44 protein-coding genes (2 of these 44 only partly in view) are annotated in these 57671 nt (G+C 32.0%); 41 read left to right on the top strand and 3 right to left on the bottom strand.

Annotation, left to right across the window (positions count from 1 at the left end; translation table 11 throughout):
- From KQI88_RS08720 to spoIIE, 11 genes are all read left to right on the top strand, one after another.
- On the top strand, positions 1 to 1102 hold the 3' portion of the coding sequence (locus tag KQI88_RS08720; RefSeq protein ID WP_216416298.1) for a putative polysaccharide biosynthesis protein. 497 nt of this gene lie to the left of the window's left edge; the window shows 1102 of its 1599 coding nt (coding positions 498-1599); its start codon lies beyond the left edge, outside the window; its stop codon occupies positions 1100 to 1102.
- 72 nt (positions 1103 to 1174) lie between these two features.
- A complete protein-coding gene (locus tag KQI88_RS08725; RefSeq protein WP_216416301.1) occupies positions 1175 to 2245 on the top strand; it encodes a MazG family protein in 1071 nt (356 codons plus the stop codon).
- Positions 2246 to 2357: 112 nt separating this feature from the next.
- A complete protein-coding gene (locus KQI88_RS08730; protein WP_330655615.1) occupies positions 2358 to 2654 on the top strand; it encodes an HU family DNA-binding protein in 297 nt (98 codons plus the stop codon).
- A 227-nt stretch (positions 2655 to 2881) separates the two neighbouring features.
- Positions 2882 to 3124 (top strand): RNA-binding S4 domain-containing protein, encoded by a 243-nt coding sequence (locus KQI88_RS08735; RefSeq protein WP_216416304.1) that lies wholly within the window; start codon positions 2882 to 2884, stop codon positions 3122 to 3124.
- A gap of 84 nt (positions 3125 to 3208) precedes the next feature.
- Positions 3209 to 4219, top strand: a complete 1011-nt coding sequence (locus tag KQI88_RS08740) for a SpoIID/LytB domain-containing protein (protein ID WP_246579212.1) — start codon at positions 3209 to 3211, stop codon at positions 4217 to 4219.
- Positions 4220 to 4278: 59 nt separating this feature from the next.
- The gene (gene yabP, locus KQI88_RS08745) at positions 4279 to 4578 is read left to right on the top strand and encodes a sporulation protein YabP (RefSeq protein ID WP_334300602.1); all 300 of its coding nucleotides are present in this window, start codon (positions 4279 to 4281) and stop codon (positions 4576 to 4578) included.
- A 151-nt stretch (positions 4579 to 4729) separates the two neighbouring features.
- The gene (gene yabQ / locus KQI88_RS08750; protein WP_216416310.1) at positions 4730 to 5251 is read left to right on the top strand and encodes a spore cortex biosynthesis protein YabQ; all 522 of its coding nucleotides are present in this window, start codon (positions 4730 to 4732) and stop codon (positions 5249 to 5251) included.
- A 19-nt stretch (positions 5252 to 5270) separates the two neighbouring features.
- The gene (locus KQI88_RS08755) at positions 5271 to 5573 is read left to right on the top strand and encodes an FtsB family cell division protein (protein ID WP_216416313.1); all 303 of its coding nucleotides are present in this window, start codon (positions 5271 to 5273) and stop codon (positions 5571 to 5573) included.
- A gap of 79 nt (positions 5574 to 5652) precedes the next feature.
- Positions 5653 to 6078 carry a S1 domain-containing RNA-binding protein gene (locus KQI88_RS08760; protein ID WP_212380881.1) on the top strand — a complete coding sequence of 142 codons (426 nt, stop codon included), beginning with the start codon at positions 5653 to 5655 and terminating at the stop codon, positions 6076 to 6078.
- Positions 6079 to 6145: 67 nt separating this feature from the next.
- Complete coding sequence (locus tag KQI88_RS08765; protein ID WP_216416315.1) at positions 6146 to 7060, top strand: Ppx/GppA phosphatase family protein; 915 nt, start codon at positions 6146 to 6148, stop codon at positions 7058 to 7060.
- A 214-nt stretch (positions 7061 to 7274) separates the two neighbouring features.
- Complete coding sequence (gene spoIIE, locus KQI88_RS08770) at positions 7275 to 9680, top strand: stage II sporulation protein E (RefSeq protein WP_216416317.1); 2406 nt, start codon at positions 7275 to 7277, stop codon at positions 9678 to 9680.
- Between the two features lie 105 nt (positions 9681 to 9785).
- Here spoIIE and KQI88_RS08775 read toward each other — a convergent pair whose 3' ends face one another.
- A complete protein-coding gene (locus tag KQI88_RS08775) occupies positions 9786 to 10346 on the bottom strand; it encodes an S-layer homology domain-containing protein (RefSeq protein ID WP_216416319.1) in 561 nt (186 codons plus the stop codon).
- Positions 10347 to 10884: 538 nt separating this feature from the next.
- Here KQI88_RS08775 and KQI88_RS08780 point away from each other — a divergent pair.
- The 25 genes from KQI88_RS08780 to KQI88_RS08900 all read left to right on the top strand — a co-directional run bounded on the left by KQI88_RS08780 (position 10885) and on the right by KQI88_RS08900 (position 47788).
- Positions 10885 to 13719: an S-layer homology domain-containing protein gene (locus KQI88_RS08780; RefSeq protein WP_216416321.1), complete on the top strand. Its 2835-nt coding sequence runs from the start codon at positions 10885 to 10887 to the stop codon at positions 13717 to 13719.
- A gap of 292 nt (positions 13720 to 14011) precedes the next feature.
- Complete coding sequence (locus KQI88_RS08785; RefSeq protein ID WP_216416323.1) at positions 14012 to 14473, top strand: hypothetical protein; 462 nt, start codon at positions 14012 to 14014, stop codon at positions 14471 to 14473.
- Complete coding sequence (locus KQI88_RS08790; RefSeq protein WP_216416325.1) at positions 14454 to 15539, top strand: acyltransferase; 1086 nt, start codon at positions 14454 to 14456, stop codon at positions 15537 to 15539. The genes KQI88_RS08785 and KQI88_RS08790 overlap by 20 nt, the downstream gene beginning before the upstream one ends.
- A gap of 292 nt (positions 15540 to 15831) precedes the next feature.
- On the top strand, positions 15832 to 17031 hold the full coding sequence (locus KQI88_RS08795) for a TolC family protein (protein WP_216416328.1): 1200 nt from the start codon (positions 15832 to 15834) through the stop codon (positions 17029 to 17031).
- Positions 17032 to 17264: 233 nt separating this feature from the next.
- Positions 17265 to 17855: a TetR/AcrR family transcriptional regulator gene (locus tag KQI88_RS08800; protein WP_246579214.1), complete on the top strand. Its 591-nt coding sequence runs from the start codon at positions 17265 to 17267 to the stop codon at positions 17853 to 17855.
- A gap of 1 nt (position 17856) precedes the next feature.
- On the top strand, positions 17857 to 18567 hold the full coding sequence (locus KQI88_RS08805) for an ABC transporter ATP-binding protein (RefSeq protein WP_216416330.1): 711 nt from the start codon (positions 17857 to 17859) through the stop codon (positions 18565 to 18567).
- Entirely contained in the window at positions 18567 to 20924 is a 2358-nt protein-coding gene (locus tag KQI88_RS08810; protein WP_216416333.1) for an ABC transporter permease, read from the top strand. The genes KQI88_RS08805 and KQI88_RS08810 overlap by 1 nt, the downstream gene beginning before the upstream one ends.
- Before the next feature lie 93 nt (positions 20925 to 21017).
- Entirely contained in the window at positions 21018 to 22256 is a 1239-nt protein-coding gene (locus tag KQI88_RS08815) for an efflux RND transporter periplasmic adaptor subunit (RefSeq protein ID WP_216416335.1), read from the top strand.
- 116 nt (positions 22257 to 22372) lie between these two features.
- On the top strand, positions 22373 to 23422 hold the full coding sequence (locus KQI88_RS08820) for a copper amine oxidase N-terminal domain-containing protein (RefSeq protein WP_216416338.1): 1050 nt from the start codon (positions 22373 to 22375) through the stop codon (positions 23420 to 23422).
- Between the two features lie 279 nt (positions 23423 to 23701).
- Entirely contained in the window at positions 23702 to 24412 is a 711-nt protein-coding gene (locus KQI88_RS08825; RefSeq protein ID WP_216416340.1) for an ABC transporter ATP-binding protein, read from the top strand.
- A 32-nt stretch (positions 24413 to 24444) separates the two neighbouring features.
- Positions 24445 to 26115: an efflux RND transporter periplasmic adaptor subunit gene (locus KQI88_RS08830; RefSeq protein WP_216416343.1), complete on the top strand. Its 1671-nt coding sequence runs from the start codon at positions 24445 to 24447 to the stop codon at positions 26113 to 26115.
- Between the two features lie 10 nt (positions 26116 to 26125).
- Positions 26126 to 27475 carry an ABC transporter permease gene (locus KQI88_RS08835; RefSeq protein WP_216416346.1) on the top strand — a complete coding sequence of 450 codons (1350 nt, stop codon included), beginning with the start codon at positions 26126 to 26128 and terminating at the stop codon, positions 27473 to 27475.
- Positions 27476 to 27822: 347 nt separating this feature from the next.
- On the top strand, positions 27823 to 29043 hold the full coding sequence (locus tag KQI88_RS08840; RefSeq protein WP_216416347.1) for an efflux RND transporter periplasmic adaptor subunit: 1221 nt from the start codon (positions 27823 to 27825) through the stop codon (positions 29041 to 29043).
- Between the two features lie 2 nt (positions 29044 to 29045).
- On the top strand, positions 29046 to 32159 hold the full coding sequence (locus tag KQI88_RS08845) for an efflux RND transporter permease subunit (protein WP_216416349.1): 3114 nt from the start codon (positions 29046 to 29048) through the stop codon (positions 32157 to 32159).
- A 17-nt stretch (positions 32160 to 32176) separates the two neighbouring features.
- On the top strand, positions 32177 to 32764 hold the full coding sequence (locus KQI88_RS18065; RefSeq protein ID WP_216416350.1) for a TetR/AcrR family transcriptional regulator: 588 nt from the start codon (positions 32177 to 32179) through the stop codon (positions 32762 to 32764).
- 348 nt (positions 32765 to 33112) lie between these two features.
- Positions 33113 to 34609, top strand: a complete 1497-nt coding sequence (locus KQI88_RS08855; protein ID WP_216416352.1) for a B12-binding domain-containing radical SAM protein — start codon at positions 33113 to 33115, stop codon at positions 34607 to 34609.
- Between the two features lie 246 nt (positions 34610 to 34855).
- Positions 34856 to 37177 (top strand): sulfatase-like hydrolase/transferase, encoded by a 2322-nt coding sequence (locus KQI88_RS08860; RefSeq protein WP_216416354.1) that lies wholly within the window; start codon positions 34856 to 34858, stop codon positions 37175 to 37177.
- 182 nt (positions 37178 to 37359) lie between these two features.
- Positions 37360 to 38655 carry a GumC family protein gene (locus KQI88_RS08865; protein ID WP_216416355.1) on the top strand — a complete coding sequence of 432 codons (1296 nt, stop codon included), beginning with the start codon at positions 37360 to 37362 and terminating at the stop codon, positions 38653 to 38655.
- 21 nt (positions 38656 to 38676) lie between these two features.
- Positions 38677 to 41634: an O-antigen ligase family protein gene (locus tag KQI88_RS08870; protein ID WP_216416358.1), complete on the top strand. Its 2958-nt coding sequence runs from the start codon at positions 38677 to 38679 to the stop codon at positions 41632 to 41634.
- Positions 41635 to 41687: 53 nt separating this feature from the next.
- Positions 41688 to 42914 carry a DegT/DnrJ/EryC1/StrS family aminotransferase gene (locus KQI88_RS08875; RefSeq protein WP_216416362.1) on the top strand — a complete coding sequence of 409 codons (1227 nt, stop codon included), beginning with the start codon at positions 41688 to 41690 and terminating at the stop codon, positions 42912 to 42914.
- Between the two features lie 10 nt (positions 42915 to 42924).
- The gene (locus KQI88_RS08880) at positions 42925 to 43674 is read left to right on the top strand and encodes a sugar transferase (protein WP_330656155.1); all 750 of its coding nucleotides are present in this window, start codon (positions 42925 to 42927) and stop codon (positions 43672 to 43674) included.
- Positions 43674 to 44675, top strand: a complete 1002-nt coding sequence (locus tag KQI88_RS08885) for a glycosyltransferase family 2 protein (protein ID WP_246579241.1) — start codon at positions 43674 to 43676, stop codon at positions 44673 to 44675. Before KQI88_RS08880 ends, KQI88_RS08885 begins: the two co-directional genes overlap by 1 nt.
- Positions 44676 to 44709: 34 nt before the next feature.
- Complete coding sequence (locus KQI88_RS08890; RefSeq protein WP_216416367.1) at positions 44710 to 46029, top strand: nucleotide sugar dehydrogenase; 1320 nt, start codon at positions 44710 to 44712, stop codon at positions 46027 to 46029.
- A gap of 28 nt (positions 46030 to 46057) precedes the next feature.
- On the top strand, positions 46058 to 46627 hold the full coding sequence (locus KQI88_RS08895; protein WP_246579215.1) for a CatB-related O-acetyltransferase: 570 nt from the start codon (positions 46058 to 46060) through the stop codon (positions 46625 to 46627).
- 36 nt (positions 46628 to 46663) lie between these two features.
- Positions 46664 to 47788 (top strand): glycosyltransferase family 4 protein, encoded by a 1125-nt coding sequence (locus KQI88_RS08900; RefSeq protein WP_216416369.1) that lies wholly within the window; start codon positions 46664 to 46666, stop codon positions 47786 to 47788.
- A gap of 381 nt (positions 47789 to 48169) precedes the next feature.
- On the opposite strand, the gene KQI88_RS18465 is transcribed toward KQI88_RS08900, so the two are convergent.
- A complete protein-coding gene (locus KQI88_RS18465; RefSeq protein ID WP_330656156.1) occupies positions 48170 to 48541 on the bottom strand; it encodes a hypothetical protein in 372 nt (123 codons plus the stop codon).
- A gap of 870 nt (positions 48542 to 49411) precedes the next feature.
- Here KQI88_RS18465 and KQI88_RS08910 point away from each other — a divergent pair.
- From KQI88_RS08910 to KQI88_RS08925, 4 genes are all read left to right on the top strand, one after another.
- The gene (locus KQI88_RS08910; protein ID WP_216416371.1) at positions 49412 to 50704 is read left to right on the top strand and encodes an O-antigen polymerase; all 1293 of its coding nucleotides are present in this window, start codon (positions 49412 to 49414) and stop codon (positions 50702 to 50704) included.
- Between the two features lie 1243 nt (positions 50705 to 51947).
- Positions 51948 to 53477 carry a murein biosynthesis integral membrane protein MurJ gene (gene murJ, locus KQI88_RS08915; RefSeq protein WP_216416376.1) on the top strand — a complete coding sequence of 510 codons (1530 nt, stop codon included), beginning with the start codon at positions 51948 to 51950 and terminating at the stop codon, positions 53475 to 53477.
- Positions 53470 to 53958 (top strand): VanZ family protein, encoded by a 489-nt coding sequence (locus tag KQI88_RS08920; RefSeq protein WP_216416378.1) that lies wholly within the window; start codon positions 53470 to 53472, stop codon positions 53956 to 53958. The genes murJ and KQI88_RS08920 overlap by 8 nt, the downstream gene beginning before the upstream one ends.
- Positions 53959 to 54100: 142 nt before the next feature.
- Positions 54101 to 55939, top strand: a complete 1839-nt coding sequence (locus KQI88_RS08925; protein WP_216416382.1) for a nucleoside-diphosphate sugar epimerase/dehydratase — start codon at positions 54101 to 54103, stop codon at positions 55937 to 55939.
- 83 nt (positions 55940 to 56022) lie between these two features.
- Here KQI88_RS08925 and KQI88_RS08930 read toward each other — a convergent pair whose 3' ends face one another.
- Positions 56023 to 56628 (bottom strand): hypothetical protein, encoded by a 606-nt coding sequence (locus KQI88_RS08930; protein ID WP_216416385.1) that lies wholly within the window; start codon positions 56626 to 56628, stop codon positions 56023 to 56025.
- 278 nt (positions 56629 to 56906) lie between these two features.
- Between KQI88_RS08930 and KQI88_RS08935 the strand changes: the two genes are divergently transcribed.
- Positions 56907 to 57671, top strand: partial view of a hypothetical protein gene (locus tag KQI88_RS08935; RefSeq protein ID WP_216416387.1) — the 5' portion only. It continues 489 nt past the right edge of the window; 765 of the gene's 1254 nt are visible here — the first part of the coding sequence; it begins with the start codon at positions 56907 to 56909; its stop codon lies beyond the right edge, outside the window.

The following is a 57671-nucleotide window of genomic DNA, read 5'->3' on the forward strand; positions in this document are numbered from 1 at the left end:
ACTAGGTTTAGGTTTAGCTACTTTCCTATTAAGTCGTGGAACTGAATATGCAGCGGCTGGTGCTTCCTTTGGAGCTACCGCTGGAGGTATTGCAGGATTAATAACTATGCTTGTTATATATTTTAGACAGAAGAATAAGATCTTTTCAGAATTTCAACCTATAGAACAATATGAAGAAGAATCTGTAGGTACAATAACTAAAGACTTATTAAGAATTGCACTGCCTATTACTATCGGAGCAGCTGTGCTGCCTTTAATCAATATGATAGACTCAATGGTTGTACTAAGAAGACTTCAAGCTATTGGTTTTAGCTATGAGCAGGCAAATAGTCTTTTTGGTCAGTTAACTGGTATGGCTGTTACATTAATTCAACTTCCACCAGTATTAACTGCGGCATTATCAATGAGTATTGTACCAGTTATTGCAGAATCTATGGTTAAAAATGAGATTAAGTCTGTACAAAGTGATATAAAATCAGCATTTCGTGTATCTTTACTAATTGGGCTTCCATCTTTTGTAGGATTAGCTGTACTATCAACTCCAATTATGACTATGCTTTTCCCTAAAGAGCCTGCTTCCGCCGGACAAGTTTTATTATTTTTATCCTTTGCAACATTATCATTATCATTGGTTCAAACATTAACTGGCATACTGCAGGGTGTCGGTAAGCCAGAAATCCCTGTTCGTAATCTTCTGATTGGTGCTCTTTCAAAGCTAGTTGTAACTTATACTCTAGCAGGTATTCCTTGGCTAAATGTAAAAGGTGCGGCTTTAGGAACAGTAACTGCTTACACAGTTGCAACTATATTAAACTTTATTGCGGTTAAAAAGTATACAAAGGTTAAGTTCGAATTTGTTCAATTTGCATTAAAGCCTATTATTTCTGTAGGTATTATGGGGGTAGTTGTGTATTTAGCCTACAGCATTGTATATCCTATATTAGGAAACACTCTATCTACTGCTATTTCCATTGCTGTAGGTGGTACAATTTACGGATTAATGCTTCTTATTACGGGAACAATTGTAGAAGAGGACTTTGCTCTTTTACCTAAAGGGGATAAGTTAGCTAAGGTTCTTAGAAAAGCTAAGTTGCTTAAATAGACTTTTTAAATTTAAAAAATTTACTATCTGAGTAAAGTTATTCAAAAGTAACATAAAGAAGAGAGGGTTGACATGGGCAAAATTACAATAGTAGGATTAGGTCCAGGGGGAAAAGAACACTTAACTATAGCTATATATGAAGCAATGAAAAAACATAATAATATATATTTGCGTACAGAAAAACATCCGGTAGTTTCATATTTAAATCAAGAAGGTATAAATTTCAAAACATTTGATTATGCTTATGATATATACGAGGATTTTCACGAAGTTTATGAACATATAGCTAGTAGGGTACTAGAAGAAGCTAAAAAAGGAGATATACTATATGCAGTACCAGGACATCCCTACGTGGCAGAAAGTACAGTACAGCTAATTGTAGAAGGATGTAAGAGGGAAGGAATAGAGAGAGTAGTATATCCAGCTATGAGCTTTGTAGATGCTATGTTTATGGCATTAGAAATAGATCCTGTAGATGGATTCCAATTAGTAGATGGCCTTCAGCTTGAGGAGCAAAAGCCAGATCCTAATATGGATAATATAATTACACAAGTGTATGATCCTTTTATCGCATCAGAAATAAAACTAAAGTTAATGAACCACTATGATGACGAGCAAGAAATATATGTTGTAAAGGCTGCAGGAGTACCCGATTTACAAAAAATAGTAAAAATTCCCCTTTTTGAACTGGATAGACTAGACTGGATAGACTATTTAACAACTATTTTTATAAAAAAGGTTGAAAACTGCGAAAAAAAATATTACAATATGAATAATTTAGTACAAATAATGGAAAGATTAAGAAGTAAAGAGGGATGCCCTTGGGATATAAAGCAGACACATCAAAGCCTAAAGCCTTATTTAATAGAAGAAAGCAATGAAGTATTAGAGGCTATAGACGAAGAAGATGATAGTTCTTTAGAAGAAGAGCTAGGGGATGTGCTTTTGCAGGTAATTTTTCATAGTCAAATAGCCAAGGAAAGAGGAGCATTTCAAATAGAGGATGTGATTCGAGGAATATGTGAAAAATTGATCTTTAGACACCCCCATGTTTTTGGTGGACAAAGTGCAGATACTGTAGAAGATGTTGCAAAAATATGGGCAGAGCAAAAGATGAAGGAAAAACATATGAAAAACAAATAAAAAATAGATAAAATGGTAGTGATTTAAGATTTTTTTCAAAAAAATGATGGTAATTCAACAAAAAAGAAGGAATTTTAAAATTAAGATAGAATAAAACTATACGTATTATAAAATTAAGGAGGAATTACAAATGAATAAAGCTGAATTAGTTGCTAAAATGGCGGAGAAAGCTCAATTAACAAAGAAAGATACAGAACTTGCTTTAAATGCATTTATGGAAAGTGTAGAAGAGGCATTAGCATCTGGAGATAAAGTACAACTAGTAGGTTTTGGTACATTCGAAGTTAGAGAAAGAAAACCAAGACAAGGAAGAAACCCAAGAAACCCAGAGCAAATCATTGAAATCCCAGCTTCAAAAGCACCTGTATTTAAAGCAGGAAAAACTCTTAAAGAGCAAATGAACAAATAAGTTAAAGCAAAGATAACACATACACGCTTCTAACTTTACATATTATACATATAGTGAAAGAAAACGTGTGCTAAGCAACCTCTTGACAATACTTTATTGTTACGGAGGTTGCTTTTGTATTATCAAATTATTTTTGGTATTATAGAAAATCATGTTCTGTTGTATATTTATCGCTTAATATATATAATATTTATAATAGAAAAATCGTATAAAGGAGAAAATATTAAATGAGATTAGATAAATATTTAAAAAACTCAAGAATTATTAAAAGAAGAACTATAGCTAAAGAAGCCTGCGAAGGTGGTAGAGTGTCTATTAATGGTAAAGTAGCTAAGCCTAGTATGGAGGTTGAGGTAGGAGACATCATTGAAATTAGATTTGGAGATAAAACCTTAAAGGCAGAGATTACTAATATTGCTGAACATGTAACCAAGGATTCAGCTAAGGAAATGTTTGTTATTATTGATTAAATATTTTTAAAAAGTAGTAAGCTTGTATATATATATATTCCTCGCAACATACTAACCATATAGTAAATGTTGAGGAGGATTTGTATGCAAATATATAAAAAATTAAGTTTAGCATTAACTATTTTATTACTTATAGTTTCATCCGTTGCATGTCAGCCAGCAAAAAAACCAGGAGAAAAAGGAAGAACACCTGGGAAAATACAAAATGTAGAAGATAATGTTAAGAAACCTCCTATTCCAGAGTCCATTAATCAAGGCGAAGGAAAGGAACCTCGACTTAAGGTATATCTTACTGAGGGTCAAAAAATTAAGGAAATGAAATTTGAAGACTATGTTGTTGGAGTACTGGCTGGAGAAATGAGTAATAATTTCCCGGCTGAAGCTTTAGAAGCTCAAGCCATATTAGCAAGAACCTTCGTTATGGAGTTTATTACAGAAAAGGGGCAATCTAAATATGAAGGTGCCCATGTTTCTACAGATATAGAAGAAGCTCAGGCTTGGAATGCGGGAGAAGTGAATGAAAGAATAATAAAAGCTGTTGCAAATACTAGGGGACAAGTGCTATTAGCTGATGGTGAGTATGTTAAGGCATGGTTTCATGCCCATGCTGGAGGAATGACAGCCGCTGCTAAAGAAGGACTAGGATATGAAGGTGCAGAACCTCCCTATATTCAAGTAGTTAAATCCCCAGATTCTCCAGAAGCTCCACCAGAAGATGCTAGCTGGACAGCTACATTTACCAAAGGACAAATAAAAGAGGCTATGCAAAAAATAGGAAAAACCCCAGGAGATTTTAATAGTATAGAGGTAGTAAATAGAGGACCTTCAGGTAGGGCTACAGAATTAAAAATAGGAAATGAAACAGTACAAGCAGCTGGATTTAGAGTAGCATTAGATAGTACTAAAATGAAATCAACTAAGCTAGAATCCATAAAAGTAACAGGAGATAAAGTAACTATGAAGGGCATAGGCTATGGCCATGGAGTAGGCCTGAGTCAATGGGGTGCTTATAATATGGCTAAAGAAGGTAAAAAGGCAGAAGACATTATTAATCATTACTTTAAAAATGTACAAATAGTTAAACTTTGGGAGTAGTTGTTCTAACTTACCATTTCCATTCATAAATAATAAGTAAAAGGACTAAGAATGGGAAGGTGAGTGCATTGGAAGAAAGAAGATCGAATAAATCTCGAAACCATAGTATAATATTAGAAAACAGAGAAAAACTTAGCGTTTCAGGTGTAGAACACGTTAACAACTTTAATAGTGAAATGATAATACTAGAAACCGTAGCAGGAGTGTTAACTATTAAAGGAGAAGAATTAGATGTTAATAAGCTAAACGTAGAGGATGGAAATGTATCAATTAGTGGTACAGTATATTCCATAGGCTATAGTGATAGAGAAAGCTTTGGAGCAAAGGGAGCAGGATTTTTAGGAAAAATGTTTAGATAACTATCGGGTTAATCCTGATAGTTATTTTTAATTGCTTAGGAAATTTAAGTCCGACATGAAACATTGCTAAAGCAATAGGGCAATTTTGTTGTCACCTGACAAGTTGTAGTCACATAATATATATATATCAAGTAAAATAAACTTGTTCGGGGTGATAAAATTGACTATATATTCAATATTACAAGAGAGCTATATATTACTTGCTACTATCTATGGAGGTATACTAATAGGGTTTATGTACGATATATATCGTATATTTAGAGGATTATTTCGGCCTAAAAAAATGGCTACCATGATACAGGATCTAATATTTTGGTGCATTATTTCCATTGTGGCATTTTACGTACTTATATTTAGTAACCAAGGAGCGATACGCTTTTACAACTTTTTAGGATTTATACTTGGATCAATTTTTTATCAAGGTTTATTAAGTAAATTGATAATAAAAAGTTTAGTATTTTTATTAAAAACTATAAAAAATTTTATATATGACCTTTATCAGGTCCTTAAATATCCATTCGATGTCGTACTATGTCTAATAACAGGACCTTGTTCTTATTGTAAAACAAAGGCAAAACCAGTATACTATAAAGCAAGAAGAGTTGGAAGATTGCCAGCTAATATTATTAAGGATACTAAAAAAACACTTGCAACATACTTTAAAAAGAAATAGTATAGGAGGAGGCATCTTTATGGCAAAATCTAAAAGGAGAAGAAACTATGGCAAACTTATAATTAGGGTAATATTTGTTTTTGCTATTTTCTATGTTACTTCTACCTTTTATGATCAGTATAAAGAGATGAAATATTTAAATGCCCGCGAAGAAGCCTTAACAGGAAACCTTAAAGTATTACAAAAAGACATTAAGTCCCTTAATGATCAGATAGAAAACAGCAACACAGATGAGTATATAGAGAAGATTGCCCGAGAACATTTAAAGATGGTAAAAAAGGATGAGATGATTTTCATAGATTTGGGAAAAGCAGTTAAATAAAAAGGTGTATACCTTTTTACAACTCTATGATATAATATATTTCGAATATACACGTATTTTGAAGGAGGATTTTATATTTATGCCGGCACAGGTAGGAGCTATATTAGATGGCACGGTTTCAGGTATTACAAACTTCGGTGCCTTTATTGATCTAGGAGAAGGAAAAACAGGACTGGTTCATATTTCTGAAGTAGCAGATGACTATGTAAAAAATATTCATGACTACTTAAAGACCCAGCAAAAAGTTAGAGTAAAGGTATTATCCATTGAATCCAATGGTAAAATTAGCTTGTCTATCAAACAGGCAGCTTTACCAAAAAAGAAAAGCATAAAGCCTGCAACAGTGGATTGGAATAATCCTACAGAAAAACAACCCGTAATGTCCTTTGAAGATAAACTAAGTAGGTTTTTAAAAGATAGCGAAGAAAAAATGTCTTCAATCAAATCAAAGGGTAAAGACGGTAGACGTGGCAACGGCTATAGTGGTAAAAAATTAAGAGACTAGTAAATTCAGCCAGGGCAAACCCCTGGCTTTTTAGTATTTAAGAGATAAGTTAAAAAGGAGAATATTTATGAATAAATACGCTACTATAGATATAGGAACTAATTCTATGAGACTACTATTAGCTAATGTTGAAGCTGGAAAAATAATAAGTAGATCAAAATACATAAACCCAACTCGTATAGGTAGCTCAGTAGATAAAGATAAATTAATAAGCGAAGAAGGAATGAGTAGAAATGTAGAAGCCCTTTATGATTTTACTCAGAAAGCAAAAGATTTTGGAGCGGAAAAAATATTGGTAATCGCAACTAGTGCAGTTAGAGATGCAACAAATGGTAAAGAATTTATACAAAGAGCCTACGAAAAAACAGGGGTTAACATAGAAATAATAAGTGGGGAAGAAGAAGCAGCGCTTGGATACCAAGGAGTAGCAATGGGGCTAAAGTCCAAGACAGGCAAACAAGTAGTAATAGATATAGGTGGAGGCAGTACAGAGCTTATATTAGGCGAAGGCAATGCTCTTAAAAAAACCATAAGCCTAAATGTAGGGGCAGTACGTATGACAGAAAGGTATATTACAACAGATCCAATTAGTAAAGAGCAATACGAAGAAATGGAAGTGGCTATATATGAAATAGTAAAGGAAGTAGTAGAAGAAATTAAAAAAGATAACCCAAATACAATAGTCGGTATAGGAGGTACTATAACAACCCTTGCTGCACTACATCAGCAGTTAGACCCATACCATATGGATAAAGTACATAACTACAAGTTAACATTAAAGGATATAAGAACATTAAAAGAAAAATTACTAAACTTAACAGTAGAGGAAATAAAACAACTAAAAGGTATCCATCATAAAAGAGCAGACATAATTGTAGCAGGGGTCACTATTCTAAATGTAATAATGGATAACTTAAATATATATGAAATTACAGTTAGCGAATATGACAACTTAGAAGGATTACTTTTCCCTATTAGATAACAGGTATCGTCAAATAAACAGCAGGGTAAAACTAAAAACAATACATATAGTATATATAACATGTCCTACATACCACATATTTGAAGCAATTTGTCAAAAACCATATGATAATTGTCAAAAACTTTTTAGAGCTAGTCCACTAATGTTGACAAAAGTTTTAAAACATATTTGGTACACTTTCTATAAGAAATCAAAATAGGAAGGTGTTAATAATATGGCGGACAAACCAACAATACTCCCGTACCAAAGAAGCTATGTAGAACTAGAAAGTGTAAAACCCATAGGCAAAATAAAAACTATGCCCTTATCTAGTATTAATGTAAATATTGTTTTCCTACATCTAGTAGCCTTCTTACTAGGAAGAGCAGGAATACTACAGGGACTAACACCCTTTGGTATAGCCTTTTTTACAGCCCTTAGTCAAAGAGATCGGAAATATGGACTTTTAGGAATAACTACATTTTTAGGAATAGTTACAGTCCAAGGGCTTTCCAGTAGTATACCATACGGATTTGCACTGGCAGTAATATATTGCCTGTTTCAATACGTACTAGATTTAAGAAAAACAAAAATTTTTAAAGCATCATTAGTAGGGGCAGGCGCCTATCTACTAACCACAGCATTATTTTTATCCTTTACCGGGTTCTATCTATACGACTGGATAATAGTTGCTTTCGAAAGCTTGGTAATATTTGTTGTGGTATACATCTCTTCCTATGCCATTCCTGTGGCATTACAAAATACCAATAGGAAGATACTATCTACAGAAGAAATTATCTGTATTGCAATTATTACAGCTTTAGTACTATCAGGTATTAATGAAGTATATATATTGGGGCTTTCCCTTAGAAACATTTTAGGAATATTAATGACAATTCTATTTGCATACAATGGTGGAGCAAGTATAGGTGCCGCTGTAGGTATAACATTAGGGCTAATAACAAGTATGTCCACAGGCAGTACTCCAATTGTTATCGGTATATTTGGATTTTCCGGTCTTTTAGCAGGTATATTTAAAGATATAGGAAAGGTAGGTAGTGCCTTCGGCTTTTTAATGGGAAATGCAATACTAACCTTCTATATTAACGGATATTATGAAATATTTATTCAATTTAAAGAAGTCGCAGTAGCCTTTGTATTATTTTTAGCTCTGCCCTATACTTGGATTTCTCAAATGGAGAAGTTTTGCAATACTCGCACAGGTATTTTAAACTCCAGTAAGACCCATAGCGATAGAATGAGAAAACTTACATACGAAAAATTAAAGGAATGTGCTACTACCTTTGGAGAACTTTCTACTACCTTCGAAAAAATATCAGAAAAGCAGGAGCTTTTCGCTAATGAAGATTTATCAAAATTAATTGAAAAAGTAGCAAACAATGTATGTCATAACTGCGGTATGAAAAGAAGCTGCTGGGATCAGAACTTTAACACTACATATCAGGGAATGTTAGATATGTTAATTTATATAGAAGAAAAAGGGATGCTACATTACGATGATATACCAAAGCCTATGCAAAAACGGTGCATTAGGATAAAGGCAGTAATGGAGAAAATAGCCCATCTTTATGAACTTAGTTATTTAAATATGGTATGGAAGCAAAGGTTAATAGAAAGCAGAGAGCTGGTAGGCGAGCAGCTAAGAGGTGTAGCTAAAGTAATAGAAGAGCTGGCTATAAATGTTAACGATAAGGTACAATTCGATGTAGACTTAGAAGATTCTATCTATGTTGCTTTAGATAAGGCAGGTTTATCCGTAAAAAACATTATGGTATCTAATAGTGAGAAAGGAAACTTAGAAATAGTTGTAGATAAAAAACAATGCTACAATCGTGACCATTGTAATGATAAATTCCTTTCCGTAGTATCTGGGGCAGTAGGAGCAACACTTGTTAAAAAGTCCCGTAACTGTAGTAGACAAGAAGGTAATGAAAGTTGCAGCTTTACATTGGTAGAAGCCAACAAATATGCCACATGTACAAAATCTGCAGTAGCCATCAAGGAAGGAAACCAGCTGTCAGGGGATAGCCATACCTTTATGGAATTGAAAAATGGACAATATATGACAGCCCTTAGCGATGGAATGGGTACAGGAGATAAGGCACACCTACAGTCCAGTGCTACTATAGACATGTTAGAAAAAATGATGGAGGCAGGTTTTCATAGAGAAATTGCAATTAAAACCATCAATTCAATGTTAATGCTTAAGTCATCAGACGAAATGTTTGCCAGCTTAGATATGACATTAATTGATCTATATAAAGGAACGGCAGATTTTATTAAGATAGGAAGTTCGCCAAGCTTTATAAAGCGTCAAAATGGAAAGATAGATGAAATTACATCCTCTACTTTACCTATAGGTATTTTAACGGATATACAGGTTGAAGGTAATATGCAAAACCTAGAAGATGGAGATCTTATAATTACCGTTTCAGATGGAATAATAGACTCCAATCAAGAGCAGGGAGAAAAATGGCTTATAGAATTTTTAAAAAATACTAAGTCTTTAAATCCCCAAGAAATTGCAGACGGCATACTCCACAATGCTCTTAAATTTACTCAAAACATAGCTACTGACGATTTAACAGTACTAGTAACCAAGGTTTGGGAGGTTAACTAAGTAACTATAAAAAATATATAAACTAAAAAAGAACCCCTTCTTACGAAACATTATCGAAGAAGGGGTTACTTTTGTTTATTTTATTTAAGGGAGAATTAATAACTATTATTTAGTCACTGGAACCGTTAGAGCATTATTAACTATAACAGCAATTTGTCCACGATTAATAGGAGTATTAGGAGATAATTTAATGTTTTTATCAAGTCCTAAATCCTTAGCCTTATTAATGTAGTTATTAGGCCACTCGCCTTGAACGTACTTTTCATAACCTAATATACGAATAATAACAGCCAGAGCCTGAACATATGTGATTTGTTCTTCAGGTCTAAAGGTTTTGTCCTCAAACCCTTTAATTAAATTTTGTGAAGTAGCAATATTAACATAGCCAGAAGCCCAATGATTTGCTGTCACATCTTTAAAGGCTGTATTTCCCTTACGGCTCTCTTGTAAATTCTCTAGGCCCTCTATTCTAACTGCTAATGCAGCAAATTCAGCCCGTGTAATGTTTTTATCAAGCCTTAGGGTGTTGTCCTCGTAGCCAGTATAAAGGCCAAGTTTTCTTAAATATTCTCCTGCCTGCTCCTCTACAGATAAAGCATGAGTAACATTTAGAGAAAAACTAAACAACAATAAAAAACATAAAAAAACAGATAAGATCTTTCTCATAGTGCTCACCTCTTTCGTATTACATAACAACTAAAGATCTTATAAGTATTATAACAGATGTATAGATAGTGTTATATTAAGGTTATATTACAAAAAAAAATTAAAAATAAAAAAATTTTATGTACAAGCAGGACTTTTTACAAAAGTAAAGAATATATATTAAGTATTACGGATTATACCGTCAATTTATAATGGTAGTAACAAAGATGAAAGTAAATTGTAATGATACTGTAATGGTATTTTTACCGCTTTAGGTGTATAATTGTTAGTGTGAAGGTTGCTTAGAGAGCTAATGCTTGAATAACTAACTATCTAAAGAGAATATTACAGTTATATTACAATCTTCATCTTTACATTGACCAAGTAATAGGTCGATGGTATAATTCTTGATATAGTATGCGATGACATTACATAAAACGGTTGTAGTCGCATCTATATAATTTTAAAGCTGGTCGGTTTTTATGAGAGGGGTTACGACCAAGCTTAAAATTTAACCCACTCTAAAAAAGAAACCAATATCAAGAAGGAGGAACACATAATGAAGAAAGTATTATCATTTATACTTGTACTTTCAATGGTACTTGGAAGCTTCGGTATGGCTTTCGCAGCTCCAGCAGCAGGTAGTGATATCGCTGGACACCAAAACGAAAAAGCTATCCTAAGACTAAACAAACTAGGTATCGTTAAAGGTGACGACAGAGGATTCGCTCCAGATGCTAGCATCACAAGAGCAGAATTTGCAGTATTAGTAGTAAGAGCCTTAGGATTAGAAGGTTCTGCTAACGTAGCAAAAGGGGAAACTCAATTTACAGACGTAACAATGACAAACGGATATGACTGGGCTACAGGAGCAATCAACGTAGCTACTAGATTAGGATATATCCAAGGTTACGGAAATGGTAAATTTGGACCTGGAGACAATATCAAATACGAAGATGCAATTACATTACTTGTTAGAATTTTAGGATATGAGCCTGCTGCACAAGAAAAAGGTGGATACCCAGTAGGTTACTTAGTAGTTGCAGAGCAAGATATTGATATGACAGATCACGTTAAAGGAAATACAGGAGAAGCAGCTACAAGAGGAGCTGTATTCCAATTATTAGATAACGCTTTAACAAAACCACTTATGATCCAAACTGGATATGGTGATGAAAAGAAATATGTAGTTTCTGGACAAAAAGGTACTGGTACAGAAAAACAAACAATTTTAACAAACAAATTAGGTATTGATGAAATCGAAGGTAGAGTAACAGCTAACTTCAGAGTAAGCAGCAGATTAAAAGCTAATGAAATTGAAATTACTATTGTAGAAGACAAAAAAGCAACAACAGAAAAATACAAAGTATCTGAAGACATAGATGTAGATGCTTTATTAGGATTAGAAGTAACAGCTTGGGAAGATAAAGATGATGTATTATTTAGATATGAAGTAGACACTGACGAAGAAGATGTTATTTACGATACAGTTGCTAAAGCTGGAGCAAGTGAAAAAGAAGTAAAACTTGTTGTTGAAGATGATGAGTTTGAATGGGCTGACGACGCTAAAGTATACGTAAATAATAAAGAAGTAAAAGCAAAAGACTTTGACGAAATTAAAGACTATGCATACGGTAGAGTTGTATTAGATGAATACGGTGATGTAGCATTTGCATATTTCTTTGAGTTTGATGCAAAAATGCAAGGTATGGCTTTAAAAGTGAAAGACGATGAAATTGAGTTCATAAGCATCGATACTGCAGACGAAGACTTAATTGAACTTGATAAAGCAGAAAAAGTTTATGTATTTAATGCTGATTTCTCAGCTGCTTCTTTAAAAGATATTAAAGAAGGAACTGCAGTATTCGGATGGATAGATGGAGATGACAACTACTACATCGTAATCAAAAATGAAGTAGTAGAAGGAAAACTTGAATCTGTAAGAGTAAGAGACGGTAGACTTACTATTGATGGAAAGAACATCGGAAAAGCTCCTATAGCAATTTACTCTGACAACGAAGGAAAAGAGTACAAAGAATGGTTAACAGATAGCGCAACAAGTGAAAATGATATTGAAGATTTCGTTGATGAGAAAATCAAGGTAATACTTGACTTAGCTGGAAAAGCTATGGTGTTAACAACAGATGCTAACGTTACAAGCAATACTGTATATGGTCTTGCTACTCATTTAAAAGATGACAGCAGAAGCCCTATATTAACAGTATTCACTAGCGAAGGTAAAGAAATAGAATACAAATTTGAAGATAGAGCAGATGCAAGAAAATTAGGTACTTGGATAGAAAATATAGACAAAGCAGGAAATAAAGACGAGTACACAGCAGTAGAGTTTAAGTTAAACAAAGATGGAGAAATAGCTAAAGGTGAAATAAAAGCAAACGCTACTGAAAGCACATTAGATGCTAAGGAATCTAAAGATAAATATGTATCAGTTGGCGGCAAAAAATACTATATTAGAGAAAACACAGTAGTAGTTAAAGCTCTTAATAATAAAGAAAAACAAGAACTTAAGCCTTCTCTAATTAAGTATGATGACATTGTTAACAGAAGCATCGCTGCAGGAGAACAAGCGATTATAATAGGTGAAGAAGGTAAAAACGCAGATTTAATCGTATTTGTTAATCCAGCATTTGAAGCTAAGGATGATGTGAAACACGGATTAGTAACTGGTGATGTAAACAGCAAAGGTGGAAAATATAGAGTTGAAATCGCTGTGGCTGGAGAAGCAAAAGCAGTAGAATATATTGTTGATAGTAGAACTGCTGTTAAAAAAGGTGATTTAGTTAAATTTAGCTTAAACAACAAAGGTGAAGTAACAGATATAGAGAGCTTTAATGCCAATGATAAATCTGAGGTAGTTAAAGTAGACGCTAGAGATTCTGATTACTTACAAATTGGTGGAAAATGGAAATTAGTTGATAAGAATGCTGTAATCTACCAAGTAGATAAAGATGGTAAGTTAGATGGAACTTCAAGATTAAATAGAATTTCTAGCAAAGACACAGTTGTTTTCGTAGAAGATAAAGATGGAGTAATACAAGTACTTGTAGTAACAACTGAGTTTACAAAAGAAGCTGGTAATGGAAATACAACACCAGAAGGAACTGTAACAGCTAAAGTATATGGTAAATATGATGCAAGTGAAACAAAAATTACATTCGAAGTAAAAGATAAAGATAATAATTGGAATGTAACTACTGAGTATGAAATTACTAAAGATACTATTTTTGTAGACATTGATGGTAAAGTTGTTGAAAGTATTAGAGATAATACAACACCAGTAAGAAATGCAATAGCAAAAGTAGGAAATAAAGTGATTGAAGTTGTATTAACAAAAAACAAGACAGTTGATTCTATATATCAAATTGAAAAATAGTAATTAAGCAATCCATTTAGAAAGTTCCTTGGGATATCCTAAGGAACTTTTTTTGCTTATAGCCCTTTATCAACTGTTGCTAGAGGACAAAAATGAAAAAACAAATAATTATTAAATATAATCTTAGGTTTAGGAATTATTCTCTGGGCTTTCATTATGGCTAAATTTTATGTAACAGGTATTTTGCCTTTAAATACTATTATTACGACGCGACTAGATCGAGTTTTTATGGACATAATAATACAAAGGAATATTGCAAACTATTACTTGGTTTAAAGAGGAGGCACTACATATGAAAAAATTGTTATTTTTACTTTGTATTATTTTATTTTTAGCTTTCGGTATTGGTTGTGTCCGTAATGAAAATCCAGATAATGTTGTACCAGATAATAATGTTGTGCCAGGGAAGACCCCCAACATAACAGAAGAAACTCTTACAGGAAGTGCTAGTATTATTGAAAAGTATAAAGAAATAGAGTATGCAGAGGCTTACGTGGAAAATAACAAGTTAATTTTATACCTAATACCTATAAATAAAGATGTACCAAAAGAAAGAGTAAGGGAAATAGGCATATCTTTTTTAAAGGCTTTATCTGGATATACAGTAAATGAAGGGTTAAAAGGCCCTACAGATGAATCCTACGGCGAGATATATGACTACTATAATGTAGAGATATTAGTAGAGGGAGAGAATGGAACAATAATAGATAAAGGTACTAAGAGCAAAGGGAAAAATGAAATTAAATGGCAGTAATAAGAAAGCTTCTAGGATTCTATATATAGATATATTGCGAGTAGTATCAATTTTTACAGTAGTAATACTACATGTATCCGCACCTTTTGTAGAAAATCTATATATTAATGGAATTAAAAGTTGGTGGGCAGGAAACATATTAGATTCTGCTACTAGATGGTGTGTACCTGTCCTAATAATGATTAGTGGAAAGCTAATGCTAGGTAATAATAAAGAAATAGAAATATTTCCGTTTCTAAATAAAAGACTAAAAAAAATATTTATTCCTCTTATTTTTTGGAGCTTTATATATATGATCTGGTATAACAACTTGCTTTGGGGATGGAACTTATCCCTATTTAAAACCTTTATAAGAAATCTTTATGAAGATAATATATATATACATCTGTGGTATCTTTACACTATAGTAGGTCTTTATTTAGTTACGCCTATTATTAAAATTTACATAAATAATGATAAGAATTGTAGTGTAAAGTACTTTCTAAGCATTTGGTTTTTGGCTAATGGTATAATAGGATTTTTAGAAAAGTTTACTAACCTAAAAATAGGTTTTAATCTAAGTTTTTTTCATTGGAGCATTGGATACTATATTTTAGGTTTATTTTTAGATAGGACAAATCTTAGTAAAAGGCTAGTAAATATAATACATATCCTTGGTTTTGTTGGGTTAATAATAACTATAGTTGGTACATACATAACCACTAAAAATAATGATGGAAACTATGTGCCCCACTTTTATTCATACTTTGCACCTAATGTTATATTTATGAGTATAAGTATATTTTTGTTATTTAAAAATATTGATTGGGAAAAATTCATTAATAAAAAATTATATTTATATAAGCTTATTTTAACCCTTAGTAATACAAGCTTTGGGATATACTTAGTGCATTTACTTGTACTAGACATTATATCATCAGGAGTTATTGGAATAACCCTAGATTCATTTTTATTTAATCCTATAATAGGAATACCTTTAGTAAGTGTTATCACATTTTTACTATCCTATTTTGTAGTAATTATTTTTCAAAAGATACCCTTACTAAATAGGACTGTTCCTAAATAGTATTATACAAAATAAATAGAAATAAATAACTTCAAGTGATAAATATCGACTTATTAAGAAGATAGTAGAAAGAAAAGCCTACTGTCTTTTTTGATTTAGTGAATTAATTATATAATTTTTGTAAAAAATGAATTGTTGACAGAAAATTTTTTAAAATATATGATACTATTATATTAATAAAGTACAATAGTATTCTTTTTTAATAACTTGTTACTGGAAAAAGAATAACTAAAGGTATATAATAATAGAAAAGTTTAATACGTAATGAATAAAGAAAAAGAGGAGGCCGAAAATGAATTTCAAAAAATTTATTGCAATGGGTACATTAATTACTTTAACCGTAGTAAGTAACGGTGTACCTACATTTGCTACAGAACAAGCTACAGGGAAAGAGTATAATGAAAGTGTGAAACAGGAATACATAGATAAACAAGCGAATACAATAACTTTAAGCTTAGAAGAAGCAGTAGAATATGCGCTTGAAAATAGTAAGGATATAATAATTCAAAATATAGAACTTGAGAAAGCAGAACTTGCCTATAAGCAAGGGATAAAAGATGCAAAAAATAACGAAAGAATTATAGATGATATACCTACAGGAGAGATAGACTCTGTTAGTAGAGAACTAATAGACACAGGAGTTCCTAGAAGATCAGTTGAATTAACTTATCAAGTAGCTCAGTGGAATTTGAAAATAAAAGAAAATCAAATTAAATATAATGTTGAAAAATCTTATTTTGATTTATCTCAAGTGAAGAAAGAGGTTGAAATTGCTGAGGAAAATCTTAATCTAACTCAAAAGCAATATAATAGTGGGAAGTTAAAGTATGATGTTGGAATTATTTCAGAGCAAGAGCTATTAGGGCTTGAAATGGGTTTATCTAAAGCCCAAACTGCATATGACTCTGCTAAAGTATACTATGATTTACAGCTAATGAACTTTCAAAATACATCAGGATTAACATTTGACAAAGAGGTTGTTTTAATAGACAGCATAGAATATAAGGAATATGAGCCTATTAATATAAAAGAGTCTATAAAACAAGCAATAGAGAATAACACAATGGTAAAGATAGGACAAGAAAGCTATGAACTATCAGAGCTAACCTTTGATGCTATAAAGATTAAGTATCCTGATATTACATATAAATACAAAGAGCAAGAGGCAGAAGTAGCAAAAGCAGCAAAAAATTTAGAAACTGTTAAAAATGGAGTTGAAATGGGTGTTAGAGCTGCTTATTTAAACTTATTAACAGCTGAAAAGCAAATTAAGACACTTGAAAAAAATATTGAGCAAGCAGAAAGAATGGCACGTTTAGCAGAGGTAAGTTTAGATCTAGGTCAAGGTACTTCTATAGAGGTATTACAAGCCAATCTTAATTTAATGAGTGCAAAGAAAGACTTATCTAGCCAAATTCATGCATTTAATATGGCTTTATTAGATTATGAATATAGTATTGGTATTGGAAAAACTCCTATTAGCGGTATGTAAATTGGTTAGCTTCAATTAATATAGAAATACAATTATTAGATAATCATTAAATACAACAAATTAATAATATAATTTAATAAAAACATATCATACAAATTTGTATGATATGTTTTTTTATATATTACAATAAAGTATTGACAGAATATTTTTTTCAAATATACAATACTATTATACTAATAAAGTACAATAGTACAATTACTATTTGTTTTTATGTTTATACGAGGAGGAAAATTATGATTAGCCAAAGTGAAATAAAATATAATAGATTAATAGAGAAGGCAGAGGAGCTATTTATTGAGCTAGGATACAAATCAGTTTCTATGGATCAAATTGCAGAAGCTGCCGGAATAAGTAAGATGACAATATATAAATATTTTTCTTCTAAAGAAGAGCTTTTTTTAAATATTTTACAATCAATCGGAGATAGATCATTTATATATATAGAAGATCAAATGAAAAAAATAGATGGAACTATAGAAAAAATAGATTTTTTATTACATTTTAATGTAGAATATTCAAAGCAATTTTCACTCACCTTTTATAAGGACATTATGGATAATCCATATATTATAGATAGGCTAATGAAAGAAAAAAAGAGAATGAGCAAAATCATATTTGAAGACATTATAAGAAATGGTGTTGAGAGAGGAGAGATTAGGGATGTAGATGAGGCTTTTATGGCCAATATGCTAATTACATTAATTGATAGTATTAGTAAGAATTTTTTTGAGAAAATAACATGCAGAAAGGAATTAGAGGATTTTACAGAAAACTTTTATGACTTTCTAAAATATGGCCTTCTAGGGGGAAAAGGGGCGAAATAGTATGGATAGTAATATTTTGATGAAGGCAGAGAATGTTAGTAAGCTTTATCAAATGGGAGAAGTAACAGTAGCTGCTGCAAAAAATGTAGATCTGAACATATACAAAGGAGAGTTTGTAGTAGTATTAGGACCTAGTGGTTCTGGTAAAAGTACACTTTTGAATATTCTAGGAGGAATGGATTTACCTACAGACGGAAAGGTCTTTATGGAAGGTGAAGATATTACTAGCTATAACGATAGGAAGTTGACCGCCTATCGGAGAGAAAAAATTGGTTTTGTATTTCAGTTTTATAATCTAATGGCAAATTTAACTGCAAGGGAGAATGTAGAGCTAGCTACAGAAATTTGTAAAGATGCTCTAAATATCGATGAAGTATTAGAAGCTGTAGGGTTAGGAGACAGGAAAGATCATTTTCCTGCACAAATGAGTGGAGGAGAGCAACAGAGGATAGCTATTGCTAGGGCAGTGGCTAAAAATCCTGCTTTGTTACTTTGTGATGAGCCTACAGGAGCTCTTGATTTTGAGACAGGAATAAAGATTTTAACTCTGTTAAAAGAGATTAACAAAAAATATAACAAAACTGTTGTAATTATTACTCATAATGTACCTATAGGAGAGATGGCGGACAGATTAATTAAAATGCGAAGTGGAGAAATTATTGAAGATAAAATAAATGATAGTCCAATCAACCCTGAAAGGATTGAATGGTGATGAAGAAGTTAGATGTAAGGCTATTAAGATCAATAAAAAATTCTAAGGGGCAATTTATTTCTATATCTATAATTATTGTTTTAGCACTAACTATCTATGTCTCTTTCAGTATGGTGGCTGATAATCTTAATAATTCAATACTTTATTATTATGATGCTACAAATTTTGGGCATATTTTTGTAGAAGTTTCTAAAATTCCTAAAGCAGCTATAGAAAAGCTCCATACTATAGAAGGAGTTGAAATGGCCCAGGGCAGAATAAGTGCAGATGTACCTTTAAGGGTAGAAGATCCTAATGAAAAGGTTATGGTTAGGGTAGTATCCTTACCAAAGGAAAAGAACCTAATTAATGACTTATATGTAATAAAAGGAGAGAATCTAAAAGAGGGCTTAAGATCGACCTTAGTATTACAACAGTTTTTTGATGCTAGAGGAATGCAGTTGGAAGATACAATTACGCCCTATATTGGAGGAACGGAATACCCATTAAGTGTAGTAGGGGTAGTAGGTAGCCCAGAGTATATTTACTTAATGGAAAATGAACAGACATTATTACCTGCCCCAGAAAAATTTGGAGTTATATATGTTACAGAAGAATTCGCACAGTCTGCCTTAGGGTATCAAGGTAGTTACAACGAAGTACTGATTAAGATTGAGGATAGGTATATAAATAAAATAGATAGTATAGTAGATGAAATAGAGGATGAATTAGATAGATATGGAGTTAGACGAACTGTTAAAAGAGAAGATCAGCTAAGTCATAGTATGATGATGCAGGAAGTAGAATCCCTAGAGACAATGTCTACTTCTATTACCTTATTATTTTTAATAGTTGCAGCGGTAATTATAAATATTATGTTATCTAGGATTGTTAGGAATGACAGGATGTACATCGGCGTAATGAAAGCATTAGGATATAACAATTTTAGTATATTAGGTCATTACACTAAGTATTCTATATTGATTGGATTAGTAGGATCTATTATTGGTATTATTTTAAGCATACCTCTTTCAAGTGTATTTACTAGCTTATATATTTTGTATATGAATATTCCGATGCTTAAAATGGAGATTTATTATATCTACTTTATTTATGGAATATTATTAACTAGTATATTTTGCATACTATCTGGACTAATGGGAGCACGAAGTGTTTTAAAAATTTTGCCTGCGGATTCCATGAAGCCAGAAGCACCTAAGGTCGGAAAAAGAATTTGGTTAGAAAAAGTTAAATTTATTTGGAATAGAATTTCATTTAGCTGGAAAATGGTAATTAGAAATATATTAAGAACTAAAAGGCGATCTGTATTTTTAGTTTTAGGGATTGCTTTAACCTATGGTATAACCATGGTACCAGTATTTATGACATCTATATGGGACAGTTTGTTTACGCTACAGTATGGGGAGTTTCAAACAATGGATTATAATATAGATTTTGCCAGCCCTATGAATGATAAGGCTATAAGAGGGTTATCTCAAATTATTGATGTGGATCATATAGAACCAAAGGCAGAGATTCCTTTCGAATTAAAAAGAGGTTGGAGGAAAAGAACAGCCAGTGTTATTGGACTATTAAGGGATACAAAGCTATATAATTTCAAAAGTCCTTCTGGAGTAGAAATCGAGTTACCAAGGAATGGAATTATACTTTCGGAAATATTAGCGGACTCCCTTGAAGTTAAAATAGGAGACAAAATATTAATAAAAAATTTTATGCCAGATAAAGAAGATACATTTGTTGAAGTAAAAGGTATTGTGGAGCAATACTTTGGAAGCAATGCATATATGGATATAGAGATGATGAATGATATATTGGGAGAAAAGGATATGATTACTGGGGCATTAGTAAACTCTGACGATGAGGTAATAACAAAGCTCCAGCATGTAAAAAATATAAGGCAAATACAATCCGTTGAAGATATGAAAAATAGTATTTTAGAGTTTATGGATATGATTATATACTCTATGGGAGTAATGATGTTGTTTGGTGGGATTTTAGGATTTGCTATTGTATACAACATAACTATTATTAGTATTAGTGAAAGAACAATGGAATTTTCATCACTACGGGTTATGGGCTTTGATAAAAAAGAGATTTATAAATTAGTTAGCAGGGAAAATGGGTTAATGACATTACTTGGAGTAATTTTAGGAGTGCCTATAGGCTACGGAATGTGTGTTGGTATTGTATCAGCAGTTTCTACAGATTTATTTAGTATTCCAATAATGATAGAACCTATCAGCTACATTATAACAGCCGTTGCTACAATAATTTTTGTTACTATAGCACAGCTTGCAACCATTAGAAAGATTCATAATTTAAACTTTATGGATGCACTTAAAAGTAGAGTATCCTAAGTTGTAATATTTTAAGATATATGTCTTAAAAATGCAAGCAAGATTAAGTGGCTTATATTAAAAAAATTAATATATTTTAAGGGTGTGGATAAAATGACAAAGAAAAAGAAGATTATTAGCATAGCTATTATTGTGACCATAATAGGAGTATCAGGATTTTATATAAGTACTGGAAGTAGAGCTGTAGATGTAAGTACAGCGGCTGTAATAGAAGGAGATATAGCAAAGTATGTAGAGGAGTTAGGAGTAATAAAGGTAAAAAATCAGGTAAATATTTATGCTCCTACAGCAGGTATGGTGACAGAAGTGCTGGTAGATATAGGGGATCAAGTAAAAAAAGGAGATATACTGGTTAAGTTAGATGGAGAACAGCTCTCAAGGCAAATTGCAGAACTAGAAAGCCAGAGATCAGCTGTATTAGCCCAATACAAGGAGGCTAAACAACCTATAGATGAGAAAAATATAGAAAAGTTAGAATTAGAAATTGTAGATATAGAGAAAAGGATTAAGACAGCAGAAGAAGCAGCTAATAATAAAAAGCTACTATACGATGCAGGAGCAGTAAGTCAGGAGGAATACCAGAGTGCCTTAAGAAATCTTGAAGGGGAAAAAAGTAGCTTGGAAAAGGCTAAGTTAGATTTGGAGCTTATGAGAAAACCTGTATCAGAAAATATTGATGTTCAATATAAAGCTCAACTAAAGCAACTAGATATACAGAAGGCGGAGTTAGAGAAATCCGGCAAGAATTTTACTATAATTGCTAGTATGGATGGAACAATATTACAGAAAGAAGTAGAGAAAGGTAGCTATCTTCAACCAGGAATGCACATTATGCAGCTTGGTAATGTAGAGGAATTATATATAGAAAGTGATGTATTAGTAGGAGATGTAGCCAATGTTTATGAAGGTTCAGTAGTTAAAATGTCTAATAAAAACTTAGGCATAATGGATTTAGAAGGTGTGATAAAAAAAATACACCCTAATGCCTTTAGTAAAGTATCTGATTTAGGTATAGAGCAAAAGAGAATTAAGGTAGATATTGAAATAAAAGATACTATAAAAAACCTTAGACCTGGTTATGATTTAGATATTAAGATTATTACTGAGAGTAAAGAAAATGTTCTGCTAGTACCTGAGAGTTCTCTATTTAATATAGATGGAAAGGATTTTATTTTTGTAAATGAAAATAATAAGGCTAGGCTAAGGGAAGTTGAAAAGGGGATAGAAAGTCAAAGGCAAGTTGAAGTTGTTAAGGGATTGAAAGAGGGAGAAATGGTTCTTCTATCTCCTAATGAAAACATAGAAGAAGGTATTAGTATAAAGGTAGAATAGATATTTAATGATATTTAGTATTAAAAGACTAGGTTAATTTTAGCTTTTAGGCCTTGTATAAGTAGAACTGGTATATTATACTAGAATTAGAATATATTTTATAGGAGGATGATTAAATGTTAAAGAAAAAGAGAATGATTGGTTTATTAGTTACTACAATGACTTTAGTAACTGCATTCGGATTTTCTTCATATGGAGCATCAGCTACAAAAACTTTACAAGCTTTGTATGGAAGTAGTAAAATAATAATAAATGGAAAAGATGTTACTCAAACTATAGAGCCTTTTATAGTGGACGGTACTACATATATACCTCTTCGTGTAGTTGCAAATACTTTTAATAAAAAGGTAGACTGGAATCCACTAACTTCTACTGCTTATATTACAGATGACCTTACACAAGTTAATGAACATTTTCAAGCTGAAATATTAAAACGAGATGTTGAAATAATGAATTTACAAAGCAGATTAAAACAATTAGAAAAAGAAGTGGAAAGTAAAAAGGAAATTAGCTTAAGTGATTTAGAAAAGCAGTTAAATAAAGACCATGGTGAATACAAGAACATAGAATTTGATATTTCCCTAAGTGGTAGCGCTAGCAAAGTCAATGTAAAAATTGATGTTGATTTATATGATTACAAAAAGGAGTGGAATGGTCTTTCTAGCAGTAAGAGAGAAAGCTATTTACAAGACATTGTAGACGATGTGCTAGATGCTTATGATGGAGCTAATGTATATGGTAGCATTAAAGATATTGATGCTAAAAAAACTATATTAGAATTTACTACTACCAGTAAAGGAGTAGTAAAGATAGAAAAAGAATCTACTACTAGTAATACAAGTAATAAGACTATTAGTAAATTAGAAAAAGATTTAGATAATGAGTACTATGATTATTTTGGAGATATTGATTTATACATAAAGCTAGAAGGTAATAAAAATGATGTTACTTTTTCTATTGAGTTAGATTCTAAGGAATATGGTAGTGCTTGGCGTAAGCTGTCGAGCGATAAGATTAAAAAGCTTATGTCATTCATTTATGATGATATAGAAGATGAGCTAGGGGATGTAAATATCGAGGGTTATGTGTATGATACTTATAATAAAGAAGATTTAGCTAGCTATCGCAGAGCATCATCAGGAAATGATATTTTTAAGAAGTATTAAATTTAAAAACAACCCATTGGTAGAAAAATACCAATGGGTTATTTTTATTATGCAAAGTCATTAAAATAAATATGTTAAAGTATATCAATATAAGAACCAGATATTAGGAATATCATCCTAGATTTTTGGTTTTTTGTTTTTATTAAAGGAAATTTAAAAAATATGTAGAACTGTAGACTAAATGGGAAAATATTGGTAAGATATATCAGAGTATAGAATATTTTCTAAACCAAGCCATCTATATTAGTAGGTAGATTATTGCACAAAAGGAGGGATACCGTGGGATTAATAGAAATAGAAGATATATCAAGAACATATAAAGATGGACAAGTTAGTGTTAAAGCTATAAAACAAATAAGTATTGAGATAGCAGATGGAGATTTTGTGTCTATTATGGGACCATCTGGATCTGGTAAATCTACATTAATGAATATTATTGGTTGTTTAGATAAGCCATCCTCTGGAAGCTATAAGCTTGCAGGTCAGCAGGTACATAAGCTAAATGATTCTCAGTTGGCAACTATACGAAATGAATTTATGGGTTTTGTTTTTCAACAATTTCACTTGATATCAAAGCTGAATGCTTTAGAAAACGTAGAATTGCCATTAATTTATCAGGGGGTTATAGGTAAAGAAAGAAAAAAGAGAGCTTTAGAAGCACTGGAATCTGTAGGATTAGGAGAAAGAGCTAAGCATATGCCTTCCCAACTTTCGGGAGGGGAGCAACAAAGGGTAGCTATAGCTAGGGCTATTGTTAGTAACCCTAAATTGATTTTAGCCGATGAGCCTACTGGAGCATTAGATTCAAAATCTAGCAAAAATATTATGTCTATATTTCAAAAACTTAACCGAGAAAGAAAAATAACTATTGTTCAAGTAACCCATGAAAGGGATATAGGCGAGTATGGAAATCATATTTACAATATAAAGGATGGAGAGATAGACTGCATAGAAGAAATAAAACATACGGAAACAGAAAACAATCAATAAAAACATAAGGAATTGGTAGAGGGGGAAAAACAATGTTTCAACGGACAATTATGATAATATTAGTCGTTGTAATTATATTAGGTGGAGGATTTTATGCTTATCAGCAGCTTGTTCCTGAGGTACAAGATGTAGATGCGGGACCTGTATATGCAACCCAAGAAGTAATACGTGGAGATATATCTGTAGGAGTAAATACAATAGGACAACTTAATCCATCGGATGGTGGAGGTATTCGTGTAAGCGATGCCCTCCGTATGTCTGGTTATTCTGGAGAATTTATTATTGACCAGATTTTAGTAAAAGAAGGAGATAGTGTTAGTAAAGGGCAAACTTTGGTTAGATTAGCCGCTACTGGTCTAAATGACAAAATTTCTGAGTTAGAAGATGAAGTTAAGCGAGAAGAACAAGCATTAATGAGATTAACAGATTTACCAAGGGAAAAAATTAGAGACATTGATCCGTCCCAAGGTGTTACAGTACGAGCACCTATTTCAGGTAGAGTTCAAGACTTAGATATTGTTGAAGGCGATAAAATTTTACAAGGGCAAACAATAAATCGAATTGTAGATATATCAACCTATAATATTCCTCTAAGATTAACACCAGGAGAGTATGGCCGTGTTAAAAAAGGAGATAAGGTAAATATACATTTTGCTAATTTTGAGGGTACATACGAAGGTATAATTACAAGAATTAATCCTAATCCTGCTCCTTCTGGAACAAGTGAAGATAAGCAGCAAGGGTATATATATCGTGCTACTGTAGAAGGAAAAAATGTGGGTCTAGTACAACCAAATATGTCTGTTCGTGTAGGCACAGGAACTCCACAAGGACAAACAAACTTCTTTATGAATGATTCTATAGTAGAAAAATATGTAAATCAGGAAAGAGTAGCTAGTAGCACTGAAGGAATTGTAACAGAAGTTCATGTACAGGAGATGGATGAAGTAGAAGAAGGAGATCCAATCATTAGTTTGGCTGGTGCCGATGTACAAGAAACTATTCAAACGAGATTAGATAAAATACGAGAATTAGAATCAAAAATTAGAGAGCTAAATGCTATTTTTCCTATGTTAGAGATTACTTCGACAATGGATGGTGTAGTAGCAGACGTGTTTCGACAAGAAGGAGAGAGTACTACACCTGGAGATTGGTTAGGTCATGTATATACAACTTCATCTATGAGTATGTTTGCGGAAGTGGACGATATAGACGTATTATATGTTACACAAGGATCGGAAGTTAAGGTTACTGTTGACGCTATACCAGGAGAAACCTACGAAGGAGAGGTTAAGGAAGTATCTACTCGAGCTCGAGGTGAAGGTGGAGGTGGACTTTCAAAATTCTCCGTTTATATTGATGTAAAAGGTGGACCACAGCTCCGACCTGGAATGCAGGCTAAGGGTTATATCGATGCAGGAACTGCAGAAGATGTATTACTTATTCCAATAGAGGCTATTTTCCAAGAAGAAAATAAGCATAAGGTAGAGATATTAGACGCCAATGGCGAAGCACAAGTAGTTAATGTGGAGCTTGGACTGATGAATGACAGACATGCTGAGGTGATAAGTGGATTAGAAGAAGGAGATCTTGTTATTACTGGAAGCAGTAGGGATTTATTACCAAGCCAAGAAGATAAAACAAATAATAATAATAATTTAATACCAGACAAGCCAACTGAGGAAGAAACGGCAGAAGATTAGGGGTGAAATTATGTCAAAACCAAAACGAAATTGGATTTACGCTTTTTTTGTTCGGTGTTGGTTTACAGCTAAAATGGCATTAAATGGCGTATTTTCTAACACATTCCGATCTGCATTAACAATTTTAGGTGTTGCTATTGGTGTTGCTTCAGTTGTCAGTTTAATGGGGATTGGAGAAGGAGCAAGGCAAAATGTCATCGAACAATTTGAAAGTCTAGGAACTAATGTAATCTCTATTAAGGCCCACGAAGCGGAGCTAGAATTTCAACCTGAAATGGCACAAGAGTTAGTAGAAAGAGTAAATGGATTAGAAATAGCTACACCAGTCGTACAGACCTATACTGCAATGAGATGGCGGAGAGATAGAAAAGAGGTTGACATTATCGGTGTTAATCAAGAATTTCCGAAGATTAGAGACCATAGTCAAGCTGCAGGAGAGTTTTTTAGCCCGCTCCATATAGAACAACGATCATATGTGGCAGTGCTAGGATATAATGTAGCAGCAGGACTCACTGGAGGTAGAAGTCCTGTAGGGCAGACAATTACATTAGATGGACAGAGTTATCGTATTTTAGGTGTATTAGAACCTAAAGGAAAAGGAAAGGCTGAAAATATAGACGACAAAGTAGTAATACCCTATACAACGGCTCAACGTATTGCTAAAAAGCGAACCGTAGAAGAAATATGGGGAAAGGCCAATTCAGTTGAAGATGCCGAACTTGCAACTATTCAATTAGGTCGTATTTTTAAAAAAGAACTAAGTGGAGGTCGTGATACCCCTGCACCGACACCAACACCAGAAGGATCTAGTACCCAGGAAACTATGGTAACAACAATGGGGAATGTTTCACCTGGTCAAGGAGGAGAAGATACAGATAAAAATAAGGATAAAGATAAGGCACCTTCTAGAAAAGAAAAGGGTATGACTATTACAAACCTAAACCAGTTAGTAGATGAACTAGATGAAGCTAATCGTATTATGACACTACTTTTAGGAGGAATTGCTGCTGTATCCCTATTAGTAGGTGGATTAGGAATCATGAACATCATGCTAGTAGCGGTAACTGAAAGAACATCTGAAATTGGTGTTCGTAGGGCGTTAGGGGCTAAGAAAATAGACCTGTTGGCTCAATTTTTATTAGAAGCATTATACGTTAGTATTATTGGTGTTATTGCTGGTATTGCTGTAGGTATATGGGGCATGGGCATATTTGCTAGCTATGGTTTCCAAACAGCAATTAGCTTTGAGGCTATTCGTATTGCAGCGGCGGTTGCACTAGGTGCAGGATTACTCTTTGGTGTATATCCGGCTATTTCTGCATCATCATTACCACCTGTAGAGGCATTAAGAAGGAGGTAAACCTTAAGTTAAGTATTTAAGGCATATAGAGATAAACTAAAGAATATATATGACCCATTAGTAGAAATCTACTAATGGGTCATATTTCCTTTATAATTTTTAAATTTGTTAATATTATTGATGTTATGAAAAGAATATACTATAATAAAATGTATTGACCGACTATTCGGTTCTGTATATTTACATAAATAAGGACTAATAATACCAACAGGAGGTAGAGGTGGTGGATTTAATATGGGCGAAGAAACTTAAGACTTTCTTAAGGTTTTCTTTATGCCCTCTTGTAAATTGTATTTTAATATATAATAATGCAAGAATATAGTAATGCAAGAAAAAGGAGGAAAAAAATGAGTAGAAAATTAAAATCTAGTATATTGTTAGTTATAATGTTATTAGGAGTAGTAGGGTTAATATCGGGTTGCAGTAGCTCTACTGAAGCTAGTCAAGGCCAGGAAGAAGAGAACTACATACCAGTAGCCATAGAGAAAGCTACTGTTAATAATATTGGAAATGAAATAAAGATTAATGGTAAAACCTTTGCCAATGAAGAGATAGCAGTTATACCAAAGGTGCCAGGAATAGTTACAAATATTAATGTTAAGTTAGGTGATATAGTAGAAAAAGGTACAGTTTTGTTTACTATAGAGCAAGAAGATATTTCAAAGAGTGTTGAGCAGGCGGCAAATGGTGTAGAACTTGCTAATAAAGGAGTAGCTCAAGCTGAAAACGGTTTCAAAACCGCAAATATTAATTACGAATTAAATAAGGAAAAAATAGAAAATGCCCAACTAAATCTAGAGAGAACTAAAAAGCTTTATGAAGAAGGAGCTATATCTAAAAGTCAGTTGGAACAGGCTGAGTTAGCAGCAAGTGACAAAAGTCTAGAGGCAATAAAAGGTCAAGTTGATCAAGCGAAAATAAGCTATGAGCAAGCTTTAAACCAGTTAAGGCAAGCAGAGATATCCTACGAGCAGGTTCAAAGTAATTTATCAAACACAGTGGTAACAGCTCCTATTGGAGGAGTAGTATCTGATTTAACTGTTAAGGAAGGACAATTGGCATCTAATGCACAACCGGCAGCTACAATAGCTCAAATGGATAAAGTCTACATACAAATGAATGTGGTTGAAAATATGGTTAATAAGCTAAAGCTTGGACAGGAAGTTGTAGTGAATGTTCCAGCAGCATTAAATGAAGAAGCTACAAGTACCATTAGCTATATTAGTCCAACTGCAGACCCTAGAAGTCAGCTGTACCCTGTAAAGGTATATATACATAACCAAGATAACAATATTAGGCCTGGAATGAATGGAGAAGTGAAATTAGATTTAGACCAAGTAGAATCTGCCACTGTTATAAAAAGAAATGCTGTTTTAGATAGGGATGGTAAAAATTTAGTTTATGTAGTAGAAGGTGATAAAGCTGTTGAAAGAGTGGTAACTATAGGGCTTGATACAGGAGATTATGTGGAAATAAAAGAAGGCATTAAAGAAGGAGAACAAGTTATTGTAGAAGGACAACATTATGTAGAAGATGGTACAAAAGTGAAAGTAGTAAGGGGTGAGTAGCATTGAATTTATCAAGTTTAGCTGTAAAAAAACCCGTTACAATAACTATGATAGTTTTGATTGTTGTACTTTTGGGAGTAATTTCACTAACTAGGTTACCTATAGATTTATTTCCCAAAATAGAAATACCTGTAGCTGTAGTATCTACCTCTTACACAGGGGCAGGACCACAGGAAATAGAAAACCTAATTACCAAACAAATTGAAGGGGCTATTGCCACTGTAGGAAATATAGATACTGTAAGTTCTATATCATCGGAGGGGAGTTCTGTTGTAATTGCACAGTTTAACAATGGAACAGATATGGATTTTGCAGCATTAGAGATTCGAGAGAAAGTAGATTTAATAAAGGGCGTCTTACCAGATGGCGCAACTCAGCCTATGGTTTTAAAGATAGATCCAAACTCTACGCCTATTATACAGATTGCTATATCCACTAAGGGTGATTTAGCCGGGTTACAATCTTTAGCAGAAGATACATTTAGTCAGAGACTTGAAAGGTTAGATGGAGTTGCTTCTGTTAGTGTTGGTGGTGGATTTGTAAATGAAATAGAGGTAGCGGTTAATCAAAATAGTTTAGCTAGTTATGGATTAAGTATAAATCAGCTTTCTCAATTATTGAGTGCATCCAATATGAATCTTCCTGGTGGAAATGTAAACAAGGGAGAACAGAAACTAGCCGTAAGAGTTGTAGGGGAGTTTAATAGCCTTGATGAAATAAAGAATATGCCTATTACTCTAGCTACTGGAGACGTTATTAGGTTACAAGATGTGGCTACAGTAAAGCTTAACCAAAAAGATATTAGTGCTATTTCAAGAACTAATGGAAAAGATAGTATTAATATTTCGGTACAAAAGCAATCAGGTAAAAATACAGTACAGGTAGCAGACTTGATTAATAAAGAAATCGAAAACCTTAGGAAGGATTATCCTAATGTTGAAATCGATGTCGTGTTAGATAGCTCTACAATGATTAAAGACTCTATAGATACTGTAGTAAATAATGTTCTTATTGGTTCTGTGCTTGCTATTGTTATTCTGTATATTTTCTTGAAAAATATAAGAACAACACTTATTATAGGAACCTCAATCCCTATATCTTTAATCGCTTCCTTTATACTATTATATTTTAATGGCATTACATTAAATATGATGACATTAGGTGGGTTGGCCTTAGCCGTAGGAATGTTGGTAGATAGTGCTATCGTAGTACTTGAAAATATTTATCGATTTAGGTCTGAAGGATATTCTAGAAAAGAAGCTGCTATAAAAGGAGCATCGGAAGTAGGAATGGCTATTACAGCATCTACATTAACTACCATAGCCGTATTTCTACCTATAGTATTTATAGATGGAATGGTTGGAACAATATTTAAAGATTTTGCTCTAACCGTTACCTTATCCCTTGGAGCATCTTTAATAGTGTCTTTAACTTTTATACCAATGTTATCTTCAAAGATTTTAAAGGTTGAATCGGAAAAAACAGATGTGAAAAAAAGAAAGTTGGAGTTTATATACAAAATCTTTGATAACATATCTAATAAAATGGAAAACATCTATAAAGGGATATTAATTAAGAGTCTTAAACGTAGAAAAACTACTATATTTATCTCAATAGTTATATTTGTTGTAAGTATAGCTAGTTTGGTTGGTGTAGGAATGGAATTTTTCCCAACTACAGATGAAGGTACAATATCAATTAACATAAGTATGCCCGTAGGTACTCAAACTGATAAAATAGACGGGATAGCACATATTGTTGAAGAAAAACTAACAACAATTAAAGAGATAAATAAAGTATTTACTAATATAAGTTCTGGAAATGTTTTGATGGGGGGTCAAGCTGGTAGCAATAGTGGCTCGATTTCAGTAGGTCTAGTTAAACTAAATGAAAGAAATAGAAGTACTGATGAAGTTGCAGAAGAAATTAGAAATATTGTAAAGGATATTCCAGGTGCTGAAATTTCAGTACAAGGAACATCAAGTACCGCTATGATGACATCAGGAAGTCCTATCAGTATAAGTATTAAAGGAAGTGAGCTAAAGGTACTTGAAGAGATCTCTAATGACTTTAAAAATATTATTGAGTCTGTAGAAGGAACTAGAGAAACTAAAACTAGTTTTAGTGAAGGAGTACCAGAAGTAGAAATTTTAATAAATAAGGAACGGTCTGCAACCTATGGTCTAACGACTGCACAAGTTGCTTCTGCTGTTAGAGGGGCGGCAACAGGAACTACAGCTACCAGATATAAAGATAATGGTGAGGAGATAGATGTAGTATTAAGATCTGTAGGGGATGTTACAGAAAGCTTGTCTAATTTTGAGCAGATAGATATAACTACTCCTACTGGAATAAACATACCGCTAAGTCAGGTAGCTGATATATCTGTAATTAAAAGCCCTGTTAGCATCAGTAGAGAAAATCAAGAAAAGGTAGTAACTGTTAATAGTCAAATTGTAGGAAGAGACTTACAAAGTATAGTTACAGATATAAATAAAGAACTTCAAGAATACCAATTACCTGAAGGATACTATTATAGTATGGGTGGAGAGAATAAAGAGATGATGGAAGCCTTTAGCCAGCTTTTATTAGCACTTGGCCTTGCTGTAATATTAATATATATGGTAATGGCAGCTCAATTCGAATCCTTAATTCATCCATTTGTAATTATGTTTACTATACCTTTGGCTTTCTCTGGAGGAGCTTTAGCTCTTTTCATAACAGGCAGGGCATTTGGTGTAACTGCTTTTATAGGAATAATTATGCTGGCAGGTATTGTAGTTAACAATGGTATTGTATTAATAGACTATATTAATATATTACGTAATGAAGGTAAAGAAAGAACTGAAGCAATTACTATTGCTGGACCAGTTAGATTAAGACCAATTTTAATGACTACATTGACTACTATTTTAGGACTTATTCCACTAGCTCTTGGAATAGGTGAAGGAGCAGAACTACAGGCTCCAATGGCTACTGTAGTTATAGGAGGACTAGTTTTATCTACAGTTTTAACTCTAATATTTGTGCCAGTACTATATACAATATTTGATGATATGTCCAACTCTTTTAAATCTAAAGTGAAAAAACTAAAGAAGAGTCCTTCAGAAGCATAAGAAAATGAGGTGAAGAAGTGAACTCCTTAAAAGAACAAAAGAGAATTGACATTATTGAAGCTGCAACTAAGATTTTTAGAAGATATGGATTTCATAAGGCAAAAATTGAAGTAATAGCCAAAGAAGCAGGAATTGGGAAAGGTACAGTATACGAATACTTTGATAGCAAAAAAGATTTATTTGAACAAATGATAAAATACATGGCAGAAACTTATCTGAATATGGCACGTGAAGCAATGGATATTGCTGAAACAGTTAAAGAAAAGTTAATGGCCTTTGCACAACATCATGGAAACTTTGTAAGTGAACACATGGATATGGCTGAAAATGTTATTCCAGGGCCAGGATTTTTGTCAGAGGAAATGAAGTATCAAATGATTGAAATGAAACAGTCAATATTTCTTCTAATTGATGAAGCTTTGGAAATGGGGATTGAAACTGGTGAACTTAGGCCAGATTTAAATAAAAGAATAGCAACATTCTCTATACTAGGAGCTATCAATCATAATTATGCATTACAGGTATATTTTGAAAGTGTTAACCCAAAGGATATTGATTCTAGACCTATTATCGATACTGTCTTCAATGGTTTATCGAATAAATAATAAGGTATTAAAAATTAATTTTATAGTATAATGAGCAATCAGTTATAGACAGAAAGTGATAAAGTTAAAGAGGTATAGCAAGGACAAATTCCTGTTATATCTCTTTTTATGTTATTGATGAAAACCTTGTGACTTTAAATATGTAACAATTTAACTGTATTAAAAATTTGCTTTTACCATACTACAGTGGTAGAATAATTATTATATTAAATAATGGCTATTCTAGTTTATAAGGGATATATTTTTTTGTAAAAATAAATGGATAAATTCATCTTGTATTAAATTTACTAGCACATTAGGTTAAAGTATCTTAATATATATTATATGTATTTTACGAGGAGGATAAAAATGGGTAAAAATGTCCTACTAATTGGATTTTATAATGAAAAAGCATTAGGCGTTAGATATCTTTCGAATGCATTAAATACTAATGGATATAATGCTCATATCTTATATTTTAAAGAGTTTAATAGTGTTAATCCAAGTAAAGCCAGTAAAAAGGAACTTGATTTATTAGAAAATTTAATAAATGAAATTAAGCCCTCCTATATTGGGTTAAGTGTTATGTCTTCTCTATATTTAGAATCTGTATATTTAGTAAATGATAGAATTAGAGAAAAGTTTAATGTACCAATTATTTGGGGTGGTGTGTATTCTACACTTTTCCCTGAAGAAACATTAAAGTATGGAGATTATGTTGTTCAAGGTGAGGGAGAGTTACCTTTAATAGAACTATTAAACTCTTTAGAAGAAGGTAAAGATCCTTCTCATATTGAGAATGTTGTATTACACAATGAACAAAAACAACTAATTAAAAACTCATTAAGACCATTAGTTCAAGAATTAGATAAGCTAGGTTATCCTAAAATAGGTGGGGATAATGTTTATTTTATCCATAACGATGAAATTGGATATGGAGATCCACAAACTAAAGGGTTTACCTATGAATTAACTGCATCTAGAGGTTGTCCTTTTGCCTGTTCTTATTGTAGCTCTGTTAATTTAAAAAGAACTTATGCTGGAAAAGGAAAATATGTACGTTTTCGTTCTGTAGATAGTGTTATGCATGAGTTAAAAGAGGCTAAATCTTCTATTAAAAACTTAAAAGTTATTCATTTTTGGGACGAAATTTTCTCTGATGAAGAGGGTTGGATAGAAGAGTTTAAAGAACGATATAAGAATGAAATAGGTATCCCTTTCAAAATATGGGGACATCCACTAAAGATAAATGAAAGAATTATTAACAATCTTGTAGAAGCAGGTCTTTATCAAATTGTTGTAGGGATTCAAAGTGGTTCATCTAGAATAAGGAAAGAGATATTCCATAGAAAAGAAAGTCAAGAAGAAATAATTAATGCTAGCCGTATTTTATCTAAATGTAAGGTTCCTAAGGTTATATATGACTTTATGCTACAGCATCCATTTGAAACCTTAGAGGATTTAAAGGAAACCTACAAACTTTGCTTACAACTAGAACCACCTTTTGAACTACAGTTACATGGTCTAAATTTCTTACCAGGAACTGATATTATTGATAAGGCAATTGAGGCAAATCTTCTATCTGAAGAAGAATTAAATAAGATTATGTATAGCTCTATTCAAGAGCAATATGATATGTATTGGGGACCAGCAGCTGTTAATCAATTAAATGAAAATAGTACATGGGTGGCTTTAACATATCTAACACAATTTCCTAAGTTAAGACCTATGGTTGAAAAACTTGCTGCAGATGTAGAAAAAGGAAACAAGGAAAATGTTGTTGTAAGGCTTCAAAAATTTATGAAGCAGGTTACAAGGTTTAGAAATTTGGCGGGTAAAGCAAAGCTAGTTATAAGTAAAAGCTAACATTATATAAGGAAATAGTTAAATATACAAATATAAATATAAATATCCACCAACTATGTTGGTGGATATTTATACGTTTGATTATAGAAAGATCTTAACTATTTTTTCTTAGTACTCATTGCATTCATTTGTATATGTAATAATTTAACTGACTTAAAAGTTTGCCCTCTCACATACATAGTGGTAAAATATAAGTTATATTAATTAAATATTAAATAATTACTGCTTTAGTTAGAGAGGTGCATGATGCGAGATATAATTAATAAACTAAGAGAAACATATGGAAAATCCTATATATGGATATTGTTATTTGCAACCATTACCTTTATAAAGGTTTTTGTAGTACAGACACTTATGGAAGCGGCGGATATATCACTATGGTTTATATGTATTAATTTTCTGCTTATATTTGGAATATATACAATTACTTTAGTATTACCAGACCGATGGAGAGTCCCAGGGCTATTTTTAATTTATGGACTGTTATCTACTGTAGCTTTTGCGGATATTGTGCATTTTAGATATTTCCGTGTACCAATATCCATATATTCTATTTATTCTGCGGGACAGGTAAGTGCTGTAGGAGATAGTGTAAAAAGCTTGATTAAACCAGGGGATATTTTTCTATTTATAGATATTCCTATAGTGGCATTTGTATTTTGGATAAAGAAGATTGCTATTAAAGCAAGTCTAAAGGATGAAAGAATAATTGCTCTTGTAACATCTATATTAATGGTATTTTCAATATCATACCTGAATGGAGTTAAAGTGGATAAAAACATGTACACTGTTAATCAATTAGGTCTACTTAACTACCATTTACATGACGCAGTACAGTTTTTTAAACAGGATAAACTAGAAGATGTAAGTATGCAAAGCTATTTAGATAGGAGAAATGGAAATAAAAAAAGAATAGAAGATTTAAAAGGTTATGGTATAGCAAAAGGTAGAAATGTATTTGTTATTCAAGTAGAAGCTTTGCAAAACTTTGTTATTAATAAAGAGATTGAGGGTAAACCTATAACCCCTGTATTAAATAGCTTAGTTAACAAAGATAGCTTTTATTTTGATAAATATTTTCAACAACTAGGGAGAGGAAATACCTCTGATGCAGAGTTTGTATCCCATAACTCGATGTATGCTTCTATGCGATCATTTTCATATAAAGAGTATGAGGGGGTAGATTTATATACCCTACCTAATGCACTAAAGGCAAAGGGCTATAGTACTATTGCTTTTCATGGTAATGATCCCGAGTTTTGGAATAGAAAAAATGCATATCCTGCACAAGGATTAGATAAATTTATTAGTGTAGATAAGTTGAATAGTGATGAGGTTATTGGGTTAGGTATTTCAGATGGTTCTTTATTTAAGCAGTCCATTGATTATTATAAGGAATTAAAAGAGCCATTCTATAGTTTTTCTGTTACCTTAACTAGTCATCATCCTTTTGTTATTCCAGAAAACTTTAAGGGATTAAATATACAGGGAGAGTATAAAGATACTATGCTTGGAAATTACGTCGAGTCAATTAATTATTTTGATACAGTGCTAGGTGAGTTTATTGAAGAGTTAAAGCAGGAAGGTTTGTACGATAATTCTGTTATAGCTATTTATGGAGATCACTTTGGGCTCGAAATGCATGACTCTGAAATTAGAAAGCAGGCTTCTAGTTTTCTTAACAGGGAGTATAACTATGAAGACTTATTAAATATTCCTCTAATTATACATGTTCCAGGTGCAGGAGTAGAAGAAACTATATCTACAACTGGTGGGCAACTTGACTTTTTCCCTACAATGCTAAATATTATGGGAGTTGCACCTTCATCCGATTTCTTAATGGGACAGGATTTATTAAATGCAGAGGAAGGCTTTGTTGCCCAGCAAAATGTTATGAATAAAGGGTCTTTTATTGACGATGAGAAGATATTTGAAATGTCTAGTGATGGTAGGTTCGAAAATAGTAAGGCATGGAGTTTGCATACTGGCGAGCCTGTAGATTTAGATCTCTGTAGAGAAGGCTATGAAAGAGCAATACAAGATATTAATCTGTCAAACTATTTAGCAGATAGCTATGTAAAAGGAGATAAGGTTGTAGAGGTAGATAAAGATAAAAAAATTACTTTTAGTGATATACTTGACCATAGATCAGAAGAAGCTATCGAATATATGGCAGAGAAAGAAATTGTAAGTGGACATTCAGATTCTAGATTTTATCCTGATAATCCTATCAAAAAATCAGAGTTTTTAAAAATACTTCTATCTGCATTAGGTATAGACGTAGATACAAGTACTGGCGGAGATTGGTGGGCACCTTATGCTAATGCAGCTACAGAAAAAAATATTATTAATGATGCAGAGCTTACAAATTCTTCCCAAGCAGACGAGTTTATTTCTACAGAACAGGCTTTAATATGGTTAGAGAAGGCGGTTAAGGAAGATGACACCTTTGACTTAGATCCAGGGGATGTTATTGATAACATTAGTAAGGATTTAAATTTAGATAGTACTGAAGAGCTAACTAGAGGTTTGACTGCGGAGATTTTGTATAAGGTTATGAATAGGTAGAGGAATATAACCTATAAAGCAAACATATAAATCATATAATAAAAAGCCTAAGGTCATTGATTTTAGGCTTTTTATAATATACAATTAGAAAGTAAAAGCTTTTAAGTAGAAATAAAAAGGAAATTATATATTTATGTAGAAATATGTAAGTTGATAAGAAAAATAATCGGAGGTATTAGCGTATGGAAGAGATAAGCTTACGGGAATTGATAGAGATATTATTAAAAAGAAAGAAAATAATAATGGGAACTACATTATTGGCAGTATTAGCATCCGCAATAGTTAGTTTTTTTATACTAGAGCCAGTTTACGAAACAAGAATGGTTTTAATGGCATCTAACTTTTCAGATAAACTACAACCAAACCAGCTTAAGGGGGAAGGAATAGATAACATATTAAGTAATTTATCACAATATCCGAGTATGACAATGGAAACCTATAAACAACAAGTAAAAGCTCCTAAGGTAATGAGGGAAACAATTGAAGAGTTAGGCTTAGAAGATAAGTATGACATCGAGAGCTTAGCAAAATCTATTACACTTGAAACAATAAAAGATACTAACTTATTGAATATAAAAATGCAGGCAAAAGATCCAGAGCTAGCGGCAGAGATAGTAAATACAGTAGGAAGAAAGTTCGTTGCCTTTGTATCCGATAAAGCTAAAGAACAAGCTACTACAACATCCCAATACATAAAAACACAAATAGATGCAGAAAAAGAGCAGCTAGATAAAGCATTAGTAGAGCTAAAAGATTTTTTAGGCCAACCTCAAGGAGTACAAGAACTAACGCAAGAAGTTGAAGCAAAGCTTATGTTAGTTACAGAATACAAAACAAGTCTATTTCAAGAAGAATTGCAACGAGAGGTATTACAACAGTCGATTAATAAAGTTAAAAATGAGTTAAAAGCAGAGAAACCACTTATAGTAACAGAGAAATCTATTTTAGAAGATAGTCTGTTAAGTAATTTAGCTAAGGAAAAAACAGGAGAGAATATAGGCGATATAGCATCTATTAGAATGAATAACGAAGAAGTTAATCCAGTATACATAGCATTGAAGGAAAAAGAAGCTGAAATAGCAGTTGAGCTTACACAGGCAGAAACAAAAGTACAAATGCTAAAGACACAAATACAGTCTATACAACAAGAGGTAGAAGACCTTCAAATAAAGCTTGCAGAAAGACAGCATGAAGGACGTTTAATAGACCAAAAAGTGCAGATAGCGCAAAATACATATGATGCATTTACCAGAAAACATGAAGAGTTAAGAGTAACAGAGTCTTCACAGGTTGGAGAATCTAACATGATAATAGTATCTAAAGCTTATCCTACGACAAATCCAGTTGCACCTAGAAAAGCACTTAACGTAGCAATAGCAGGTGTATTAGGTATTATGTTGGGAGTGTTTGCAGCATTTTCTATAGAATACTGGCAAGCAAGTGGAGAAGAAAAGAAAAATATACCTTCAACTAATTAATACATAAAGTGGGGTGGAACAATGGGAACTAAAGCACAAAATCAGGTTAAAAAACAAGCGGATAAAAAATCGATTGCAGATAAAATTATATTCGTATTACTTTCTATACTTATTATTGGAGCCCCTCTTTTTCAAGGGCTGTTTTTCCAAAAAGAAATAATGATTAGTAATATTTTTGCCTTTGCTATATTTGTAGTGTTTTTACTTAATAAAAAGCGAAATAAAGAAAAATTAATAATATTTAATAGTCCATACGACTGTATAGGTTTATTATTTATAATAGCCTATTTACTTCCTATTGTATTTTTTCAATGGGCTGACCTAAGAGATGCAATAGATATTTTAATACGTTACACTACCTATTATGCAATTTATCTTATGATAAAAGATATGGCACAATTTGAAAGATATAAAGAATACTTTACTAAGGTATTGATATTAGGATCTTTAGTAGTTGCATTTATAGGTATATTTGGTGCAACAGGCTATATAAAACTAGAAGATGTTATAATGGGAAATCGTATATCATCTACATTCCAATATCCAAATACATTAGCAGCACTTATGATGGCCATGTTCTTTTTAGTTAATGGATCTATCCATAAAGCAGAAAAATACATAGAAAAGCTAATATACGGGGCAGCAGGCTTTGTTATGTTATTTACATTTATATTTACATACTCTAGAGCGGCGTGGCTATTATTCCCTATATTTGCATTATTATATTTAATATTTCTTTCAGGAAAAGATCGTATTGCATCTATACTTTACTTTGTAGCCACATTACTGCCAAATATACTAGTACTGCAGCCATTTACAAGTCAATTGGCTATAGATGCGGACACAAAACCAAAGGCATTAATAGTATTTTTTATAGGGATAGGTATTTTTAAAGTACTATATAGCATAGTATTATTTGTACAATCAAAGCTAGCAGATAAACACTATAAGCTTATTTATGGATTCTTAGGAGCAGTTACAATTGGAGTAGCAATTTTGGGCTATATGGCTCTTAATACAACAGTACCCTTAGTGTTTGACAACATGGCCGCTACAGAAAACAAAACAAACCAAATACAAAGAACAGTAAAAGAGATAGAAGGAAATAAGGATTATATACTTAAGCTAAATGTAGAAGCTATAGCGGGCGAAGTGGAAGCTCAATGGCCTTGGAGAGTACGTATTAATAGTGTAAACGAAGCAGGAGAGCAGGAATTATTAATAGAAACCCTTGGGGATAAAGATGTAAATGGAGAAATAGAAATTCCTTTTACTACACTAGAGACAACACAAAATATTAGTATATACTTTACAAATATATATCCAAAAACAAAGGTAGTTTTTAATGAAGTAAAAGTAATAGATGGTGAAGAAAATGTAGTAGAAAATATAAAATTAAAATATAAGTATATACCAGAGTCACTTATTGCTCGTTTTAATTCTATCGACTTAAGTGAAGATAGCTCTGCTACACGTTTAACCTATTACAAGGATAGTTTTTCAATATTTAAAAGTAAGCCTATTTTTGGTGGTGGGGGAGGAACATGGAAGGCACTATATCCAAAGTATCAATCTCTTCCATATAATAGTACAGAAGCGCATAACTACTTTTTACAAGCATTAGTAGAAACAGGGATAACAGGTATAGCAGTACTTGCACTACTTATATTTATTTTTGTAGTACACCTACTAAAAGCATGGAAGAGGAAAGACACTTTAACAATATCTATACTTTTTAGTATATTAGCCTTGCTAGGCCATAGTGGACTAGACTTTAACTTTTCATTCCACTCTATACCGATTATACTTTGGGCACTAATAGCTTTATTGGAAACTAAAACCTTTGAAGATATAAAGCCTAGAATAAACAAAATAGATTTATCAGGTAAAAGCGTTGGTACAGTGGTACCTATAATATTTGCAGTACCGTTATTGTTGTTTTCTATATCTCTATATAGTGCATATGCTATATCAGTAGATAATGGCAAGAGCATTAATGAAATACCGATAGAAGAATCAATTAGTAAGATGGAAAAGGCAGTATTACTGGATCCTTTTCATTCTAATATGCGTATAGACCTTGCTAAGATGCAAAGAACCTATGGTTTTGAAACAGACAATTTTAGTTTAGTAGAAAAAGCAGAAAATCATTTAAAAAAAGCAGTAAAACATTCGCCATATATGCCAGTAGCATTACAAGAAACAGCAAGTCACTATATTAGTCTAGGTCGCTTTGAAGATGCTTTTAAATATTTAGATAAAAGCACAGAGACAACACCACTAAAGCCAAACAGCTATGAAACAAAAAGTGAAGCATATGCGGCAGTAGCTAACTACTACCTAGGTAAAGGAGAAGTAGAAAAGGCTATAGATATCTATACAAATAATATGATTGGTATTATAGATGAAATGAGAGTTGCTAATGAAAAAACAGAAAAACCTGTACAGCTAACTCAAAATACGCTGCAAAATATATTTAGAGCTAAATATTTTGTAGATAACTACAATAATCCAGAAAAACTAGAGCAGTTAAATGATATAGTGTATATGTCTTATTTGGATTTGGAAGGGGCTACGGCAGTGGGAATGCCTTGGAGAGTGAGCGATTCTTCTAGTGGAGATATTAAATATGAAATAAAGAAGGAAGGTCTAAAGATAAGTAATACAGGAGAAGATAACGAATTTATATATTCTCAATTTTTTTCTTTAAATCCAGATACTATGTATGAGGTGGAAGTAGTATTTTCACAAGAAAGCACTCAGAAAAACTTAAGATCTCATATAATTAGTATGGTTGGTAGGAGAACGCAGGTATCAGAGGATATAAATTTAGAAGAAATAGAAGATGGAGTGTATTATTACAATTTTAATACAACAGAAGATTTGGAACCAGGAAGACAATATATTCGTTTTGATCATCCTGGTAACAGTGAAGACTATTTTGTTATTAGACAAGTCATTATTAAGAAAATAGAGTAAATATAAGGAACAATCATAATAAACACTATTTGTAAATGAAAGGAGAGACATAAATGAGGGTAGACTTTTCACCGCCAGATATATCACAAGAAGAAATAAACTCAGTTGTAGATACATTAAAGTCAGGCTGGATCACAACAGGTCCTAAGACTAAATCTTTTGAAAAACAAATTGCAGATTATTGCAACACCTCAAAAGCAGTAGCTATGAATTCAGCTACTGCTTGTATGGAGATGACTTTAAGACTTCTTGGTGTTGGTCCTGGAGATGAAGTAATTACTTCTGCATATACTTATTCGGCTTCTGCAAGTGTTATTCATCATGTTGGTGCCAAGATAGTATTAGTTGATACTGCTAAAGATTCCTTTCATTTAGACTGTAATGCACTTGAAAATGCTATTACAGATAAGACTAAAGCCATCATACCAGTAGATATAGCAGGAGTTATGTGTGACTATGAAAGGATATTCAGAACTGTAAATAATAAAAAAACTTTCTTTAAAGCATCTAATGGGATACAAAAAGCAATTGGAAGAGTTGCTGTTATAGCAGATGCAGCCCATTCTTTTGGCGCTACATATAAAGGAAAGCAAAGTGGAGAAGTTGCAGACTTTACATGCTTCTCATTTCATGCAGTTAAGAATCTGACTACTGCTGAAGGGGGAGCAGTTACTTGGAAAAATATTGATGGAATAGACAATGAAGAAATTTATAAGCAGTTTATGCTTTTGTCACTCCATGGTCAGTCTAAAGATGCTTTAGCTAAAAGTAAGCTTGGATCTTGGGAATATGATATAGTAGCTCCATATTACAAATGTAATATGACAGATATTATGGCATCTTTAGGATTAGTTCAGTTAAATAGATATCCTGAGATATTAGAAAGAAGAAGACAAATTATTGAGATATATAATAAAGAATTAAAAGATAAAAATATACAGGTGCTAGGTCATTATAATGATAATAGTTCATCAAGTGGACATTTATATTTAGTAAGACTTCTCGGTAAAGATGAAGTTTATAGAAATAAGGTAATAGAAAGAATGGCTAAGAAGGGTGTGGCGACAAATGTTCATTATAAGCCATTACCAATGCATACAGCTTATAAGAGTTTAGGATTTGATATAAACGATTATCCTAATGCCTTTGATATGTATAGGAATGAGATTACATTGCCACTTCATACTTTGTTAAGTGATAGTGATGTGGAATATGTGTGTGAATGTTTAAAGATGGAAATAGATGAAGTTCCAAATAGGGAAGTTGCTATAGCACGATAGGGGTGAAAAAGTGATATTAAAAAAATGGGGACACTTGCCAGAATGTATGAAAAATGAATATGTTAGAAAATACTATGAACTTTTATATAAGAAGCGTCTTAGTCTATTTGCCAAGCGCATATTTGATGTGGTAATGGCCATTATATCTTTCATTATTCTTTTCCCTATATTCCTTATTATAAGTATTGCAATTAAAATCGACTCTAAAGGACCAGTGATGTTTCGTCAGGTTAGAGTAACGCAGTATGGAAAGCGGTTTAGGATCTTTAAGTTTAGAACAATGGTCAACGATGCTGACAAAATTGGAACGCAGGTAACAACTAAGAATGATGCTAGAGTGACCAAGGTTGGTAAGTTTTTAAGGAAATTACGTCTGGATGAAATTCCACAGTTATTAAATATCATTACAGGAGACATGACTTTTGTAGGGACAAGGCCAGAAGTAGTTAAGTATGTAGATAAGTATTCTGATGAAATGTGGGCTACTTTGTTATTGCCTGCAGGAGTGACCTCTGAGGCTAGCATACAATACAAGGATGAAGAGATGCTTTTGGCAAACTCTGAGGATGTTGATGAAACATATATTAATGAAGTGCTACCTGGAAAGATGAAGTATAATTTGAGAAGCCTCGAATATTTTTGTTTCTTTGGTGAGATTAAGACAATGTTTAGAACTGTTGTAGCTGTAATTAAGAGAGATAAGAATAGTGAAAACCCTGTTGCATTTGTGACAGCAGACAAGAGTGAGGTAAAGATGTGATGGATAGCGTAGAAAGTAAGACTGTAAATGGAAATATAGTTGTATCAGTCGTGATGCCTGTGTATAACGAAGAGAAATATATTGAGAATTGCATCCTATCATTATTAAAACAAAATTATCCAAAAGAACAAATGGAATGGATATTTGTAGATGGTTGTTCTAGCGATAGAACAAAAGAAATTGTAGAAAGTTTTATGAATAAGTTTCCAGGGTTAATAAAATTATATAGCAATGTAAATAAAACAGTGCCGTACGCCATGAATATTGGTATTAAGGCTTCACTTGGAAAATATATTATCCGATTAGATGCTCACAGTGAATATATAGACGACTACATATCAAAATGTGTTTATTATCTTGATACAACGGATGCCGATAATGTAGGTGGTTTAGCTGAAACTAAAAGCAAAGGATTTGTAGGAAATGCGATTGCCTTTATGTTATCCTCGAAATTTGGTGTAGGTAATTCTCAATTCAGGACAAATGGACAAAGTGGGTATGTAGATACTGTTCCATTTGGGGCTTTTCGTAGAGAAGTGTTTGAAAAATACGGTTTATATGATGAGAGGTTGACTAGAAATCAGGATAATGAGATGAATTACCGTATACGGAAGAATGGTGGAAAAATATATATGGCTGAAGATATAAGATTTGCTTATTACTGTAGAGATAGTATCAAGGGCATTGCAAATATGGCTATTAAGAATGGTAAATGGAATGTAATTACTATGAGATTATGTCCTGGTGCGATGACAATAAGACATTTTATACCATTTGTATTTTTATTATCATTAATAATAATGCCTATATTAACTGTATTGGTACCAGGCTTTGGTTTGCTATTTCTAGGAGAGATCGGATTGTATTTACTGCTAAACTTAATATTTTCTGTTAAAGTGGCTACTGAAAAGAAGTATATACCGTTATTACTAATCCTATTTCCTATATTCCATCTATCGTATGGATTTGGATCATTGGTAGGATTAATTAAAAGAGCTTGATTAACACTTTTTCTGTAAGGAGAGGAAATATAAGATGAGCTTATACGAAAAAATAGTAAATAAACAAGAAAAAATTTCAGTTATTGGCTTAGGTTATGTTGGTATGCCTATAGCAGTTGCATTTGCAAAGAAGGTAGATGTAATTGGTTTTGATCTAAGTAAATATAAAATTGAATTATATAAATCTGGAATTGACCCAACAAATGAAGTAGGAGATGAAGCGATTAAACAAACTACAGTAGACTTTACCGCAGATGAAACTAAAATTAAAGAAGCAAAATTTCATATTGTAGCTGTGCCTACACCGATAAATTCAGATAAAACCCCAAATCTTGCTCCAGTTGAAGGGGCTAGTACTATTGTTGGACGTAATCTGACTAAAGGATCAATTGTTGTATATGAATCCACAGTTTACCCAGGTGTTACAGAAGATATTTGCATTCCTATACTTGAAAAAGAATCAGGATTAAAATGTGGAGTAGATTTTAAAATTGGATATTCACCAGAGCGTATCAACCCTGGAGATAAGGTACATACCCTTGAGAAAATTATAAAAATTGTATCTGGTATAGATAGTGAAAGTTTAGAAGAAATTGCAAAAGTATATGAATTAGTAATTGAGGCAGGTGTTCATAGAACTAGCTCAATTAAAGTCGCTGAGGCAGCAAAAGTTGTAGAGAATAGCCAACGTGATATTAATATAGCTTTCATGAATGAACTTGCTATGGTATTTGATCGAATGGAGATTGATACTAATGATGTTATTAAAGCAATGAATACAAAATGGAATGCGCTGAAATTCTATCCAGGACTTGTTGGTGGACATTGCATAGGTGTAGATCCTTATTATTTTGTGTATGAGGCTGAAAAGTTAGGATATCACAGCCAGATAATACTTTCGGGTAGAAAGATAAATGATGGTATGGGAGAGTTTGTTGCAGATGCTATCATTAAAAAACTGGTTCTTGCAAATAAGGTAGTAAAACAAGCTAAGGTAGTAATACTTGGAATCACATTTAAAGAGAATTGTCCAGATACAAGAAACTCTAAAGTTGCTGATATTATAAAGAAATTGGATGAGTACGGAATAAAGCCGATAGTGGTTGATCCACAAGCTGATAAAGATGATGCTAAGCATGAATATGGGGTAAATCTAATTGACCTTGATGATGTGAAGGATGCTGATTGCCTTGTTTTTGCAGTGGCTCATGATGAATTTAAGAATATGAGTTGGGATAAGATAGATTCATTATTTGGAGATTTTGCTAATAATGAAAAAGTTATTATTGATGTGAAAAGTATTCTTGATAGGTTCGAGATGGAGAAGAGAGAATACAGTTACTGGAAATTATAAAAAAATTAATAGAAGAGCGTGTGATAATATGAATTTATTTTTTAAAGTAATATTTAGAATTAGTAGAATACTAACAGGGAAATTAGGGGTATATGGGAAAATTGGAAAGAATAATAAATACACAAAAGGTGTCTTTATTTCGGAAGATGCTACAATCGGAAATAATAATTATATTGGTCCATATTCTATGTTAAATAATACGATTATTGGTAATTATTGTTCGATAGGACCAGGAGTAAAGATTGGTCAGGGAAACCATAGTTATGATTATATAACTACTTACCAAAAGATAAGTGGTGAGCTAATTAGGCATTCTTTGAACACATCACCAGCAATAATAGGTAATGATGTCTGGTTGGGAGCAAATGTTGTAATATTGCAGGGAGTAAAAATCGGAGACGGTGCTGTAATAGGGGCAAATGCAGTAGTAACATATGACATCCCTGATTATGCAATTGCTGTTGGGGTACCAGCGAAAGTTATAAAATATAGATTTTGTCCAGAAACAATTGAGATTATTAAAGGTAGCAATTGGTTTGATAATGACATTTCTGAAGCCAAGAAAGTGGTTAAAATATTGGAGGAACAATGTTATTGATATAATAGATCTTCAATTAAGGAACCAGGTGATTAAATGAAAATTCTACATATTAATTCGAATTACTTATATACAACTCTATTTGATAAAATGATTCAAAGTTTGATTGTACAGGGAGTTGAAAATACTGTTTTCATGCCTGTAAGTGGGAAGATAAGGTTTGTTATACCGGATAAAGATTATGTTTATCACCCCATTTGTTTTAATGATAAGGACAGATACTTGTATAATTATAAGCAGACGAAAATATTTAAAAGCTTAAATAAGACACTAAATGTAAGGCCGTATAATATTGTTCATGCTCATACGTTATTTACTGATGGACATATTGCATACAAGATTAAACAGACATATGGAACACCTTATGTCGTAGCTGTAAGAAATACTGATGTCAACACTTTTTTAAAATATATGATTCATTTAAGGAAACTGGGAATTAAGATTCTAAAAGAAGCGGTAAAGGTAATTTTTTTATCAGAGTCCTATAGAAATACGGTTATAGAGAAATATGTACCTGCTAATCTAAAACAAGAAATATTAGGAAAAACAGAAATTATACCTAATGGAATAGATGAGTTTTGGCTTGAGAATAAAGGAAATACAAGAGATTTCCCTGAACGAGAAAATCTAAGATTGGTTTATGTAGGTGTTATTAATAAAAACAAGAATATAACAACCACAATGAAAGCGATCGAGATCCTACAAAAGAAAGGTTTTAATGTTAAATTTACTGTAGTTGGTAGAATTGATGATAAGTCTATATACCAACAAATTATGGACAAACATTATATAAAATACATGGCGCCAAAATCTAAAGAAGAATTATTGGATATATACCGTGCCAATGATGTATTTGCGATGCCATCAACAACGGAAACTTTTGGTTTGGTATATGCAGAAGCAATGAGTCAGGGGCTCCCAGTAATTTATTCTAAAGGACAAGGATTTGATGGACAATTTAAAGAGGGGCAAGTTGGTTATAGTGTTACGTCTAATAATCCGGAAGATATTGCGTATGCAATTGAAAAAATTCTATTAAATTACTTTCAAATTAGTAATAAATGCCTTCAATTATCTTCAAAGTTCAATTGGAATGAAATAGCAAATAAGTACATGTGTATATATAAGAAATGCGAAAGAACAGATGTTTTAAATATCTAAAGTGAAGGAACTAAGTCTAAAATAGATAGCCGAGACATTTAGTATAATAAAAGAGTATAGCAAAAAAAGCCATCTATTAATGACATTTATAAAAGGAATATGGATAAGGAAAAAATTATGTTTTCATAATAACACGATAACCTTGAGTTTTAGCTAATAAAATAGCTTGTTCAACTGTAATTTCACGATTTACAAGCAGAACATCAGATTTTTTATATAAAACTGCATTATATGGTTCTTTCTTTTTAAGAATATTATATATTGCAGTTCATAACATTCGTGTAATTACAATAATTGCTTGCGTGTAATCAAGATGCTTTTAAATAGCGGTTTTGAATTCAGCATGCTTTTCACTCTTTACAACGGCAGTAGCACATTGTACTAAAGGAGGTTTAATGTAGAATCTATTATTGAAATTCTTACTGACTTTTTATTACCAGAACTTTCATTATTAGTAGGTGTAAGTTGTACCAAGGAATATAAATGCTTAACTATTGGGAACACGTCCATATTGACAACTATTTCAGATACAATTGCAATGGCGGAAAAGATGTTCTTAAAGAGCGGAACAGTTAAGATTAAGCTAATTTCTTCTGAGTAGGGCACGTAAAGAGAAAGAATAACATTTTCAAGCTCAGCTTTACATGCTTCAATGTTATCGTAGTGCTGCTTAATAATTTTTAATTTACCAGCTTGCTCATGTGTAATAAATATATTAATAATAAGTTCTATTTCAGAGATTTTATCTTTCATAGAACCGTGGATAAAAGGTTCAATATCAAACCTTTTCTTTTATAGAAAGGATTTTCCAACAATTTGCTAATAACATTCATGGAACTTTTTCTAAGATCTCAGAAGTAGTATTAGCAAGCTGAATATTAGAAACGGTTAAGCAATTTTGAAGACGGTTTTTCTCAGTGGACATAAAATTAGTTAGTTTAAAAGGGTATCGCATGAGGTTACGAAGTTGGCTAAGCTAATAGCAAAAGGAGGTAAAAAGCTTCCGGCTATAAGGAGGTCATATTTAAACAAATCAGCAATCCACTTAGCATCCTTTTGTCAGTCTTTTTACCATGGATTGCTTTGACATATTTAGGACGTGCAAGAATTATGTTGTAAGAATTTTCTAGTATATTAAAAACAGGAATCCAATACTTACAGATAGATTCCATACAGACATCTTTACAGTTGTTTTTACAAAGCCATTGCGGTAACTCTTTCAGACCTTTGATATAGGTAGAAAAGCGATGATGTTTGTAAGTAGTAACGCCTTTACTGTTGGTTGAAGCAACAACAAATTTGATAAATGATTTTTAAAGCCACAGGGAAAGCTCCTTTCGAAGAACTATAGAGATGGATAGCATTGATTCATTGCCTAGCAATAAATGAGTAATGTTTATACAAAGATAAGTTTGAGTGCTCTAAGTCATACTTATTTGTGCTTGGAAAGACAATCTACACATATAACTATGCGGTGATTCATTCATAGGAGTAGCCCACTCACATCCCTGTGATTTGTAGTTGACTGTTATCCCTATAGCTTAGTATAATAAAGAATACGCTCGAAGCCAAATCATTTCGTTACGTTTTGTCTTGAGCGAAGCGAAAGGAATGGATATAACTATGAGTGTATTGAGAATAACTAATGCAAAGAGAATGAAAAGCATGCCTTTTTTAGGTATTGTTACATATAGAATTCTGTTGGATGTAATTTACAAAAAGATTGTTGTTCCTTTTTTTGGCTATTCTGGATTTGAAATGGAACACAGTATAGCACTATATATCCTTTCTTGGACAATTTTATTTTTATTGATGCCAGTAATTATTAAAAATAATAATGATCAAAACCATCCATCAAGTTTAATTATTCTAATTCTTTCACTTGTTGTATTTGTACCTTTTACTACAATGATGGGCTACGGTTTTTTTTCAGGGTATTACATAATATGCAATACTATTTATTGGCTATTTCTGTTTTTGTTTCATAGGCTCTTTTTGCATATTAAGTTTATAAGTTTAAGACCACCAAAAAACACTTTTAGTAATTTTGTAATAATGATTATTGGTATTGTTTTTTTATTCGTGAATATTTTTATATCGTGGAAGTATACAGGATTTAGATTTACATTTGATCTGTTTAGTGTATATACATTAAGAAGCGAGACATCTACATTTAATTTACCTTTAGCAATTGAATATATTTTTTCTGCATCTAAAGCTATAAATCCCTTATTGCTAGTATATTCGTTTACAAAAAAGAAATATGGTATTTCAAGTTTAATTTTGTTAGTTCAATTTCTAAGCTTTGGTATTAATGGGATGAAAAGTGTTTTTTTTATTACATTATTAGTTATGTTAGTATTCTTATTTTATAAAGATAGTTATATTAATAAAATACCATGGTTGTGTTCCGGATTATGTTTGGTAGGGTTACTAGAATTTGTGATATCTAAATCGTTTGTTATTGTTGATTTGTTGATAAGAAGGATGATGTTTCTTACAAATATGTTAAATGCATATTATTTTGATTTTTTTACAAATAATACTCCGGATTATTTTAGACAAAGTATATTAAGGTATTTTGGGATTAAATCACCATATTCAGATATACGATACATGATAGGTGATATTTATTTTTCTAGACCTGAAATGGGTGCAAACAGTGGTTTGATTAGCGACGCTATTTCCAATCTTGGGATTATTGGAGTTGTAATTATGCCTATTATGATTGCTATTGCACTGAAATTATTTGATAATTGTATAAAAGGCTTAAACAAAAGGTTGTATATTGCATTGTGTGTATTAGTGGCATATTATTTTATAAGTTCTTTCTTGTTCACCATTTTACTTACCCATGGTTTTTTAGCATTATGCATAGTCTTTTATCTTTTGCCGCGGGATAGTGAAACAATGTAATGTGTGTTGGATAGATAAATTGTTGCTAAATTAGCCTATTGTGCTAGTCAAAATTTACAAATAGAAAAAGTTACAGAAATTATCTTAACCTATCTTTGATAGTTATCATAAAATCAAGATAGGAGGATAATATATGCTAAAGGTTACCAATCTTCTATCGGATAGATAGAAGATTTAAAGGATTTTATCACAGTAACTTATGTCGTTATTGATGGTATTTACCATGAAGTTACTCTAACATATATTAAACATCTTAAAAACATTGCCACTACCATCCTTAGAGATAGTGAAATAATCACCATTGCAACTGTAGGAGAGCTTCTTTCAATTGATTTAAAAAAGCGTAGTTTAAATTTTATAAAAGGAATTATAAAGATTTTTTCCCCCAAATTTGTGATAGATCTAGATTTAATAGAACTCATAGAAACTTACATGCAGTGATCGAAGAAATTAGAAAAAGAATTTTTCAATTATTGGACTATCATATGGATAGCCATGGAATCATTGATAGTATGCTTATTCCAGTATATGAATTTAGCAGAGCAGTTGTTCATAAGATATTTAGAGAACTAGGTAAGTATAGCAAATGTCCCTCCAAAAAGAGGACTTATCTAGGATTTAAACTCCACCTACTATCATATTTTGATTATATATTAGTGATTTTGTATTAACTGATGTTTCTCAAGATTATCGTAGAGATATATTGGAATTAGTTGAATCCTATCGTTCTTTAATAATCATAGGAGATAAGGAATATATAAATAAGGATATATCTCCTGAATTAAGCAAGGAAAATGATATTGAACTAATTTTTATGAACAGAAATAATGCAAGTCGACTTATCCAAAATCATTGAGACAAAGTATTTTTAAAGTCAGGACAAAATTGAAACTTCATTCTCTCGGTTAACTGAGCAACTTAATATTAATAAATCTCTTGGAAAGTTATTAATCTATCTAATATTCAAGAACAGATATTTTGATAATACATCCATAAAATTAGTTTTTTAAATAAGTGCAACATCTGTAAATAAATTTATTGCTATAATATGAATTAAACTTGAACTGTAATAAATTTTTTATTTATTGTAACGAGTTAATTTAATAAATTAAGTATATAATAAAGTAATTATTTTATAGATACTAATAGTAACTAAAATGAGTTCACTTATGATTTAGAATCTAAAGTTATAAAAATAGGAATAAAAATACTTATGATTATGAAAATGGAGCATGAATTATAAATGAAAAAAACAGCAATACTTTTAATGATATTAACTATATTTTCTAAAATATTTGGTTTTGCGAGGGATATTATTCTCTCATATTTTTATGGTGCATCAAATATAAGCGATGCCTATTTAATATCTACCACTATACCAATCGCAATATTTTCTTTTGTAGGGGTCGGTATATCCACTGGTTATATACCTATGTATAGTAAAGTAGAGAATAAAAAAGGAACAAAGGAAGCGAATAAATTTACTAATAATCTTGTAAATACACTATTAATAATATGTACAGCCCTAGTTGTATTTGGACTTGTATTTACAGCGCCGCTAGTAAAATTATTTGCCTCAGGTTTTGAAGGCGAGACTTTAAATCTAGCTATTAACTTTACTAGAATAAGCATAGCTGGAATTTATTTTTCTACACTTATATTCGTATATAATGGATTTTTACAGATTAAAGGTAACTATGTTATACCAGCCTTAATAGGATTTCCTATGAATATTGTTACTATACTGTCCATAGTTGTAAGTGCGAAGACTAATGTTGTAGTTTTAGCTATAGGTAGCATTATTGCTGGTATTGCACAGCTAGCGTTTATAGTACCATTTGTATATAAAGAAGGATATAAATATAAGTTTATATTAAATATAAAAGATAAATATATAAAAAGCATGGCCTATACGGCAATACCTGTAATAATAGGAGCCTCTGTTAATCAAATTAATACTTTAGTTGACAGAACATTAGCATCTAATTTAGCAGTAGGTGGAATATCAGCTCTTAACTATGCTAATAAACTAAATGGCTTTGTTCAGGGAATATTTGTTATGTCGTTGACCACTGTAATGTACCCTGTAATATCTAAAATGGCGGCAGAAAAAAATATAGAAGGACTTAAAAAGTCTGTATCGGAAGCTATAGGTAGTATTAACCTGTTAGTTATACCTGCTACAGTAGGATCAATGGTATTTGCAGGTCCAGTAGTTAATCTTTTGTTTGGCAGGGGAGCTTTTGATGCGGGGGCAGTAACCATGACATCTAGTGCCTTATTTTATTACTCTATAGGTATGATAGGTTTTGGTTTAAGGGATGTACTAGCAAGAGCTTTTTATTCTCTACAAGATACTAAGACACCTGCTATAAATGCAGCAATAGCCATGGTTATGAATATAGTATTAAATATTATACTTTCTAAATTTTTAGGTATAGGTGGACTTGCTTTAGCTACGAGTATATCTGCTATAGTTTGTACTGGGTTATTATTTGCAAATCTTCGTAAAAAGATAGGGTCATTTGGTATGAAGAATATAATCATTTCCTTTATAAAAATACTATGTGCTTCCTTAGTTATGGGAATAATAGCTAGATTATCATATAATATCTTATTTAGGATTATTGGTGCTAATTTATCCTTAATAGTTTCAATAGGTATAGGTGCCATAATGTATTTCATTATTATCTACTTTATGAAGATAGAAGAAGTCGACACTATGATAAATGCAGTCAAGAAAAAACTAAAAAGAAGTGTGAACAATGCTTAAAAACAAAGGACAAATAATTAATGTAATATCATGGACAGCCCTTATATTTTGGCTAGTCCTGATTTTTTACCTATCAGCTCAACCAGTCCATCAGTCTAATGGACTGAGTAAGAAGGTAACAGAAGTTATAATAGAAAAAGTAGAAATAATTGCTCCATATTCTAACTTTAATATTAGTAGAATGAACCATTTAGTAAGAAAAAATGCTCATTTTTTTGCTTATTTAATTCTAGGTATATTAGTTATGAATGTACTTAGGAGAAGTGGGATGAAGATAAATAAAGGAGTTATTTTATCTTTATCGTTTTGCATTCTTTACGCCATGTCCGATGAATTTCACCAACTATTTGTACCTGGTCGGGGTGCACAGGTTAAAGATGTTTTGCTTGATAGTGCTGGAGCTGTTGTTGGCATTGGAATCTATTTGGTAGTAAAATTTATAGTTAATAAAGCTCAAATAAGAAATAAAAGTCATGCATAGTGATTTTATACATATGGCTTTTATTTTTTTATGTAAAAGGTGCAAGTAGAAATTATTTAATATCTTTATCTTAATTGACACCTATACACACTAAGTAGTATAGTTATTATAAGGAAAATTGCACCAAGGGGGATAATGGAACATGAAGAAAAAAATGTTGGGGGCCTTGTTGTTCTCAATAGATGCGCTACTAATTAACCTAGCTTATATTGCGGCCTTTTACATACGTTTTGATGCGGATTTTACCGGTGTAAACGCTACTAAATATTTACCTGTATATTTTGAACACTTTATTACTTTTACATTGATAAAGTTAGCCATATTTTACATCTTTGGTATGTACAAAAACCTATGGCGCTATGCTAGTATAGAAGAGGTTTTTCAAATAGTTGGTACAGCCTTTGTTGCCAACACAGGAATTATTACATATATGGTACTTACTCAGCAAATGCTACCGAGAAGTATTTATTTGCTGGCTTTTATTTTAGATACAATTTTAATTGGTGGTGTAAGGCTTAGCGTTAGAGCTACCCGTAATATTAGAGATAACAATTTATTTAGGAAGAAAGAATATAAAAGGGTGCTTATAATTGGTGCGGGACAGGCAGGAGCTTTGGTTATTAAGGAATTAAAAAATCATGATAATTTAAATAGCAAGCCTATAGGTGTAGTCGATGATGATGAAAGTAAATTAGGAGCTAGAATTAATGGTGTACCAGTTTTAGGCAATAGACATAATATTGGTAAAATAGTTGAATCTAAAAATATAGATGAAATTATTATTGCTATTCCATCTGCTTCTAAAAAAGAAATTAGACAGGTTGTAGAAGAATGTAGTAAAACGAAATGTAAGTTAAAGATACTACCTGGTATTTATGAGCTTATTGACGGTCAGGTTAGTATTAAAAAGATTAGAGAGGTAGAAATAGAGGATTTATTAGGTAGGGAACCTGTTAAAGTAGACTTAGAAGAAATAAGTGGATATATCGGAGACAAGGTAGTTTTAGTTACTGGTGGGGGAGGCTCTATTGGGTCTGAACTTTGTCGCCAAATAGCTGGTTTTAAGCCTAGAAGGCTACTTATATTAGATATTTACGAGAATAATGCTTACGATATTCAAAATGAATTATTAAGAAAATATCCGAATTTACAGTTAGATGTACTGATAGCATCTGTAAGGGATAGAGCTAGACTAGATGAAATATTTAAAATTTATATGCCTCAAGTAGTCTTCCATGCTGCTGCACACAAACATGTGCCACTGATGGAGAATAATCCACAGGAAGCGATTAAAAACAATGTTTTTGGTACTAAAAATGTGGCAGAATGTGCTCATGAATATGGCACTGAGAAGTTTGTTTTAATTTCTACAGATAAGGCAGTTAATCCAACTAATATTATGGGAGCTACTAAAAGAGTAGCCGAGATGATTATTCAATCGATGAATGTACAAAGCAAAACTGAATTTGTTGCTGTTAGATTTGGTAACGTATTAGGCAGTAATGGAAGTGTCATTCCTTTATTTAAAAAGCAAATAGCCCAAGGTGGACCTGTCACTGTAACCCATCCTGAGGTTACTCGATATTTTATGACTATTCCTGAGGCTGTTCAGTTGGTAATAGAAGCTGGGGCTATGGCTAAAGGTGGAGAAATATTTGTATTGGATATGGGAGAACCTGTAAAGATAATTGATTTAGCTAAGAATCTAATACGACTTTCAGGATTTGAGCCTGATGTGGATATGGAAATAAAAGTTGTTGGCTTAAGACCAGGAGAAAAGTTGTATGAAGAGTTGTTAATGAACGAAGAGGGCTTAAGTGCGACTAAGAATGATAAAATTTTTGTTGGGAAACCTTTCTTTACAGATTTGAAATTATTAAGACGTGAATTAGAGATTCTATCCAGTATTTTAATAGAGGATAGTAATGAAATTAAAGAGTATATGGTTAAAATAGTACCTACATATCATAAGACTAGTTAAGGATATAATATAACCAACGGACATTAGGGATATACCTATAGACCGTTGGTTTACTTATTATATAAGTGGCAAGTATTTTAGAATTATCCATTTTTCTCAACTAAAACATCTTTCAGCATATCTCTTAAGCTCTCTATCTCTCTAGATATTGCATTTATATCTCCTTTTGTTGCTGGATAAAAATATGGAACAATTTCTTCCTCTACTATTAAATTATGCTTTTGTTGGCTGTTTTGTAGCTTTGCAGAAATTTCCCCCTGGTGATATCTTTTTTTAAGTGTTGTTATTGAGTTAAGACTCTCTATGTTATATCCATTTTTCATATAAATGATTGAATTTTTTCTATCTAATCTATCTATTTCATAGAAGTTAATATAGCTAACTGAAGAATCTTTTTTAACTTTAGGTAGTCTAGTTTTTATAGAAATAAAAAGCATGTCTTTGTTTATAGGTAGTGGTATGTAGTATCTTGAGTTGAGTAGCTTTTGCTGCTTCTTCCTAAGCTCCTTTAAATCTATAGTATGATATTTTAAAATAGCCTGTAGAGTTGAATCTACAGATTGTTTTAGCAGCATTTCTCTACCATTTTGAAAAATCATTTTAGTGCAGTTTCCCATATTTTTTTCATAAACTGCTAGCATACAGGCAATCTTCTCTTGTTCTTTTAATATCTCATTCAATCTTTTCAAGTTATCACCTCTATTTAATTTTTTACCCCCTTCTATTTAATTTCATTATATCATGTTTTAAGCATGAGGCAAACATATGTTCTTGAATTCTATAAAAAATATATTGATTGCAGGAAATACACCTATTTTGTCGAAATAATAAATATAATATGAAATATTACGAAAGTATTACAATATACATATCGCATAAAGAAATTAACTTATTTTGCCGATATAAATATATAAAGACCATTTTTGATATAAGTTTTTTATTATAAATTTAAAGGGGACTATTGCGTATGAGTTATCACAACTATAAAACCAAATTAACAAGGACGATAGCCACATTAATGGCATCTATAGCTTTAGTAGGGGCTTCTGTACCAGTTGTTTTTGCAGAGGAAGTACTTAACCCTCCTAAGGTTGTTAATATATTTCCAGAATCAAGAAATGAAAGCCAGTGGTTTAACGAGGAAACTCTTTACCATGATATACGGGATACACAAACTAGAAATCGACTTTTCTTAAAGGTGTCATTTGATAATAAAGATAATAATCTTTCTTTCGATTATTTAACAGGCATTACTAAGTTAAGAGACTTTACAACTGTATATAGCGATAGTAGCAATGTTTCTATGGTGGATATAGAATTTTTAAATGATATAGATAGTATGGAATCGGATAAAAAAAGGGTATTTGTGGCGAGATATATTTTTAGAAAAGATAGTACCAACAAAAAAGCATATTTGTATATACCTATTAAACCTTTGATGTCTAATATGGGCTATAGTGTAACATTAGGACAGGGCATAGTATATACGGATAAGGAACAGGGAAATGATAGTTTAACCTGGAATTTTAATACCATGGCAATACCTTCTGTAGCAGAAAAGGATGTAGAAGTCCAATCTGTAATAGAGGATTATGATGTAAATGAACCCATAATAATTACAGGTAAGTTTTTTTATAGTCCTACTGTAGAGGTTTATTTTAATAATGTAAGAGCACATCGAGTCAGAGTTAATGAAGATGATGAAGGTGAAGAATATTTAGAAGTATATCTA

Origin of the sequence: Alkaliphilus flagellatus, from assembly GCF_018919215.1 — a bacterium.
In the GTDB taxonomy this organism is placed as follows: Bacteria; Bacillota; Clostridia; order Peptostreptococcales; family Natronincolaceae; genus Alkaliphilus_B; species Alkaliphilus_B flagellatus.

Excerpts from the sequence above, each read along its gene's own strand:
- KQI88_RS08725 (WP_216416301.1), top strand. The coding sequence starts at position 1,175 with ATGGGCAAAATTACAATAGTAGGATTAGGTCCAGGGGGAAAAGAACAC.
- KQI88_RS08735 (WP_216416304.1), top strand. The coding sequence starts at position 2,882 with ATGAGATTAGATAAATATTTAAAAAACTCAAGAATTATTAAAAGAAGA.
- KQI88_RS08740 (WP_246579212.1), top strand. The coding sequence starts at position 3,209 with ATGCAAATATATAAAAAATTAAGTTTAGCATTAACTATTTTATTACTT.
- KQI88_RS08755 (WP_216416313.1), top strand. The coding sequence starts at position 5,271 with ATGGCAAAATCTAAAAGGAGAAGAAACTATGGCAAACTTATAATTAGG.
- KQI88_RS08760 (WP_212380881.1), top strand. The coding sequence starts at position 5,653 with ATGCCGGCACAGGTAGGAGCTATATTAGATGGCACGGTTTCAGGTATT.
- KQI88_RS08765 (WP_216416315.1), top strand. The coding sequence starts at position 6,146 with ATGAATAAATACGCTACTATAGATATAGGAACTAATTCTATGAGACTA.
- spoIIE (WP_216416317.1), top strand. The coding sequence starts at position 7,275 with ATGGCGGACAAACCAACAATACTCCCGTACCAAAGAAGCTATGTAGAA.
- KQI88_RS08775 (WP_216416319.1), bottom strand. The coding sequence starts at position 10,346 with ATGAGAAAGATCTTATCTGTTTTTTTATGTTTTTTATTGTTGTTTAGT.
- KQI88_RS08780 (WP_216416321.1), top strand. The coding sequence starts at position 10,885 with ATGAAGAAAGTATTATCATTTATACTTGTACTTTCAATGGTACTTGGA.
- KQI88_RS08785 (WP_216416323.1), top strand. The coding sequence starts at position 14,012 with ATGAAAAAATTGTTATTTTTACTTTGTATTATTTTATTTTTAGCTTTC.
- KQI88_RS08790 (WP_216416325.1), top strand. The coding sequence starts at position 14,454 with ATGAAATTAAATGGCAGTAATAAGAAAGCTTCTAGGATTCTATATATA.
- KQI88_RS08795 (WP_216416328.1), top strand. The coding sequence starts at position 15,832 with ATGAATTTCAAAAAATTTATTGCAATGGGTACATTAATTACTTTAACC.
- KQI88_RS08800 (WP_246579214.1), top strand. The coding sequence starts at position 17,265 with ATGATTAGCCAAAGTGAAATAAAATATAATAGATTAATAGAGAAGGCA.
- KQI88_RS08805 (WP_216416330.1), top strand. The coding sequence starts at position 17,857 with ATGGATAGTAATATTTTGATGAAGGCAGAGAATGTTAGTAAGCTTTAT.
- KQI88_RS08810 (WP_216416333.1), top strand. The coding sequence starts at position 18,567 with ATGAAGAAGTTAGATGTAAGGCTATTAAGATCAATAAAAAATTCTAAG.
- KQI88_RS08815 (WP_216416335.1), top strand. The coding sequence starts at position 21,018 with ATGACAAAGAAAAAGAAGATTATTAGCATAGCTATTATTGTGACCATA.
- KQI88_RS08820 (WP_216416338.1), top strand. The coding sequence starts at position 22,373 with ATGTTAAAGAAAAAGAGAATGATTGGTTTATTAGTTACTACAATGACT.
- KQI88_RS08830 (WP_216416343.1), top strand. The coding sequence starts at position 24,445 with ATGTTTCAACGGACAATTATGATAATATTAGTCGTTGTAATTATATTA.
- KQI88_RS08835 (WP_216416346.1), top strand. The coding sequence starts at position 26,126 with ATGTCAAAACCAAAACGAAATTGGATTTACGCTTTTTTTGTTCGGTGT.
- KQI88_RS08840 (WP_216416347.1), top strand. The coding sequence starts at position 27,823 with ATGAGTAGAAAATTAAAATCTAGTATATTGTTAGTTATAATGTTATTA.
- KQI88_RS08855 (WP_216416352.1), top strand. The coding sequence starts at position 33,113 with ATGGGTAAAAATGTCCTACTAATTGGATTTTATAATGAAAAAGCATTA.
- KQI88_RS08860 (WP_216416354.1), top strand. The coding sequence starts at position 34,856 with ATGCGAGATATAATTAATAAACTAAGAGAAACATATGGAAAATCCTAT.
- KQI88_RS08865 (WP_216416355.1), top strand. The coding sequence starts at position 37,360 with ATGGAAGAGATAAGCTTACGGGAATTGATAGAGATATTATTAAAAAGA.
- KQI88_RS08870 (WP_216416358.1), top strand. The coding sequence starts at position 38,677 with ATGGGAACTAAAGCACAAAATCAGGTTAAAAAACAAGCGGATAAAAAA.
- KQI88_RS08875 (WP_216416362.1), top strand. The coding sequence starts at position 41,688 with ATGAGGGTAGACTTTTCACCGCCAGATATATCACAAGAAGAAATAAAC.
- KQI88_RS08885 (WP_246579241.1), top strand. The coding sequence starts at position 43,674 with ATGGATAGCGTAGAAAGTAAGACTGTAAATGGAAATATAGTTGTATCA.
- KQI88_RS08890 (WP_216416367.1), top strand. The coding sequence starts at position 44,710 with ATGAGCTTATACGAAAAAATAGTAAATAAACAAGAAAAAATTTCAGTT.
- KQI88_RS08895 (WP_246579215.1), top strand. The coding sequence starts at position 46,058 with ATGAATTTATTTTTTAAAGTAATATTTAGAATTAGTAGAATACTAACA.
- KQI88_RS08900 (WP_216416369.1), top strand. The coding sequence starts at position 46,664 with ATGAAAATTCTACATATTAATTCGAATTACTTATATACAACTCTATTT.
- KQI88_RS18465 (WP_330656156.1), bottom strand. The coding sequence starts at position 48,541 with ATGAAAGATAAAATCTCTGAAATAGAACTTATTATTAATATATTTATT.
- KQI88_RS08910 (WP_216416371.1), top strand. The coding sequence starts at position 49,412 with ATGAGTGTATTGAGAATAACTAATGCAAAGAGAATGAAAAGCATGCCT.
- murJ (WP_216416376.1), top strand. The coding sequence starts at position 51,948 with ATGAAAAAAACAGCAATACTTTTAATGATATTAACTATATTTTCTAAA.
- KQI88_RS08920 (WP_216416378.1), top strand. The coding sequence starts at position 53,470 with ATGCTTAAAAACAAAGGACAAATAATTAATGTAATATCATGGACAGCC.
- KQI88_RS08925 (WP_216416382.1), top strand. The coding sequence starts at position 54,101 with ATGAAGAAAAAAATGTTGGGGGCCTTGTTGTTCTCAATAGATGCGCTA.